Raw genomic sequence first — 57,032 nt, forward strand, 5'->3', positions numbered from 1 at the left:
ACCCTCACGGGGGTGAGAATGATTGGAACCAAATATAATATTTGGCACTGACATTCATCGACACACTATTGAGTTCTCAAAGAACACACGCACACACCAACATTCACCGGAGTAGATCCGGATGGTCGGTGAGGCTGCTTGTGAAGCTTAGCTCAGCCCTCGCAGCAGAACCAAATCCGCTGATCTTGCTGAACCAATGTGATCATCAGGCGCTCCTCGTACTACCTCGTTTCCCTAGCCTCTGGGGCCCGGGTCGGTGTCCGTGTCGCTCTGACCTGGAATAAGTTACGTGTTGGTTGTTCGCATGTCAAATCGCCTGTTCAGGACGGGTTTTCGTGAACACGTCCCGACACCGGCCGTTCAGTCGGAGGTTCCGACGCGTTCGATTTCCGCTCCGAGCCCGCGCAGGTTCTCCACGAAAGACGGGTAACCCCGGTCGATGTGGAAGACATCGTGGACTTCGGTGACACCGTCGGCCACCAGACCCGCGAGCACCAGACCCGCGCCGGCCCGAATGTCGGAGGACCACACCGGCGCCGAGGACAGTCGCGGAATACCGCGCACCACAGCGTGATGCCCGTCGGTGCGGGCGTCCGCGCCGAGCCGGATCATCTCTTCGACGAAACGGAAGCGCGCCTCGAAGATGTTCTCGGTGATCATCGAGGTGCCGTCCGCGATGGCGGCCAGGCCGATGGCCATCGGCTGCAGGTCGGTGGGGAAACCTGGGAACGGCAGGGTCGAGAAGTTCACGGCACGAGGGCGATCCGCCTGCACCACGCGAAAACCATCCGGTTCGAACGAGATTCGGGCGCCCGCCGAGCGCAGCTTGTCCAGCACCAGGGACAGGTGCTTGGGGTTGATGCCCGTCACCCGCACGTCACCGGTGGTCATGGCGGCGGCGATGCCCCAGGTCGCGGCGACGATGCGGTCGCCGATCACCCGGTGGGTAGTAGGGGCCAGCTTCTCCACGCCCTGGATGGTCAGCACCGAGGTGCCGGCGCCGGCGATCTTCGCGCCCATCCGGTTCAGCATGTTGCAGAGATCCACGATCTCCGGCTCACGCGCCGCATTGTCGATGACGGTCTCGCCCTCGGCGAGCACCGCGGCCATCAGAATGTTCTCGGTCGCGCCGACCGAGGGAAAGTCCAGCCGGATCCGCGCGCCCTGCAGCTCCTCGGCCCGGGCCACCAGACAGCCGTGCTCGATCTCCGAGGTCGCGCCGAGTAACCGCAGACCCTGCTGGTGCATGTCCAGCGGACGCGAACCGATCGCGTCACCGCCGGGCAGCGCCACCACGGCCCGCTTGCAGCGCGCCATCAGCGGACCCAGCACACACACCGAGGCGCGGAACTGGGTGACCGCCGGGAAGTCCGCGTGGTACTTCGGTTCCGGCGGCGTCGCGATATGGACCGTGCCGCCCTCGATGACCACATCGCAGCCGAGACCGCGCAACACGTCCGCCATCAACGGCACATCCAGGATGTCCGGGCAGTTCGTGATGGTGGTCGTACCCTCGGCCAGCAACGCGGCAGCCATCAGCTTGAGGACGCTGTTCTTCGCGCCGCCCACCGCGACCTCACCGACGAGCCTGCTGCCCCCGGTCACCAGAAACCGTTCACTCACGGGGGTCAGCCTAGTGGTCCTCTCCCGCGCTCGCGGCGTCTCCGCCCGGCCGCCACAGTATGTCGCCGTCCGGGTTGGCGACCCGGCCGAGGATGAACAGCAGGTCGGACAGTCGGTTGAGGTATTTGGCGGGCAGGACGTTGGTGTCGTCCGGGTGCGCCGCCACCGCGGCCCAGGCCGCGCGCTCGGCGCGTCGCGCCACGGTGCGCGCGGTGTGCAGCAGCGCGGCCAGCGGGGTGCCGCCGGGCAGGATGAACGAATTCAACGGCGCCAGAGGCTCATTGAACTCGTCGCACCACTTCTCCAGGCGGTCGATGTAGTCCTGGGTGATGCGCAGCGGCGGGTACTTGGGGTCGGCGACGACCGGGGTGGAGAGGTCCGCGCCCGCGTCGAACAAGTCGTTCTGAATGGAACGCAACACAGCCAGAATCCGCGTGTCCGGCTGACCGAGCGCGATGGCGACCCCGAGCGCCGCATTGGTTTCGTCACAGTCGGCATACGCGATCAGCCGCGGGTCGGTCTTGGCCACCCGCGAGAAATCGCTCAGTCCCGTGGTGCCGTCATCGCCGGTCCGCGTGTAGATCCGCGTCAAGTGAACGCTCACAGGGTCACACTATCGCTCTCGGTGTCGGGCTATCCCGCGCGGCGGCGGCGGATGCGCTCGGACGGGCGCGATTCCACCCAGGACAGGAAGGCCGCCATGGCGCCGCGGTCCAGGGCCAGCTCGTACTTGCCGTGACCGTCGGACACCATGACGATGACCTCGTCGGTCATGATGTCGTGCTCGTCGTCGGCCGGGGAGCGGCGCGGGCCCACCTCGATGGTGAGCCGCCGCATGGTGGAGTCCGGGCCTAGTTTCAGGCTGGAGAGTTTGTAGAAGAGGAGCGTGTCCTCGTCGTAGCGGATCAGGCCGTGCCGCCAGCCGCCGCCGTGTCCGCGCGCGGGCAGCACCCGCAGCAGCGCGGCGGTGCCGCCGCGACGCAGCATGACGAGGCGATAGGTCGAGGCCAAGGCCAATCCGACCAGCAGCAATACCAGAATGATCAGAAGCCACATCCCGGTTTGCAATGCCGCTCCGTCCCTTCACATCCGCGTTGCAGTCGATCATCGACCGGCCAGAAGCCGGGCCCCGCTTTCGGTCGATAGTAGCGACCGCGGAAACGCGGAGTCCGGCCATCCACCGAATGTGATGAATGCGCTGTTCAGCGAGGCGTCGAAGATATATGTCAGCCGATGGTGAACGGCTCCCCGTAGAGCACCAGATTACCGATGAAGGTGGCGGTGTCGACCTCGGCCGCGACGAACGCCCGCGCCTGGGCGTACCCGCCACAACCGTCCACCGAGAAGGTCTCGTCGGTCCAGCTCACGCTGGCGTGCGGACCCGGAACCTTGTTGTAGCGCTTGTGCGATTCCTGGCCGTAGTCGTCGGGCCGCTCCAGATCGAGCATCGGGCGCGCGACGGCCTGACCGGGTCCGAGCGTGATGCCGCTGCCCATCTGCTCGCTGAGGCCCAGCGTGCCCAGGGTCTGCAGGCTGGTGTCCGGGGTGTAGGCCTGGCCGCCGGCGTTGTTCGCGTTGATGCCGCTGATGTCGACCTGGCAGCCCACGATGTAGCCGGGGCTGATCTTGAGCGTCGAGTTCGAGGCGCTCGGGCCGTCGAGGTCGATACTGGCCACCGCCGTGGTCCAGACATTGCGATGCACGGGGGTGGATCCCATGGATCCGCTGATCTTGGCCGACTCCCCGGTGATCCGGACCGTCAGGTTGGTGCCGTCGGCGAGCTGCCGGGTGATGGAGCCCCCCGGGAGCGGAATGAAGGTGTCGGCGCGAGCGGGAGCGGCCGGGCCGAACCCGGACAGACCCGCCGCCGCGGCCAGCGCCACCCCCAGGATCCGTCCGCTCCGGGCACGAATTCCCTTGCCGTACATACGATCCCTTCCTTCGGAGTGGACTCGTCAGCCGATGCTGAACGGCTGTCCGTAGAGGGTGACCTTGTGGTAATCGACGCCGATGATCTCGACCACGGAGACCTGGCGGGCCTGCGCGAAACCGCCGCAGCCCTGAATCTCCATCGGGATGTCCTGATAGTTGATGGTGTAGGAGCCGCTCTTGACCAACTCGATGTTGTTGATCGCGACCCACTGCACCTGGCCCGGTGAGAGCGGGAAGCTGAATCCACCGGTCAGGCTGGGCGTGGAGCTGACGAGGACCGCGGCGTTCGCGCTCAACTGCCCCAGCGCGACCTGACAGCCGACGATGTAGCCGGTGGTGAGGTTGGACGATCCGTGCGTTCCCGAGTTGTTGGTGCCCGGAAAATTCAGCGGACCGTTGTTGGGACCGACATCCCCCTCCGGGGTCTCCACCTCGGCGGTGACATTGCCCGTCACCCACGAGGTCCGGCCCGCGCCGTTGGAGGCCAGCGACGGCGAAATGATCGCGCGCTCACCGACACTCGTGATCTTGACCCCCGGGCCCTCGATATGCCCGTCGGGCAGTGGCACGGTGACATCCGCGGCAGCCCTACCCGGTGCGACGAATCCGACCGCGACCGTGACGACGGCGACAGCGACCCCCCATGTGCCAATTCGAAGCCTGCTCATCAACCCCTCGCTCATCGTGCTGTTGCATCGTGGAGGTACAGCTGAGAATGCGGGAATTGCCGACCCATTGCCGGGTGCTTCAGATCACAACCCGGTGATCGGCGATTGCATTTAACCACACGGGGTTGACGCGAGAGCTATTACCGGGCGAACAGTCCGGAATCCGCGGCGGCCTACAGGTCCGCCGTTCACGAGGCCACTCACGGAACCGCTGAGCGGGATCGCCGATGGCCGTAAACTGGAACACGTTCTTATGCTCCCGACAATTGGGATGTCTTGGAAGGAGATTCCGTGGAAATTACCGCTGCGGTGGCCCGAGGAGCCGACGCGCCCTTCTCGATGGAGACCCTCAGCCTCGAGGAACCCCGTCCGGGCGAGGTGCTGGTGCGCATCGTCGCGACCGGCGTCTGCCACACCGACCTGGTCTCCAAGAGCGTATTTCCCGCCGAGTTGCCGATCGTTCTCGGGCACGAGGGCGCGGGCATCGTGGAGCAGATCGGCTCGGAAGTAACCGGAATCGAAGTGGGCGACCATGTTCTGCTCACCTACGCCAGTTGCGGCACGTGTTCTCGATGCGCCAACGGACTTCCGCCCTATTGCGAGAATTTCGTCATTCTGAACACCTCGGGCGGCCGCTCCGATTTCACCTCGCCGCTGAGCAACAATGGCGAGCGCGTCATGGGCGCGTTCTTCGGGCAGTCGAGTTTCGCCACCCACGCGCTGGTGTCGGCACGCAGCATCGTGGTCGTGGACAAGGATGTCGACCTGGTCGCCACCTCCCCGTTCGGCTGCGGCGTGCAGACCGGCGCGGGCGCGGTCGCCAATGTCATGAAGCCGGGCCCGAACGACTCGATCGCCATCTTCGGTGTGGGCGGCGTCGGCATGGCGGCGCTCATGGCGGCCCGGGCCATCGGCGCGGGAACCATTGTGGCCATCGACCTTTCCGCGGACCGCCTGGCCGTGGCCAAGGAGCTCGGCGCGGACGTCACCATCGACGGCGCGGCCGACGATGTCGTGGCGCAGATCGTGGCGGCCAGCAATGGCGGCGCGAACTTCGCACTCGACACCACCGCTGTGAATGCCGTCATCGCCAAGGGCTTGGAAGCGCTGGCCCCCATGGGCACCCTGGTGCTCGTCGGACTCGGTGAGGCCAGCATGGACTTCGAGATCGGCCATCTGACCGGAAACGGCAAGGCTGTTCGCGGATGCATCGAGGGCAGTGGCGATCCGCAGAAGTTCATTCCGCAGCTTCTGCGGTGGCACGCCGAGGGCAAGTTCCCGATCGAGAAGATCAGCAAGACCTATGCCTTCTCCGATATCGACACCGCGGTCGCGGACGCCCACCACGGCACCACCATCAAGCCGATTCTCACCTTCCAGTGAGAAGCGGCACGCGCGCCTGGCCTGTGCCGGGCGCGCGTGTGGTTCGCGGGGCGTAGGAGCGAAAACAGCGGCGGCCCCGGGGATTTTCCCCGGGGCCGCCGCCGTCGTTATTCAGCGTCGAGCTCAGTGAGCCGCAGCGGCCTTCTCGAGCGCCCGCAGCTGACCCTGTGCCTTGGCCAGCGCGGCCGGGCTCGCATCCGCATCGGCGATGACGGCCTTGGCGGCCGCCTCGTCGATGTCGAAGGCGAAGTCGGCGGACTCGGCCAGCACGCGCACCGAAGTGGCGGTGACGGAGAAGAATCCGCCGTGCACGGCGACGACAACGCGCTCGTTGTCATCGGACACGATGGTCACGGTGCCGCCTTCGACCAGCTGGCCGAGCAGCGGCTCGTGGCCGGCGAGAATGCCGATCTCACCCTCCGTGGTCTGGGCCGAGACGAAGGACGCCCGGCCCGACCACAGCAGTCGCTCGACGGCGACCAGATCAACGGACATATCTGCCATGGGTGACTACTTCCCGGCGATCTTCTTCGCAGCGGCCTCGACGTCGTCCAGGCCACCGCAGGAGTTGAACGCCTGCTCGGGCAGGTGGTCGAACTCGCCCTTGCAGACGCGGTCGAAGTCGTCGATGGTCTGCTCCAGCGGCACGACCGAACCCGGCTGACCGGTGAACTTCTCGGCCACGATGAAGTTCTGGCCGAGGAACTTCTCCAGACGACGGGCACGGCCCACGAGGACCTTGTCGCCTTCGGAGAGCTCGTCCATACCGAGGATGGCGATGATGTCCTGCAGCTCCTTGTACTTCTGCAGGATCCGCTTGACCTCGTTGGCCACCTGGAAGTGACGCTCGCCGACGATCGAAGCCTCGAGGATACGAGAGGTCGAGGTCAGCGGGTCGACGGCCGGGTAGATGCCCTTCTGCGAGATCGGGCGGGAAAGCTCGGTCGTCGCGTCCAGGTGGGCGAAGGTGGTCGCCGGCGCCGGGTCGGTGTAGTCGTCGGCGGGGACGTAGATCGCCTGCATCGAGGTGATCGAACGGCCACGGGTCGAGGTGATGCGCTCCTGGAGCTGACCCATCTCGTCCGCCAGGGTGGGCTGGTAACCCACGGCCGAGGGCATACGACCCAGCAGGGTCGAGACCTCGGAGCCGGCCTGGGTGAACCGGAAGATGTTGTCGATGAAGAGCAACACGTCCTGGTTCTGCACATCGCGGAAGTACTCCGCCATGGTCAGGGCCGACAGGGCGACGCGCATACGCGTGCCCGGCGGCTCGTCCATCTGGCCGAAGACGAGGGCGGTGTCCTGGAGGACGCCCATCTCTTCCATTTCCAGGTGGAGGTCGGTGCCCTCACGGGTACGCTCACCGACGCCCGCGAACACCGAGGTGCCCGAGAACTCGCGAGCGATACGGGTGATCATCTCCTGGATCAGAACGGTCTTGCCGACACCGGCGCCACCGAACAGACCGATCTTGCCACCCTTGACGTACGGGGTGAGGAGGTCGATGACCTTGACGCCCGTTTCCAGGATCTCGGTCTTACCCTCGAGCTGGTCGAAGGCGGGCGGCTGGCGGTGGATGCCCCACTGCTCGCCGTCGCGGCCCAGGCCGGGGGTGTCCAGGCAGTCGCCGAGCGCGTTGAAGACGTGGCCCTTGACGACATCGCCGACCGGCACCGAGATCGGCTTGCCGGTGTCGCGCACCTCGACGCCACGCACCAGACCGTCGGTCGGCTGCATGGAGATGGTGCGGACGATGTTGTCGCCCAGGTGCTGCGCGACCTCGAGGGTCAGGGTCTTCGCAACGGACGCGAGCGCGATGTCCACGTTCAGCGCGTTGTAAAGCTCGGGGATCGAGCCGCGCGGGAACTCGACGTCCACGACGGGGCCGATGACGCGGGAGACGCGGCCAGTGCCGGCGCCAACCCGGGTTTCGTTAGTGACAGCTGCGGTCATTGGTTCTCTTCCGTGTCTAGTCGCGGTCCGAGCTCGACGCCAGCGCGTTGGCGCCGCCGACGATTTCCGTGATTTCCTGCGTGATTCCGGCCTGGCGCAGCGAGTTCGCGGTACGGGTCAGTGAATTCACCAGATCCGTCGCGTTGTCGGTGGCCGCCTTCATCGCGGTGCGGCGCGCAGCCGACTCCGATGCCGCAGCGTCGAGCAGCGACGAGTAGATCCGGGTGTTGATGTACTTCGGCAGCAGCGCGCCCAGCAGGCGGTCCGCGTCCGGCTCGAACTCGTACTGGGCAACCGGGTTGGAGTTGCCGTCGGAGAAGGAGTCCTCACCGAGTTCGAAGTTCTCGTCGACGTAGCTCACCTGAATGGGAGCCAGGCGACGCACCTCGGGAACCTGCGACAGCATCGACACGAAACGCGTGTAGACGATGTGCAGTTCATCGACGCCGGCCATGGTGCCGACCCCGTTGGGGGCGGCCACCTCGCCGTCGGCGCCCGCCATGAACGCCTCCACCAGGTGGTTGCACGCGGCGGAAGCGTCGGCGTAGTTGGGCGCCTGGGAGAACCCGGTCCACGAACCGTTGGTCGAGCGACCACGGAAGGTGTAGTAGGTCAGGCCCTTCGCGCCCATCACGTACAGCACCGGCTCTTTGCCCTCGGAACGCAGCGTGGTCAGCAGCTCCTCGGTGCGCTTGAGCACATTGGAGTTGTAGCCACCACACATACCGCGGTCACTGGTGATCACCAGGACCGCGGCGCGCCGCGGGTTGGACCGCTCGGTGAGCAGCGGGTGGGTGAGATTGCCACTGGCGCTGGCCAATTCGGCGAGCACCTTGGTGATCTCTTCCGCGTACGGCTTGGCAGCCGCGACCCGGGCCTGCGCCTTGCTGATTCGCGAGGTCGCGATCAGCTCTTGCGCCTTGGTGATCTTCTTGATCGAGCTCACGGAACGAATTCGGGAGCGCAGTTCGCGCACGCTTGCCATTAGCGGTTCACACTCCCTTCATTCCTCGAGTCAGACAGTCGCATTCGCTTCGCCGTTCTTACTTCTCGACGTGCTTGCGAGTGACGGACAGCGACTCGACCTCTTCGTGATCGAGCTTGCCGGCCTCGGCCTCGACGACGCGGGTGCCGTCGGAAGCCAGGAAGCCCTGCTTGAACTTGTCGGTCGCGGCCTTGATCTCGTCGGCCGGCTCACCCTCGAGCTTCTTCGCGCCACCCTGGAGGGCGTCGAAGGAGGACTGCACCGAACCGTGCAGGAACTCGAGCAGCTCGCCGTTGAAGCGACGCACGTCGCCGACCGGCACCGAGTCGTAGTAGCCCGCGTCCACCAGGAACAGCGAGACAACCTGGTCCTCGACCGAAACCGGGGCGTACTGGTCCTGCTTGAGCAGCTCGACCCAGCGCGCGCCACGCTCCAGCTGCGCCAGCGAGGCCGCATCCAGGTCGGAGGCGAAGGCGGAGAAGGCTTCCAGCTCACGGTAGGAGGCCAGCTCCAGACGCAGCGAACCGGCGACCTGCTTCATGGCCTTGGTCTGCGCGGCGCCACCGACACGGGAGACGGAGATACCGACGTTGATGGCCGGACGGACACCCTTGTTGAAGAGGTCCGACTCCAGGAACACCTGGCCGTCGGTGATGGAGATGACGTTGGTCGGGATGAACGCCGACACGTCGTTGGCCTTGGTCTCGATGATCGGCAGCGCGGTCATGGAACCGGCGCCCAGCTCGTCGGACAGCTTCGCGCAACGCTCCAGCAGACGGGAGTGCAGGTAGAAGACGTCACCCGGGTACGCCTCGCGGCCCGGCGGACGACGCAGCAGCAGCGAGATGGCACGGTAGGCCTCGGCCTGCTTGGACAGGTCGTCGAACACGATCAGGACGTGCTTGCCCTGGTACATCCAGTGCTGGCCGATGGCCGAACCGGTGTACGGCGCCAGCCACTTGAAGCCGGCGGAGTCGGAGGCCGGAGCCGCGACGATGGTGGTGTACTCCATCGCGCCGTGCGCCTCGAGGGCAGCCTTGACGCCCGCGATGGTGGAGCCCTTCTGGCCGATCGCGACGTAGATGCAGCGCACCTGCTTCGACGGATCGCCGGTGGCCCAGTTGGCCTTCTGGTTGATGATCGCGTCGATGCAGACCGCGGTCTTACCGGTCTTGCGGTCACCGATGACCAGCTGACGCTGGCCACGGCCGATCGCGGTCAGGGCGTCGATGGCGGTGATGCCGGTGGCGAGCGGCTCGCCGACGGGCTGGCGCTCCAGCACGGTCGCGGCCTGCAGCTCGAGCACGCGACGCTCGTCGGCCTCGATCTCGCCGAGGCCGTCGATCGGGGCACCCAGCGGGTTCACCACGCGGCCGAGGAAGTTGTCGCCCACCGGGACCGAGAGCACGTCGCCGGTACGGCGGACCTGCTGGCCCTCCTCGATGGTGTCGAACTCACCCAGGACGACGGCACCGATTTCGGTGTCCTCCAGGTTCAGCGCGACGCCGAGCACGCCGCCGGGGAATTCCAGCAGCTCGTTGGCCATCGCGCCGGGGAGGCCGCTGATGTGGGCGATACCGTCGCCGGTGTCGGTGACTACGCCCACTTCCTCGATGGAGGTTTCCGGGGTGTAGCTCTGGGTGTAGCTCTCGATCGCGCTACGGATCTCATCGGGGGAGATCGTCAGCTCCGCCATGTTCTTCCTGCTCTCGCTGTGGTCTCGAATGTCGGTGTGTTACTGCGCTTCTGGCGTTCGTGTCTCAGGCGAGAGACTGACGCAAGCGCTGGAGGCGGCCGACGGCGCTGCCGTCGATCAGGTCGTCGCCGACGCGCACGACGACGCCGGCCAGCAGGCTCGGGTCTTCCTGCACGTGCACCGTGACGGGCTTGTCGTAGATGCGCTGCAGCGAAGCAGCCAGGTGCTCACGCTGCTGCGGCGTCAGGGCCACCGCGGCACGGACGTGCGCCACGATCTGCTCCCGGAGCGAAGCCGCCAGGTCGGACAGCTCGTCGATGGCCGCGCCGACATCGCCCTTGTGGCGCAGCACGGCCTGCTCGACCAGCTGCTGGGTGATGTCTTCGACCTTGCCGGCGAGCAGACGCTGCACCAGGGCCCGCTTGGCTTCCGCCGGCTTGCCGTGGTCCTGCAGCGCCTGCTCCAGGTCCGGGTTGTCGTCGATGATCCGGGCCAGCCGGAACAGCTCGTCCTCGACCGCGGTCAGGCGGCCACGCTCGTCCGCGGCGCGCAACAGCGCCTCGCGGCCGAGCAGAACCAGCGTGTCGACCAGATCCCGGGCGCGCGACCAGTCCTGGGCCACGGCCGTGGTCAGCACGGCCAGCGTGGTACCGCTGATCTTGCCGCCGAAGACGCGTTCGGCCAGCTCGGCTCGCGCCGAGCTCGACACCGACTTATCCGCGAGCGCCACACGCAGCGAACGCTGGTCGTCGAGGACGGCGACAACGGCGAACAGTTCCGACCCCGTAGTAGCCGCGACGGTGTCGCTACCGGTCAGAGCGGCCCGAAGAGCTTCCCGCGCACGGGAACTCGCCTCGCGGCTCGCTGCGTACATGCTTCCCACTTTCGGTTCGTTACCTTCCGACCCCGATGCCGGCGTTCGCGTCCAGCTCCGCGAGGAACCGGTCGATCGACGCCGCCTGCTTGGCCTCGTCGGCCACCGACTGACCGATGATCTTCTCGGCCAGGTCGACCGCGGTACGGCCCAGTTCGGACCGCAGCTCGGTCACGATCTGCTGGCGCTGCGCCTCCAGCTGCGAGTGGCCGGCGGCCACGATGCGGTCGGCCTCGGCCTGCGCATCGGTGCGCATCTGCGACAGGATGGCCGCACCCTGGGTGCGGGCTTCCTCGCGGATGCGAGCGGCCTCGAGGCGAGCCTCGGCCAGCTGCTCCTGGTACTGCTGCAGGGTGGCCTGCGCCTCGGCCTGCACGGCCTCGGCCTTGGCGATACCGCCCTCGATCTTCTGCGAACGCTCATCCAGCACCTTGGTCAGGCGCGGGACGACGTACTTGGCGAAGACGAAGGCGATAACGATGAAGACGACCGCAGACCAGAAGATGTCGTACGGCTCGGGGATGAGGGGGTTGACGTCGTCGGACCCCTCAGCCGCAAGCAGATAGGTGCTGTTCATCGTTGATTCCTAGTCTTTGGCCGGAATCAGAAAATGAAGCCGGCGACGAGACCGATCAGCGCCAGGGCCTCGGTGAACGCGATACCCAGGAACATGTTGGTCCGGATGGTGCCCTGCAGCTCGGGCTGACGGGCGATGCCCTCGATGGCCTTACCGACGACGATGCCCACACCGATGCCGGGGCCGATCGCAGCGAGGCCGTAACCGATGGCGCCGAAGCCCTTGGACTTGGACTCGGCAACTTCAGCAGCCAGGTACGAGAGGGTGCTCATGTGTGTTTCATTCCCTTTCTGTCGCCCACCCGCCGGGCGGCGTGGAAGGCAGGTTTATGGAGTTGGTGCGGTCGGTCAGTGAGAGTCGGCGTGCTGCGCCAGACCGATGTAGACAGCGGTCAGCAGCGCGAACACGTACGCCTGCAGGAAGACCACCAGCAGCTCGAAGAGGGTGAAGCCGAAGCCCGCGAGCAGCGAGAACGGCGAGAACACCTTCATCCAGGAGGCGGCATCGAACAGGAAGAACTGGGTGGCACTGAAGAACAGCACCAACATGATGTGGCCTGCCAGCATGTTCGCCATGAGACGGACGGTGAGCGTGAACGGGCGCAACACGAAGGTCGAGATGAACTCGATGGGGATCAGCAGCACGTGCAGCGCGGCCGGCACATTCGGCACCACGATGGACGAGCGCATGTATTTCAGGAAGCCGTACTTCTTGATGCCCACGTAGTTGAAGGTGACGTAGGCGACGACAGCCAGCACCAGCGGCATGCCGATGCGCGCGTTCGACGAGATGTTCAGACCCGGAATAACGCCCGAGATGTTCAGGAACAGCACGGTGAAGAAGATCGACGCGATGAGCGGGAAGAACTTCTTACCGGATTCCTTGCCGAGCACCTCGTCGCAGATCTGCTCCTTGACGAACACCAGACCGGATTCGGCGACATTCTGCAGTCCGCGCGGAACCAGCTGAGGCCGACGGAAAGCGGCGAACATGACTGCCACGAGAACGACCGACATCAGGATGCGAATGAGCATCAAACGGTCGAGCTCGAAAGGCGTCCCCTCGAACAGCACTGCTGGAGGGAAGAAGTCGTTGAGTGACGGCGCGTGGAACTCGCCTGCCAAAATGGTGACGCTCAGCGTTCTCTCCCGTGGTCGGCCGCCAGGAGATAGTTTTCTCCTGCGGTTCGATCGGACATTGACGATCTGGTGGGTCGACTCAGGTCGGCTCGAAGTTCGTCAGCAGCTGTGGCAGTCACGCCCTGGCGTCTGTACGCGCGTCGGCGACATCGTCGACGGTGCAGAACCGTGACCCGAAAGGGTCCGGTACGGCTGTAAGCATAACCTGCTCTCAGGCGGGTCTCAGGCGACCCCCCCTGTTGATTCGGTTGGCTACAGGTAAAGAGTTTATCAAGTTATCTACGACAATGCGTAGGGGGTCGCGGAAACGCCGGATGAACGGTGTTTCGACGGCCGTGCCGGAGGGTCTCCGGCTACAGGTCACGCTCCACGTGAACGGTCGGAACCCGTTGGCGCAGAAGGCCGTAGGTCTCCGCGCCGAGCACGATGAGCAGAGCGCCGACCACGGTCAGGAAGAGCGCGCCGCGGCTGTAGAAGTCGTAGTTCTGCAGCACTGCGACGACAATCACTGCCAGCAGCAGCTTTCCGACCCAGCTGCCCAGCAGCACCAGGCCCTGCAGGCCCGATTCGATCTTGGCGCTGAACAGCACCGAGGCAGCCGTGGTCAGAATGAAGGCGCCACCCAGGGCGGAGCCGATGAGGGCGCCCCACAGGCCGGGCAGGCCGGCGAAGATCGACGACAGAATCGCCGAAACCACAACCAGCACAGCCAAACCGGCGATGCCGTAGCGCAGTGCCGCGCGCAGCGGGGCGTCGGGACCGGGATCGGAAGGCGTGCTCACGGACAGCAACTCTACCCGGCGGCGCGATCACGCCCACGCGGCGGTTTGCGAACCGAGTTGATCCTCAGTTCCCGCCAGGACGGCACCGCGGTGACGATCAGCGCGAAGACCAGCCCCGCCGCGAACAGCAGCACCACCAGGCGGCGATCGGAGATCAACGAGGTGCCGACCGCGCCGAATGCGAAGACGCTCACCCACAGATAGATCACCAGCACCACGCGGCGCTGCGAATGCCCGATCTGCAGCAAACGGTGATGCAGATGCATTTTGTCGGGAGTGGAGAAACTCACACCCGCGCGCACGCGGCGCACCACGGCCAAGACAAGATCAAGTACGGGAATGAACATCACCGCACCCACCAGCAACAACGGCGACAACAGACCCACGATGTCGCGCGGGCCGTAACCCTGCAGCGGAATTCTCCCGGACGCGCCGGTCGACACCGCCGCCAGCATCAATCCGATCAGCATGGATCCGGTATCCCCCATGAAAATGCGGGCCGGTGAGAAATTGTGTGGCAGAAATCCCAGGCACGCGCCGGCGAGGGCGGCCGCCAGCAACGCGGGCGGATACGTATCGGTGGAACCGCCCACCTCGTAGAGCAAACCCACGGTGAACACGAAAACCGCGACCGCCGCGATGAACCCCAGGCCCGCGGCCAATCCATCCAGGCCGTCCACGAAATTCATGGCGTTCACGACGGTCACCGTGATGCCCACCGTCACCAGACCGCCCTGCAGCGGATCCAGCACCACCGTCTCGTTGGTGAACGGGTTGTAGATGGCCACCCAGCTCAGGCCCATCACCGCCATCACGCCCGCCGCGGTGATCTGCCCCACCAGCTTGGTCAGCCAGTCCAGGCCCCAGCGGTCGTCGATGATGCCGACCAGCACGATCAGCGTCGCCGCGGCCAGGACCGCGGGAATGTCCTTCGGATAATCGAAGCCCCGGCGCAACGCGGGCAGCTGATGCGCGAACAGGACGGCCGCCACCAGACCCAGATAGATGGCCAGACCGCCCATTCGCGGAATCGGCTTCACGTGCACATCGCGTTCCCGCGGAATCGCCACCGCGCCGAAGGCGATGGCCAGCACCCGGATTCCGCCCGTGGTGAGGAAGGCGATGACCGCGGCGGCCAGCAGCACCAGCAGCAGCTCCCGCAGCGGGACAACCGCGCCCTGGCTGAATACGCCCTGACTCAGAAGCATCTAGCGGGCCGTCAGCGCGCGCCGGCCTGACGGAGTTCCTCGGGCGACATACCGAGCACCTCCGCGATCTTCTCGATCGGTACCGCGCCCTCACGCAACACCCGCGGCGCGTCCGCGGTCAGATCCACGATGGTGGACGCCACCGCGTGATCGGCCGGACCGCCGTCCAGGTACACGCCGACCAGATCGCCCAGCTGCGCCTGCGCCTCCCCCACCGTGGCGGCCGGCGGCTGCCCCGACACGTTCGCGCTCGACACCGCCAGCGGGCCCACCTCGCGCAGCAACTCCAGCGCCACCGGGTGCAGCGGCATGCGCAGCATCACCGTGCCGCGCGCGTCACCCAGATCCCAGGCCAGCGAAGGGGCTTGCTGCACAACCAGACTCAGGCCACCCGGCCAGAACGCGCGGATCAGTTCCCGGGCCTGCGGGCGCACCGAGTACACCAGCCCGTCGATCGTGGTCCACGACCCGACCAGCACCGGCACCGGCATATCGCGACCGCGCCGCTTGGCGGCCAGCAACGCGCCCACCGCCTGACTGTCGAACGCGTCGGCGGCGATTCCGTACAACGTGTCGGTCGGGATGACGGCCAATCGACCGCTCTTCAGCGTGCTGCGCGCGGCACTCAGACCGGCGGCGCGGGAGTCGGGATCGGCACAGTCGTAGACGGTACTCACGGCTGACATCTTGGCACGGATCAACTCGCGATAGCTCTCAGGGGCAAGCCCCTGAAACCCCGAGGACTCCGGGGGCCGCGCCCCCGAACCCCCGCGAGGACTTCTCGGTGCAGCACACCGAACCGCCGCGGGGACTTCCCGAGCGCAACGCACCGAGCCCCAGCGAGGACTTCCCCGGCACGACACCGAGCCCCAGCCAGGACTTCCCCGGCGCGACACCGAACCGCCGCCAGGGCTTCCTCGGTGCTGCACACCGAGCCCGCGGCAAGAATTCCTCAGGTGGCGCGCCGACCCCGGCCGAGAACTTCCCCAGTCAGCGCGCCGAGCATGACGAGTCCCGGAAAGCGGCGCGCTGGGAGCGGGCATAGGCTCGCGGGGACGAAGGAGGCACGGACTCATGATGCGTGCGATCTGGAACGGGACGGTCATCGCCGAGGCCGCCACGACCGTGGAGGTCGAGGGCAATCAGTACTTTCCGGTGGAGTCCCTGAAGAGCGAGTACTTCAGCGAGAGCGCCAAGCACACCGTGTGCCCGTGGAAGGGCGTCGCGAGCTACTACACCGTCACGGTCGGGGGCGCGGAGAATCCGGATGCGGCGTGGTACTACCCGCATCCGAGTCCGCCGGCGCGGAAGATCGCGAACCATGTCGCCTTCTGGCGCGGCGTCACGGTCGAGGGCGAGCCCGGCTAGCGGTCAGTCCGCGATGCGGCGGGCGACCACGAAACGCGGCTTGCCCGCGAGGTCGGGGTGCTCGATCACGTCGGTGAAGCCGCCGTGCGCGGTGAAGAGGGCGGCTACGCCGGAGCCGTTGGTGTCGTCGTGTTCGACTGCGGCCGCGCCGTTTTCGCGGAGCAGGCGGCCGATGGTGGCGACCATCGGGCGGATGACGTCCAGGCCGTCGGGGCCGCCGAACAACGCGCGGTGCGGGTCGTGGTCCATGACCTCGGGGTCGAGCCGGGCGTCCTCGGGGATGTAGGGCGGGTTGGAGACGACCACGTCCACGCGGCCGTTCAGGTGGTCGAGGATGGCCGGATCGGTGACGTCGCCCGCGTGCAGGTCGATGGGGGTGTCGCCCTCATCGGCCAATTGCAGGGCATTGCGTCGGGCCCACGCGAGCGCCTCGGGATCGAGTTCGACCGCGTGCACCTCGGCGTCGGGGCGGGCGTGGGCGATGGCCAGGGCCAGAGCCCCGGAGCCGGTGCACAGGTCGACGACGATCGGCGGGTGTTCGTGGCCGATCTCCTCCAGCCGCGCCAGCGCCCAGGCGAAGATCAACTCGGTTTCCGGGCGGGGCACGAAGACGCCGGGACCGACCGCCAGATCGATCTCCCCCATGGCGGCCGTGCCCGTGAGGTGTTGCAGCGGAACGCGTTCCGCGCGGCGGGCGACCAGCTTGCGGAATTCCTCGAGCTGGTCCGGAGTGAGCATGGGCATCAGGACCAGGCGGCCGCGATCGACGCCCAGAACGTGAGCGGCGAGGTGTTCGGCGTCGGCGTTCGGGCTGGGGACCCCGGCCGCGGCCAAGATCTCGACCGCCTCCCGAATAGCCGGCCGCAATGGCGCACGACTCACCGTGCTCCCCCGCCTCTCCGAGACTTCAGCGGACGGCTGAGAGCCGTCGACAGCCGTGCACCCGTACCTGTGATCGGGCGCCGAACCGATTCTGGACGTACCCGAGGAGTTACCCCGACCGTAACGACATCAGTTGTCACGGTGGGAAACGATCCTCTGGTCGCGAACTCCCGTCCATGGCGGTTCGGCGCGCCGCTCATTCTGCGGCCAGGCGGGCCGCGCGGTCGGCCTCGCCGAGCGCGTTGAACAGGTCGTCGAGGTTGCCGTCCAGCACGGAGTCCAGGTTGTGGGCCTTGAAACCGATGCGGTGGTCGGCGATGCGGTTCTCCGGGAAGTTGTAGGTGCGGATCCGCTCGGAACGGTCCACCGTCCGGATCTGCGAGGCGCGTCCGGCCGCGGCGTCGGCGTCGGCCTGTTCCTCGAGCAGGGCCTGCAGGCGGGCCGCGAGGACCTGCTTGGCGCGGATCTTGTTCTGCAGCTGCGACCGCTCGTTCTGGCAGGTCACCACCAGGCCGGTGGGCAGGTGGGTGAGGCGCACCGCGGAGTCGGTGGTGTTGACGCCCTGGCCGCCCTTGCCGGAGGACCGGTAGACGTCGATGCGCAGGTCCTTCTCGTCGATCTCGACTTCCTCGACCTCGTCGGGTTCCGGATAGACGAGCACGCCCGCCGCCGAAGTGTGAATGCGCCCTTGGGATTCCGTGACCGGCACCCGCTGCACGCGGTGCACGCCGCCTTCGAACTTGAGCTTGGACCACACGCCGTCGCGGGAGGCTTCCTTGCTCTTGATGGAGAAGCTGGCGTCCTTGTACCCGTCCAGATCGGAGTAGGTGACGCCGAGCACCTCGACCTTCCAGCCGTGCCGCTCCGCGTACCGGATGTACATGCGGGCCAGGTCGGAGGCGAACAGCGCCGACTCCTCGCCGCCCTCGCCGGACTTCACCTCGAGGATGACGTCGTCGCCGTCGTGCGGGTCGCGCGGCGCGAGCAGGTCGGTGAGCTGCTTGTCCAGCTCCTCCACCTGCGCCTGCAGCCCGGGCACCTCGGCCGCGAAGGACGAGTCGTCCGCGGCCAGCTCCTCGGCGGCGGCGAGGTCGTCGCGCGCGGAGGTCAGCTTGTTGTAGGTCGACATGATCGGACCGAGCTCGGCGAACCGCTTGCCGACGCGACGGGCCGCGCCCGGGTCGTTGTGCAGCGAAGGGTCGGCGAGCTGGGTCTCCAGCCCCTGGTACTCGGCCAGGATGTCGTCGATCGCGTTGGGGGCCGTCTTGTCGGCCATCGCGGTTACTCCCGTCTTAGTAGGTCCATAAACGCACCGACGCCCGGCCTGCGGAGCGCAGGACGGGCGTCGGGGGGACAGCTACTTGGCAGCCTTGTCGCGCTTGCCGTAGCGGGCCTCGAAGCGGGCCACGCGGCCGCCGGTGTCCAGAATCTTCTGCTTGCCCGTGTAGAACGGGTGGCACTGGGAGCAGACCTCGACCGTGATCTGGCCCGACTCCTTGGTGCTCTTGGTCTGGAAGGTGTTGCCACAACCGCAGACCACGGTGGTGTCCACGTAAGTGGGGTGAATTCCTGCCCTCATTGGGTGTCCTTTCAATGGTCGCCGGGTCGCCTTCGAGAAGACGTGAACCGGAACCGACTAGAGGCATGGTTGCCGACGGAACAGTCTAAGCGCTGCTCCCACGTGGTCACCACGAGGGGTGACATGGGGCAGAACAGGCGCCCCGAGCCATTTGTTCCCGACCGGGACTCGGATGACTTCGCGAGCAAACCCGAAAGTCGAGTAGCGCGCTACTCAGGAATGCGAACACCCGTGTTCATAGAGTTCTCTCCAGGTGAAAGCCCCGCGAACGACCCGGAAAGGACGAATGGTGACCAGGAAGGAAGCGACAGCTGGGGGAATCCTGGCACTGCTCGCCCTTGTGGTCTTCGCGGGCTGGTGGATGGCTCCCGGAGAGTCCGGCAACGCGGTGGGATCCGTGAATCCGGCCCCACTCCCGCCGCGGGGGGACGACACCCTCACCTATCGAGCGGTCACGGCATCGGAGAACACCGGTGCCGTGACCGCGCTCGTTCTCGGCTTCATGATCGGCGGCGCGGCATTGATCGGACTGTTCTTCTTCAGTCCGGTCCCGGTTCCGGACATACGGCGGCGGCCCCGCCGAAGCGGGGCCGCCGTCGTGGTTCGCTGCGGGCGCGGGGCAATCGGTTGCCTTGCGCCACAGGCTTATTCGTCGATCGCGCCCGGGGCGGTCTTGGAGACCGTCATCAGGAACTCGATGTTGGACTTGGTCTTCTTCAACCGGTCCACCATCAGGTCGATGGCCTGATGCGAGTCCAGGCCGGACAGCACGCGACGCAGCTTGTGCAGCACGGCCGCCTCGTCCGGGGACATCAGCAGGTCGTCGCGACGGGTGCTGGACAGGTTCACGTCGACCGCCGGGAACACGCGGCGCTCGGCGATCTTGCGATCGAGCTTGAGCTCGGCGTTACCCGTGCCCTTGAACTCCTCGAAGATGACCGTGTCACCGGTGGAACCGGTCTCCACCAGCGCGGTGGCGATGATGGTGAGCGAGCCGCCGTTCTCGATGTTGCGGGCCGCGCCGAGGAACCGCTTGGGCGGGTACAGCGCGGTGGAATCCACACCACCGGAAAGGATTCGGCCCGACGCCGGGGACGAGTTGTTGTACGCGCGGCCGAGACGAGTGATCGAATCGAGCAGCACGACGACGTCCTGACCGGCCTCGACCAGGCGCTTGGCCCGCTCGATGGCGAGCTCGGCGACCGAGGTGTGGTCGCTCGGCGGGCGGTCGAAGGTGGAGGCGATGACCTCGCCGCGCACGGAGCGCTGCATGTCGGTCACTTCCTCGGGACGCTCGTCCACCAGCACCACCATCAGGTAGCACTCGGGGTTGTTGGTCGCGATCGCGTTGGCGATGTCCTGGATGACCATCGTCTTACCCGCCTTGGGCGGGGACACGATCAGCGCGCGCTGGCCCTTACCGATCGGCATGATCAGGTCGATGATGCGTGTGGTCAGCTTGTTCGGCTGGGTCTCCAGCCGCAGGCGCTGGTTCGGGTACAGCGGGGTGAGCTTGTTGAATTCCGGTCGGCGCCTGGCACTTTCGACGTCGCCGCCGTTGACCGTGTCCAACCGCACCAGCGGATCGAACTTCTGACGCTGGTTGCTCTGGTCGCCGTCACGCGGGGCACGCACCGCACCGACGATGTGGTCACCACGGCGCAGGCCGTTCTTGCGGACCAGGTTCATCGACACGTACACGTCGTTCTGGCCGGCCAGGTAGCCGGAGGTGCGGACGAACGCGTAGTTGTCGAGGACATCGAGGATGCCCGCGACCGGCTGCAGGATGTCGTCCTCGCGGATCTCCATCTCGCGGGCCTCGCCGCCGCCACCACCGGCGCCGCCGTCGCGGTCCCGCCCACGGCGACGCTCACGGAAGCGGCGACCCCGACGGCCGCGGCCCTCTTCGTCGTCACCACCGCGGTCATTGCGGTCGCTGCGGTCGCTGCGACCGGCGCCGTTCTGCTGACCGGCGTTCTGGTTGCGCTCACCCTGATTGCGCTCACCCTGGTCGCCGCGCTGACCGCGCTCGCCCTGGTTGCGCTCACCCTGGTTGCGATCGCGGCGACGCTCGCCGCCCTCCTGCTCGCCCTTGTCGGCGGCGGGGGCCTCGGCAGTGTCGGCCGTGCCACGCTGCTCGCGACCACGGCGCTGGCGGCCGCGGCCACGCTGGCCGCCGTCGCGAGTGTCCTCGCCACCCTCGGCGCGGGCGGTCTCGCCCTCCTCGCGCTTGGCCTCACGGGACTCCGCGGCCTTGGATTCGCGCGTCTCCGAAGCGTTTTGGCGGGACTCGGCCTTCTCGGCGCGGTCGGCCTTCGCCTCGGTCTTCGCCTCGGCCGGCGCCGCATCGGCGGACCGGGCGGACTTCTTCACGGACTCGGTGTCGGCGGCCGACACGGACTCCCCGCCGGTCGACGCGTCCTCGGCCTTCGACTTGGCCTTCCCCGTGGTCTTGCCACCACCGGTCGCGGGCGCCTTGATGGTGGCCCCGACCTGGTTCTCCTTGATAGCGGCGATGAGATCACCCTTACGCATCCCGGAAGTGCCTCGGATACCGAGTTCTCCCGCAAGCGCACGCAACTGCGGCAACAACATTCCAGTCAGCCCCGATCGTGCGACGTCAGTTTGTTCGCTCATCTTCGAAATCTGTCCGGAGTCACTTTCGCGGCTCCCCGAGGACGCTGGATCACTGTCCACCCCGGGTGTCGCGAGCAGGTCCGTATCTGTCACGGAAATCCTTTCCTTCCCTCGACCGCCGTGTGCCAGTTCGAGGGTTCCTCCTGCAGTCCGGACTCCTGCCGGACTCGGATGCCGTATCGCCTGTCCCGCCGGACCGGTGGGCTCGCCAAATGGTGGGAGAGATCATTCCAGTTGACTGGCTACCCCCAAGTTTCGAGCCTCGAGCTCGAGCCCGAGCAAGGAGCCTCTGGAGCGATTTGCCCTGATGAAGCACCGGCGTCTGACGCGCACGATGTACGGACTCGCTCAGGATAGCTCCCACCTTTTGCATCGGCAAGGCAGGCGCGCTGTCAATCCACCAAGACGCCGTCGGCGATGCCGGGCTCGAGCACGCGCAGTCCGTCGGCGATCGCGAGTTCGCGCAGTTCCTCGGGGAATTCGCTGGTCGCGAAGGCCAACACGGTCGGACCTGCGCCCGACACGGTAGCCGGAATGCCGGCCGCGCGCAGCCGTTCGATCCACTTCGTGGTGAGCGGCAGCGCCGAGGCGCGGTAGCCCTGATGTAGCCGGTCGGCCGTGGCGGGCATCAGCAGGTCAGGGCGCTGCGTCAAGGCGACTACCGCCAGCGCGGCCCGGCTGGCGTTGAAGGCCGCGTCGGCGTGCGGCACCGTGTCCGGGAGCAGGCCGCGGGTGTGCGCGGTGGAGGAACGCTCCTCGGGGATGAGCACCACCGGGCGCAGCGAGGCGTGCGGTTCCAGCCGCACCGCGCGGTAGACGCGGCCGTGCAGCTCCGCCGTGCCGTTTCCGGCTGCGGGACCGTCGGTTTCGGACCAGGACACCACGATCCCGCCCAGAATGCTGGCCGACGCGTTGTCCGGGTGGCCCTCGAATTCCGAGGCCAGCTGCACCATCACGTCATCGCCGTAGGCCAGTCCGGCATCAAATTTCGCGGCCAGGCCGCGGCCGGCGGCCAAACCGCCGACCACCGCCGAAGCCGACGAGCCCATGCCCCGCGAATGCGGAATCACGTTGCGGCACACCACGTCCAGGCCGTCCGCCCACACGCCCGCGGCCTGCAGGCCGCGTTCGATGGCGCGCACCACCAGATGCGAAGGGCCCCAGGGCACATCATCGGCGCCCTCCCCCTCGACCCGGATGGTAAGGCCGGTGTCGGTGGTGGACACCGTGATCTCGTCGTAGAGACCCAGAGCGATTCCCAGGGAATCGAATCCCGGACCCAGATTCGCGCTGGACGCCGGAACCCGCACGGTGACGGAGATTCCGGCGGGCAGCGTCCGCGTCATGAGCTGTGCGTCGCGCGCGGTCAACTCAGGCCAGCTCGAGCTCGTGGGCCACGGCGACCGGGTCGACCGCGATCGGCTTGACCTCGGGCATCCCCTTGAGCGCGTTGTCCGGGTCCTTGAGACCGTTGCCGGTCACGGTGCAGACCACGGTGAGACCGGAATCCAGCCAGCCCTCGGCGCGCGCGGCCAGCAGACCGGCGACCGACGCGGCGGAGGCGGGCTCCACGAAGACGCCCTCGGTGGCCGCGACCAGGCGGTACGCGGCGAGGATTTCCTCGTCGGTGGCCGCGCGGAAGGCGCCACCCGACTCCTCCTTGGCGTTCATCGCACCGTTCCAGGACGCGGGCGCGCCGATCCGGATGGCGGTGGCGATGGTCTCCGGGTTCGACACCGGAGCACCGTTGACCAGCGGCGCGGCACCCGCGGCCTGCACGCCCAGCATGCGCGGGCGCGAGGTGGTGACGCCGTCGGCGAAGTACTCGCTGTAGCCCTTCCAGTACGCGGTGATGTTGCCCGCGTTGCCGACCGGGAGCACGTGCACGTCGGGGGCCTTGCCCAGCGCGTCGGCGATCTCGAAGGCGGCCGTCTTCTGGCCCTCGATGCGGGCCGGGTTCACCGAGTTCACCAGGCCGACCTCGGGGAAGTCGGAGGTGACCTTGCGGGCCAGCTCCAGGCAGTCGTCGAAGTTGCCGTCCACCTGGATGATCTTCGCGCCCAGCATGACCGCCTGGGCCAGCTTGCCCATGGCGATCTTGCCCGACGGGATCAGCACCGCGCAGTGCAGTCCGGCGCGGGTGGCGTACGCCGCGGCCGAGGCCGAGGTGTTGCCGGTCGAGGCGCACAGCACGGCGGTCTTGCCGTTGTACTTGGCGTCGGTCATGGCCATGGTCATGCCACGGTCCTTGAACGAGCCGGTCGGGTTCGCGCCCTCGACCTTGAGGTACACCTCGCAGCCGGTCAGTTCCGACAGGTGGTGTGCGGGCACCAGCGGGGTGCCGCCCTCGAAGAGAGTGACGGCCTTCCAGTCGGCGGGAATCGCGAGACGATCGCGATACGCGTCGATCAAACCCGGCCACGGCGTGTGCACAGGTGCAGCAGCGCGTGCGGTTGCACTCATTCCTCGGTGCCTTCCAATCTCAGAACACTGGTCACGGACGTGACGGAGTCCAGTTCGGCCAATGCGGCAACGGTATCCGCCAGCGCGGACTCCAGCGCGTGGTGGGTCACCACAACCAGGCGCGCACCCTCGTCGTGTCCCTCCTGGCGGACCGTCGAGATGCTCACACTGTGTTTGGCGAATTCCCCGGCGACCGCTTCCAGCACACCGGTGCGGTCGGCGACCTGCATGTTCACGTGATAGCGGGTCGGGGTGTCGCCGATCGAGGCGATCGGCAGCTCAGCATAGACCGATTCGCCCGGTGCGCGGCCACCGTAGAACTTGTTGCGCGCCGCCATCACCAGATCGCCCATCACGGCCGACGCGGTGGGAGCGCCGCCGGCGCCCTGCCCGTAGAACATCAGGCGGCCGGCGTTCTCGGCCTCCACGACCACGGCGTTGAACGCGCCGCTGACCGCGGCGAGGGGGTGCTTGCGCGGGATGAGGGCCGGGTAGACGCGCACGGAGATCTTCTCCTTGCCGCCCTCGTCGGTGACGCGCTCGGCCATGGCCAGCAGCTTCACCGTGCAGCCCACGGCCGCGGCGGTCTCCAGATCCTCGGAGGTGATCTTGGAGATGCCCTCGCGGTAGACGTCGCCGGAGGTGACGCGGGTGTGGAAGGCGACCGAGGCCAGGATCGCGGCCTTGGCGGCGGCGTCGTAGCCCTCGACGTCGGCGGTCGGGTCGGCCTCGGCGTAGCCCAGGCGGGTGGCCTCGGCCAGCACGTCGTCGTAGTCGGCGCCGGTCTCGGCCATGGCCGAGAGGATGAAGTTGGTGGTGCCGTTCACGATGCCGACCACGCGGTTGACCCGGTCGCCGGACAGCGACTGGATGAGCGGGCGGACCACCGGGATGGCGCCGGCCACGGCGGCCTCGAAGTAGAGGTCGGCGCGGTGGTTCTCGGCCGCGGCGGCCAGCTCGCCGGTGTAGTCCGCGAGCAGCGCCTTGTTGGCGGTGACCACGGACTTGCCCGCGTTCAGGGCCGCGGAGATGAGGGCGCGGGCCGGGTCGATGCCGCCCATCACCTCGACGACGATGTCGACGTCGTCGCGGGTGACCAGGGCCTCGGCGTCGGTGGTGAGCAGGTCGGCGGACAGGCCGCGGTCCTTGCTCAGGTCCCGCACCGCGACGCCGCGCAGCACGACGGGGGCGCCGACACGGTTGCACAGGTCGTCGGCGTGGTCACGAATGATGCGGACCACCTCGGTGCCGACCGTGCCCATGCCGAGGACCGCGACACCGATCGGGTGATCCGATCCCCACACGCCGTTCTTCGCAGCGTTGTTCGCCACCTCGGTCATGCCTTCACCTCCAAGCTGAGTAGGTCCTCCACCGTTTCACGGCGGAGGATCAAGCGCGCCTTGCCGTCTCGCACCGCGACCACCGGGGGCCGGGTGAGCATGTTGTAACGACTCGACATCGAGTAGCAGTACGCGCCGGTCGCGGCCACCGCCACCAGGTCGCCCGGGCCCACATCGGCCGGGAGCCAGGTATCGCGGATGACGATATCCCCACTCTCGCAATGCTTTCCGACCACTCGGGCCACCACCGGACCGGCCTCGCTGGACCGCGAGACCAGCCGGCAGTCGTACTCGGCCTGGTACAGGGCCGGACGAATGTTGTCGCTCATGCCGCCGTCGACGCTCACATAGCGTCGGCGATTGCCGCCGTCGAGCACAACATCTTTGATGGTGCCCACCTCGTAGAGGGTGACGGTGCCGGGACCGGCGATGGCGCGGCCCGGCTCGACGGCGATGGTCGGCATCGGCAGCCCGGCGCGCTCGGCCTCCTCGGCCACGATGCGGCGCAGGTTGGCGGCGAAGCCGTCCAGGGCGGGCGGATCCTCGTGCGGCAGGTACGAGATGCCCAGGCCGCCACCGAGATCCAGGATCCGCATCTGCTCGGCGCGTTCCATGCCGAACTTGTCGGCGACCTCGCGCAGCAGGCCCAGCATGCGGCGGGTGGAGATCTCGAAGCCGTCGATCTCGAAGATCTGCGAGCCGATGTGCGAGTGCAGGCCGAGCAGGCGCAGGTTGTCGGATTCGAAGACCCGCGCGATGGCCTGCATGGCGTCGCCGCCCGCGATGGAGAAGCCGAACTTCTGGTCCTCGTGCGCGGTCGAGATGTACTCGTGGGTGTGGGCTTCCACGCCGACGGTGACGCGCACCAGCACGTCGACGACCTTGCCCGCGCGCTTGGCGACGGCTTCCAGCCGCTCGATCTCGATCAGCGAGTCGACGACCACGTCGCCGACGCCCGCCTCGACCGCCATCTCGAGTTCGGGCACCGATTTGTTGTTGCCGTGCAGCGCGATTCGCTCGGCCGGGAAGCCGGCGTGCAGCGCCACCGCGAGCTCGCCGCCGGAGCAGACGTCCAGGTGCAGGCCCTCGTCGCGGATCCAGCGGGCGATCTCGCCGCACAGGAACGCCTTGGAGGCGTAGTGGACTCGCGCGCCGTCGCCGAAGGCGCGGACCATGTCGCGGCAGCGGGAACGGAAGTCGTCCTCGTCGATGACGAACAGCGGGGTGCCGTACTCGGCGGCCAGCTCGTGCACCGGCACACCGGCCAGCCGCACCACGCCGTCGGCGTCGCGGGAGGCGTTGCGCGGCCACACGTTCGCGGGCAGCTCGATCATCTGGGCGGGCGCGCTGGGGCGCTCGGCCAGGGTGGGCGCGTGCGGAATGTCCGCGTGGCGGGGACCGGCGGGGTGGGCACTCATCTACATACGCTCCGGAGCACTGACGCCTAGCAGGCCGAGGCCGTTGGCGAGAACCTGACGGGTGGCTTTGACCAGCTCGAGACGAGCGGCGTTGAGCGGGGTGACCTCGTCGTCGCCCTGCGGGATGACGCGCAGCGTCTTGTCGGACTGGAAGGGGTGGTACGCGCCCGCCAGCTCCTCGAGGTAGCGGACGACGCGGTGCGGCTCGCGCATGTCGGCGGCGGTGGCCACCACGCGCGGGTACTCGCCGAGGGTGCGGATCAGCTCGCCCTCGCGGTCATCGGTGAGCAGCGCGAAATCCGGTGCGATCGAGGCGTAGTCGAACGCGGCGGAATTGCCGATGATCTGGTTGGTGCGGGCGTGCGCGTATTGCACGTAGTAGACCGGGTTCTCACTGTCCTGGCGGGTCCACAGGTCCAGGTCGATGTCGATGCTGGAGTTCACCGAGGAGCGCACCAGCGAGTAGCGGGCGGCGTCGACGCCGATCTGCTCGACCAGGTCGTCGAGGGTGACGACGGTGCCCGCGCGCTTGGACATGCGGACGGCCGCACCGTCTTTCACCAGGTTCACCATCTGGCCGATGAGCACCTCGACGGTGTCGGGGTTGTCGCCGAACGCGGCCGCGGCGGCCTTCAGACGCCCGATGTAGCCGTGGTGGTCGGCGCCCAGCATGTAGATGCACAGGTCGAAGCCGCGCGACCGCTTGTTCTGGAAGTAGGCGATGTCACCGCCGATGTAGGCGGACTTGCCGTCGCTCTTGATGACGACGCGGTCCTTGTCGTCGCCGTACTCGGTGGAGGCGATCCACCAGGCGCCGTCCTTCTCGTACAGGTTGCCCGACGCCTTGAGCTCGTCGAGGGCCTTCTCCACCGCGCCCGAGGCGAACAGCGAGCTCTCGTTGAAGTACACGTCGAAGTCGGTGCCGAATTCGTGCAGCGTCTTCTTGATGTGCGCGAACATCAGCTCGACGCCCGCGCTGCGGAACAGCTCGTGGCGCTCGGTCTCCGGGAGTTCCAGCACGCCCGGGTTGGCCTTCACGACGGTGTCGGCGATGTCGTTGATGTAATCGCCCGCGTACCCGTCCTCGGGGGTCGGCTGCCCCAGCGCGGCGGCGACCAGCGAGTTGGCGAAGCGGTCGATCTGCGCGCCGTGGTCGTTGAAGTAGTACTCGCGGGTGACGTCGGCGCCCTGCGCGGCCAGGATGCGGCCGAGCGCGTCGCCGACCGAGGCCCAGCGGGTGCCGCCCAGGTGGATGGGGCCGGTGGGGTTGGCGGAGACGAACTCCAGGTTGATCCTGGTGCCGCTCATGGCGTCCGCGGTGCCGAACTCCGCGCCCGCCTCCAGGATCTTCTCCACGATCGCGCCCTGCGCGGCCTTGGCCAGGCGGATGTTCAAAAAGCCGGGTCCCGCGACTTCGGCGACCTCGATGCCCTCGGCGGCGGTCAGCGCCTCGGCGAGCAGGGTGGCGAAATCGCGCGGGTTCATTCCCGCCTTCTTGCCTACCTGCATGGCCACATTCGTGGCATAGTCACCGTGCTCGGGGTTGCGGGGACGCTCCACCTTGACCTCGTCGGGCAGGACCGCAGGGTCGGATCCACGTTCGACAAGTACCTTCGCCGCGGTAGCACGAAGGAGATCTGCAAGGTCAGCTGGAGTCACGAGTCACTATCCTATGGTCTGAGCAGGTGAACGCCGCGAGCGGGCACCACCGGGCAGGTGCCCAGCAAACGATGCGGCCGCGTCGTTTGATTGTCCGACACGTCGAAAAGAGCACAACAAGCATGCCGAGCAAGACCAGTGCCAAATCGGCCAAGGCCATCAAGGCCGCGGGCAAGTCCGCCGGGTCGTCCCGCAAGGGCGGTGGCGGCGGACTGGGCGGTAAGCGCCAGATCCCGTGGCTCATGATCGGCGCCGTCGTCTGCGTCCTCGCCCTGATCGGCGGCATCGCCTGGGTGCTCGTGCCGAAGATCCAGGACAAGCAGGAGCAGAACAAGTACACGCCGTCCGCGCAGAAGAAGGATCCCTCGGATCAGATCTCCGGCGTGGTGAAGAAGGACTACGCGGCGGGCCTGCACATCTCCGCGACCCAGCGGGTGGCCTACGACCAGGCCCCGCCCTTCGGCGGTCCGCACGACAGCTCGTGGGCGGCGTGCACCGGTGTGGTGTACCCGGTGGCGATCCGCACCGAGAACGCGGTGCACTCGCTCGAGCACGGCGCGGTCTGGATCGCCTACAACCCGGACAAGCTCGACAAGGCGGGCGTCGACACGCTGTCGGCCAAGGTCAAGGGCAAGCCGTACACCCTGATGTCGCCGTACCCGGGCCTGGATTCGGCCATCTCGCTGCAGTCGTGGGGCCACCAGCTCAAGCTGGACAGCGCCGATGACAAGCGCGTCACCCAGTTCATCACCGCGCTGCGGCTGAACCAGTACGCCTACCCCGAGGTCGGCGCGGACTGCGCGAACCCGACCTTCAAGACCGACAACCCGCCGGCCTTCGACCCGAGCGCCCCCGGCCCCGACGCGGTCCCGATGGACGGCACCGGTGCGACCAAGGCGCAGAACGAGACCGGCGGCACCCCGGGCATGCCCGGCGGCATCCCCGGCTTCCCCGGCGGCATCCCGAGCCTGCCCGAGGGCACCCCGGGTCTGCCGACCGACGCCGGCCTGCCCGGCGGCATCCCGACCATCCCGGCCCCGACCGACGGCCCGACGCAGCCGGAGCAGCCGGCTCCGACCCAGTAGTGCCGCCGTTCATGGCCGACGTTCCCGATCGCAGCTCCGAGCCGGATCCCGCCGCCGAGCCCGACCAGCAGCCGCGCCGCAATCAGCGGCAGCTGCTGGCGATCCTCGGCGTGGTCGGGGTGCTGCTCGTGGGTTTCCTGGCCGGAATCCTGGTCGGCAATCCGCTGCGGCATCAGACCGAAACGCCCGGCGCCGTGGATGTCGGCTTCTCCCAGGACATGTCGGTGCACCACACGCAGGCGGTGCAGATGTCGAGTCTGGCGCTGACCGGGTCGGCCGACCCGGCGGTGAAGCGCCTGGCCTACGACATCCTGACCACGCAGGCCAATCAGGCCGGGCGCATGCAGGGTTGGCTGCAGCTGTGGGACAAGCCGCTCATCTCCCCCGACGGCTACATGGGCTGGATGACCGACATGTCGGCGCACCAGCATTCGGGCACGGCCATGCACGCGGGCGCGGTGCAGACCATGCCCGGGATGGCCTCGGATCAGGAGATGGCCGCGCTCGGCCAGGCCACCGGTCCGGCCCAGGACGCGTTGTTCCTGCAGCTCATGCTGCGCCACCATCAGGGCGGCATGCCGATGATCGAGTACGCGGAACAGCGCGCCGACACCGACGCGGTGCGGTCGCTGGCGGAGAGCATGGCCAAAACCCAGCAGGGTGAGGCCGATCTGATGACGCAGATGCTCGCCGAACGCAAGGTCGCACCGCTGCCGATGAACTGAGGACCGGCGGACCGGGTGGATAGAAACGCCCGGTCCGCATCGGTTTTTGGCGCAGCGCAGCCGATGCGATACGCTTTCCCCGCCCGACCGGGAGACCGGACGGGACCATCCCCGCCCTCGTAGCTCAGGGGATAGAGCGTCTGCCTCCGGAGCAGAAGGCCGCAGGTTCGATTCCTGCCGAGGGCACCACCGAAGGCCCCGACCGTCAATGACGGTCGGGGCCTTTGTCGTTCGCGCAGCGTGATGGTGTCCGCGCACCGTGACAGCCGGAGCAAATGTCTGACTTATCGTGCCATCGTGACGGATCGGTATTCCGATTCACGGCCCTGGGCGGGAAGGTAGAGCTGTGCATCGCGGTGTCCGGTTGCGCAGGAGGCAGCCGGACACCGCGAGCGCGTTCCGGGCAGATCGGTCGGCCCTGCCTTGCCGAGTGAAACACGTGCACGCCGGTATCTTCTGAGAGGTGCCGGAGAACGAGAGCACCCGTCCAGGACAGCGGTCTCGGCGCGCCTCGCGCCCCGGGTTCCGCCGCTTGTTCCCGCTGCTCGCGGCCACCGTCACCGGCTCTATCCTGGCCGCGTCGGCCACCGCCACACCCGTCCGGCCGGAGGAGACGACCCTCGCGTCGTTCTACGACCCGGCCGCCGACCGGATTCCCGGGACCCACGGTTCGGTGATCCAGATCCGGCCGCTCACAGGCGATCCCGCGCTCGCCGGGGCACGCAACTATCTGCTGATGTACCGCTCGATCGATATGCAGGGCGATCCGGTCGCGGTCACCGGCACGCTCGCGGTGCCCGACAGCACGCCGCCGCCCGGCGGCTGGCCGTTGATCTCCTGGGCGCACGGCACCACCGGTGTCGCCGACGTGTGCGCGCCCTCCCAGGACACCTCCCCCGACTTCCCGGCCCACGACTACACCTCGATGGTGCGGCGGGTGCAGGAGCGCTGGGTGGCGGCCGGGTACGCGGTCGCGCAGACCGACTATCAGGGGCTGGGCACGCCCGGGCCGCACGGCTATCTGATCGGCGCCGCCGAGCAGCGTGCCGTCACCGATATGGCCAGGGCCGCACGGCAGATCGACCCCGATATCGGGACGCGCTGGGTGGCGGTCGGGCATTCCCAGGGCGGGCAGGCGGCCGTCTTCACCGACGCGCAGGCCCAGCAGTGGGCGCCGGACCTGCAGCTGCTGGGCGCGGTGGCCCTCGCCCCGGCCTCACACCAGGGCATCGGCTTGCAGGCCTCGCAGCTGGCCACCACCGCCGGCGTGGCGGGGGCGCTGGCTCCGCTCACCGGCGGCGCGGTGTCGTTCCTGCCCTTGATCATTCGCGGCGCGCAGACGGTGGCCGAGGTGGATCCCGTTCGATTCCTCACGGCGCGTGCGCAATCCATGCTGGATCAGGCCGGCAACCGGTGCATCGGTCAACTGCGGCAACCGGAATCGTGGGGCGGAATGAACTCCGACGACGTCTTCCGGCGCGACGGGGACACCGCAGCGCTGATCCGCGTGCTGAACGAGAACGACCCCACCGCCCTGTCCTTCGCCCAGCCGCTGCTGGTGTTGCAGGGCCGCGCCGACACGACCGTGCCCGCCACGGGCACCGAGGCCATGGTGGTGCAGCAGCGCGCGAGCGGGCAGCCGGTGGAGTACCACGCCTATACGGGGGTGGATCACCGCGGCGTGCTCGACGCGTCGTTCGACGACGCCCTGGGCTGGGTGAACCGGCGCTTCGGGCGCTGAACTCAGGCCGACGGCGTCCAGGCCGGGTCGCGGCCGAACCAGGCGGCGAGACGGTCGTAGGCGGGGGCGTCGGCGGCGATCGGCATCTCGAGTCCGAAAGCCTTTCCCGGGCCCCGGAATTCAGGTTTGAGCACCCGGTGCGACCAGGCCAGGCCGTATTCGGCGAGTTCGGGGTCCAGGGTCCGGTCCTGGCCGGTGGCACGGGCGAGATCCCAGGTGTGCGTGGTGAATTCGGCGATCTGCTGGTCGACGCGGCCGCGTAGCGGGGCCTCCCCGCCCATTCCGGGCACCGGCCGTTCCAGGTCGGCGGCCCGCCACTCGTCGAGCAAAGCCTGCGCGCGGGTCCGGAATTCGGCGGCCCAGTCCGCGCCGACCTCGTCGGGCGGGGCTCCCCACTCGGGCATGTCGCCGCGGGCGGCGATACGGAAGTCGCGCAGGATCTGACCGATCAGGTGGGTCGCCAGCTCCCGCACGGTCCAGTCGCCGCACGGGGTGGGCTGGTCGGCCTGGTCCGGGGTGACGGCGGCGACGACCTCGCCGGTCTGGGTGATCGCCCGGGTCAGGAGAGCGATGGCCGGATCCACCGGTGACGTGTCGGTCATGCGGCCAGATTAGCCCCGGGGCAGGACCTTCCGAGGTTCATCGGCGTGGGGCGCGGCGAGCAGTGCGGCGGGCGCGGTGCGCGCCGGCCGGATCCGCCACAGCAGATACACCCCGGCCGCGCAGCCGACGGTGACGACCAGCGCCGCCCACCCGGGCGCCGCCGAGACCACGCCGCTCGGATCCCGGTACCAGCGCGGCGAATACGCGACCCGGCCGAAGTCGCTGCCGCGCAGCGCCACCACCAGGCAGGGCACGATCAGCACCGCGATGGCCACCACCGCGCTGCCGGCGGTCTTCGGCACGGCCGCGCCGAAGCAGCAGCCGATGGCGAATCCGGTGGCCACGACGCCGAGCACCGGGATCACCGAGTACTGGTGGGCCAGGCCCGCGGTGCCCGCCGCGAAGACGGCCAGCGCCCCGGTCACCGCCAGCGCGAGCCACGGGGAGCGCCGCGACCGTCCGGCGACCAGTCCGGCCAGCAGGGCCAGCACCGGGAACGGCGCGGTCCAATCCGGCCGCGGCACCGCGATGATCGCGCTGCCCGCATTGGCCACCGCGACCGCCAGCAGCACCAGCGTGCCCTCGCGGCCCGGCAGCAACAGGGCGGCCAGCACGGCCGCGCCGACGGTGACGGCGATGGCCGCGCCGATCTGCACGAACGTCCCGGCATGGCGTACGAACCATTCCGTCGACAGCACGGTCGCGGTGATCACCACGAGCGCGGACAGGATGGTGCCGATGGCCAGGTCGGTGGTCTCCTCCTCGGCCACCGGATCGGACTGTTGCAGCGCGATTCCCGTGGCCAGCAGCGCGGCGGTGAGTAGCAGCAGCCACACCGGCGGCGTTCCGACCGAGGCCAATTGGATGAGCGGGTTGCTGCCGCCGTCGGCGGGTGGCAGCGAGGTCTGGTCCCCGACCAGGATCGAGCCGAGCGCGCCGATGAGGAAGGCCGCGGTCGCGAGCGGCTTGCCGAAGACCGCGACGGCGAGCGCGCCGAGCAGGATGCCCGCGAAGATGGAGTCGATGTAATTGGCGGTGGTGAGGCTGTCCATGGTCGGCGCGCCCCGGTTCCAGAACTGGTCGACCAGCAGCATGACCGCGCTGCCGCAGGCGGTGATCCAGGCGCTGCGTCTGCCGAGCGCGACCACCAGGGCCGCGGACACCACGGCCAGCGCGGCTCCGGCCGCGGCGGCGCGCGGCATATTGAGGACGAGCAGATCCAATTGCAGGACCGGTCCGGCGGTGGCGCCGCCGAGATCGAGGGGGGCCATCAGCAGCAGGCCCGCCACAGCCGCGCCGAGCAGGGCCGCGAGCGTCTCGATCGTCACCGCGTAGCGCCGGATCGACAGGGGTGCGGCCATGCCGGGCTGGTGTGCCAACGCGAACCTCGCGCCCATGTGTCACCTACTCCCTGGGTGATGCGACGCCTTCCGTGTACGGCGATGTCGAGCGGCTATGTGTGACCGAGGCTAACAGCCCTGCGCAGTGTGCATTCCGGGATGTGGAGTCGGTCACACAGGACGGCGATCACACGAAGCGCGTGGGAGCGGGGTGTGCGGTTCGCGCGAGCCGGTTCAGGCGCAGCGGAATCGGAAGGTCGCGAGCGGGGTGATGCCCGGCACCGAGGTGACCTCGAGCGCGGAATCGCTGTCGAGCATGCAGCCGATGGGCGCGGCGACCTGAACCCGGTAGCAGCCCGGCGCGCCCGGGTAGACGGCCGAGCCGTCGGCGCCGGTGGTGATGGTGGCCAGGCTCGCGCCGCCGCCACAGGGCGCGATGTCGGCGGCCACGCCCGCCATGGGGAACTGTTCGGTTCCGAAGACCGCCTGCACCTTCAACGCCGGATCGGCGGCCGGTTCGGCGCCGGCCTGCGGGGCGAGCGCGCACGCGGCGAGGGCGGACATGACGATCAGCGTGCGGCGCACCGGGTCTCCTTCGGCCTCGAGCCGATGATTCGGCTTCCGCGCCAATATAGGTGCTTCCCAGACCATTCGGTCACATTCCGTCGACCCGATGCACGGCGTGAGTCGACCCCGTGCACGTGTGATCAGACCGCGGAGACGGCGTCCGGCACCGTGAACACGCCGGGCGCGGCGCCGTTGCGGGGTGCGCGACCGGCGGCGGCGCACTGCTCGGAGGTGAAAGCGACCGCCGCGCCGAGGACTTCGAGGTCGACCCGGTCGCCGACCGCGGGCGCGCCGACACTGACCCGGCGCACCTGGATCGGTTCCGGGGAGCCGTCGAGGTCGAGGGTGAGCATGACGTCGGCGCCGCGGAATTCGAGGGCGCGCACGGTGGCGCTCCCGGCGTCGCCGGCGGCGGTGGCGTGGGCCAGCAGCTGTTCGGGGCGCAGCATGATCGCGCCCTGCCCGGTCGGGGCGTCGGCCTGCACGGGGATCCGGCCCAGCAGGGTCTCGGCGGTCACCGGGCCGATGCTGGCGTCGAGCAGCACGGTGTCGCCGAGGAATCCGGCGGTGAACAGGTCCGCGGGCTCGGCGTACACCTGTTCCGGGGTGCCGACCTGGGTGAAGCGGCCCGCGCACATGACGGCCACCTGATCGGCGAAGGACAGCGCCTCCTCCTGATCGTGGGTGACCAGGATGCTGGTCATGCCCGCGGCGCGCAGGGTTTCGGCGACGGCCTGGCGGGTGGCGGCGCGCAGTCCGGTGTCGAGGGCGCTGAAGGGTTCGTCGAGCAGCATCAGGGCGGGTTTGCGGGCCATCGCCCGGGCCAGCGCGACGCGCTGCTGCTGACCGCCGGAGAGCTGGTGCGGCCGCCGATCCGCGTAAGACGGGTCGAGGGAGACCATTTCGAGGAGTTCGGCCACGTGCTGCCGGTGCTTGCGGCTCGCCCCGAACCCGCCGCCCAGCCCGTAGGCGATGTTCTGGCCCACGGTCAGGTGCGGGAACAGCGCGCCGTCCTGCGCCACATAGCCGATGCGGCGGCGATGCGCGGGCAGCGAGAAGCCTTCGCGGGTGACGGTTTCCCCGCCGATGGTGACCGAGCCCGCGTCGGGGTGCTCGAATCCGGCGATCACCCGCAGCAGGGTGGTCTTGCCGCAGCCGGAGGAGCCGACGACGGCGGTGGCGGTGCCGTCGGCGACGTCTAGGCCGATGCCGTCGAGGACCGGCGCTCCCGGCCCGAAGCTCTTGCGAACCTGGTCTACGACAAGCCGACTCACAATCCCGCCGCCTTCCTGGATTGGGTGAACAGCAGATAGGTGACCGGGACCGAGGCGATGATCATGATCAGCGCGTAGGGCGCGGCGGCGGCGTAGTCCAGTTCGCCCGACAGCTGCCAGAACTGCATGGCGAGGGTGTTGGTGCCGTTGGGGGCGAGCAGCAGGGTGGCGGTCAGTTCGGTGGCCACGGCGACGAACACCATGGCGGCGGCGGCCGCGGCGGCGGGCGCGGTCAGGCGCAGGGTGACGCGGAAGAACGTGGCGGACGGGGACTTTCCGAGCGCCAGCGACGCCTCCTCCAGCCCGATCGGCACCTGGGCCAGCCCGGCGCGCACGCTGACCAGGGCGCGGGGCAGGAACATCAGGGTGTAGGCGGCCAGGATGGTGGCGGCGGTCTGATAGAAGACGGGCAGCCAGCGGATCGACACGGTCACCAGGGCCAGCGCGATCACGATGCCCGGCAGCGAACTGGTGATGTAGTTGGCGCCCTCGATGATTCGCGCGAACCGCGAGGTGGACCGGACCGCGACCCACGCGACCGGGAAGGCGCACAGGGTGGTGATCACCGCGGCGGTGGCGGCCAGACCGATGGTCTGGCCCAGGGATTCGCCGATGTCGACGGTGTTCCACACCGCCGAGCCGCCGATCTTCAGCCAGCGCCCGATGGTCCACAGCGGCACGCCCAGCGTGGCCGCCAGCGCCCCGAACAACACCAGGAGCATGGGAATCCGGCCCAGCCCCAAACGGATCCGGTGGACGCCGCGTTGCGCGCCGCCGCCGATCCGCGCGTAGCGGGCCCGCCCGCGCACCCCGGCCTCGGCGGCGAGCAGCACCAGGCACAGCACCACCAGTACGCCGGACAGGGTGCTGCCGGCGGCCCCGGCGAAGCTGGACTGATACTGCTGGAAGATGGCGGTGGTGAAGGTGTCGAACCGGATCATGGCGAAGGCGCCGTACTCGGCGAGCAGGTGCAGCGAGATCAGCAGTCCGCCACCGAGAATCGCGAGCCGCAGCTGCGGCAGCACCACCCGCGCGAAGACGGCGAACGGTCCCGAGCCCAGGGCCCGGGCCGATTCCTCCACGGCCGGGTCGAGCCGGCGCAGGGTGGCCGCGGCGGGCAGGTACACCAGCGGGAAGTAGGAGACGGTGGCGACGAGCACGCCCGCCCACAATCCGTGCAGCGAGGGGATGGCGCTGACCCAGCCGTAGCTGTTGACGAAGGCCGGAACCGCCAGGGGCGCGGCGAAGGCCGGCCCCCACCAGGCCGCGCCCGGCACGTCGGTGCGTTCCACGATCCACGCCAGCCCGACGCCGAGCGCGACGCTGATCGGCACGGTGAGGACCACCAATTCGGCGGTATTGCGCAGCAATTCGGCCACGCGCGGCCGGAAGACGAGTTCCGCGGTCTCGTGCACGCCGGTGGAGACCAGGGTGGACACGATGTAGCCCAACGGCACGAGCGTCGCCGCCACCATGAGCAGGGCGGCGACGGTGACGAGCGACCCGGGCCGCCAGGCGAGTGCCTTGGCGACCCGGGTCGACCCGGTGGCCCGGGTGGGTACAGCGGTCCGAGCGGTCACTTAGAGCAGGCCCGCCTGGGTCATCAGCTGGGTGACCTTCTTGGAGTCCAGCTTCGAGGGGTCGATCTTGGGCGCGTCCAGCGAAGCCAGCGGCGGCAGCGCCGGGTTGGCGGCGACGTCGGAGGCCACCGGGTACTCCATGGAGTCGCCGTCGCGCAACACCTCCTGGCCCTTCTTGGAGGTGATGTAGTTCAGGAACTTCTGGGCGTCGTTCTGGTGCTTGCTCGACTTCAGCACGCCGCCACCGGAGATGGAGACGAAGGCGCCCGGGTCCTGGTTCTTGAAGTAGAACAGCTGGGTGTTCTTGCTGTTCTCCTTGGTCTTGGCCTGATCCTTGAACCAGTAGTAGTGGTAGATCACGCCGCCGTCGAACTGGCCGGAGTTGACGCCCTTCATGACGGTGGTGTTGTTCTGCGAGATGACCGCGTTCTCCTTCATGCCCTCGAGCCAGGAGAGGGTCGCCTCCTCACCCTTCTGGGCGAGCAGCCCGGCCACGATGGCCTGGAAGTCCGCGCCCGCGGCGGCGCCGCTCCAGCGGCCCTTCCACTGCGGCTGCGCCAGGTCCAGCAGCGACTTGGGCAGCTGGTCGGCGGGGAGCTTGCCGGTGTTGTAGACGAAAACGGTGGAGCGCGCGGCGATTCCGGTCCACTTGCCGGTGGAGGGGCGGAACTGCTCGGGCACCTGGCCGAGGGTGTCCTTGTCGACGTCGGCGAACAGGCCGGCGTTCTCGACCAGCGCCATGGCCGGGGAATTCTCGGTGATGAAGACGTCGGCCTTGGAGTTCTTGCCCTCGGCGACGATCTGGTTGCCCAGGTCGGTGTCACCGCCGTTGCGGATGGTCACCTTGATGCCGGTGTCCTTGGTGAACGCGTCGATCCACTCCTTGGTGAGGGATTCGTGCTGTGCGTTGTAGACCAGGATCTCGTTGTCCTCGTCGGACGAGCTGGAGCATGCCGTGGTCGCGCCGAGCACCGCGATCGCCGCCAATGCGCCTGACACCAGTTTCCATCGAGCCGCCGTCATGACCGTCCTTCCACTCGACGCTGAGGTTTGCCTAACCAACGTACCGTCCCACGTCACGGGCGGAAACGCCACCCCGCCGACGAAACCGAATCGCTGTAATCTGCCCCTCGATGACTCGGCACAGGCGCACCCCTCTCACCATCGGCATCGGCATCGCGGCCGCGGTTCTCGTCGGCGGCGGCATCGCCACCGCGATGACGTTGAACGGCAAGGACTCCGCACCGAGCGACGCCAAGCGGATCGAGACCACACTGCGCGATTTCTACGCAACCCTCTCCACCGGCGGCGCGTCCCAGGCGGTCGGCCAGACCTGCGCGGGCGACCGCGCCCAGTACCAAGGTCTGCCCGAAGCCCAGCGAAAGGCCATGGACCAGGGCAAGGTCAGCATGAAGGTGGATTCGGTGGAGGGCGTCACCGTCACCGGCGACCGCGCCACCGCCGTCACTCTCGGCACCCTCTCGCTGCCCGGCGCCGCCGACAGCAAACGGTCCACCAACGAACACCTCCGCAAGGAAGACGGTGTATGGAAGGTCTGCTCCACCGACGCGAAGTAGGACCGGCATGAGCTGCTGCGGCCCGAATCGACGCCAGGCCCTCGGCCTGCTCGCGGCGGCCGCCGCGCTCCCGCTGGTCCGCCCGGGTTCGGCTCGGGCCCAAGCCGATTCGCTGATCGCGACAGATCTGGAGGTCGTCACGATCACCGAGCGATCGGCGGTGCTCACCTGGACGACCCTCGGCGCGGACGGGCTCGCGGCAGCGACCGACAGCGAGGTCTGGCTCGGCCCGGCCGACGGTTCGGGCCTGCGGCAGGTCTTCGGCGACTCGCGGCCGACGGCCTACCACTACGCGGAGGTCACCGGCCTCGAGCCCGGCCGCGCGTATCGGTTCGAGGCCCGCTCGGCGGGCATTCCGGCCGTGCCCGCGCTGAATGTGGCCACGCGACTGCCGGATACGCCGGAATCACAGGGCGTCTTCACCACGCTGGTGCCGCCGCCGGGCCGGTTGCTGCGAACCCTGGCGCTGTCCAACGACATTCATCTGGGTGAGGAGGTCAGCGGGATCATCGCCGCCGACCTGCCGCCGGGCCTGCGCCAAGAGCCCGGTCTCACACCGTATCCCGAGGTCATGCTGACCGCGCTGCTCGACGATATGCACCGGCCCGATCGCGCGGTCGACCATCTGGTGCTGGCCGGTGACCTCACCGCGGAGGCCACGCCCGAGCAGGTGCGCGGCGTGCACGCCCACCTCGCGCGGTGGGGTGCGCCGGGCCGGGATTGGTTCGCGGCCCGCGGCAATCACGACCGCCCGCACGTCGGGCCCGAGTACGCGGAGTGCACCCCGTACACCGATCACCACGACTGCTGGGCCGATTCCTTCGGGCCCCGCCAGCGATTGGCGGCCCACGAGGTCGGTGAACTGCGCCTGATCGCCCTGGACACCACGCAACTCGACGGGTCCGGCGGCATCCTGGAGCGACCTCAGCTCGACGAGCTGCGCGACCGGCTCACCGCCGATCCCGACCGTCCCACCCTGGTTTTCGGCCACCACCCGGTCACCACCGAGTCCGGCTGGTCGAATCTGGCGGGCCCGGGTTTCATCCTCGATGCCGCGAATGCCGCCGCGCTGCAATCGATCTACCGCGACGCCCCCGGTGTGTTCCTGCACCACGCGGGCCACACCCACCGCAATCGCCGCACCCGCCCCGACCTGCCGATCCCGGTCGATTTCCTGGAAGTGGCCGCGACCAAGGAATACCCGGGCGGCTACACCCTGCTCCGGCTGTTCGAGGGCGGGTACATGGCCAATTTCCATAAGACGCGGACCGAGGACGCGCGCCGCTGGAGCAGCCGGTCCCGGGGCGAATACTTCGGGCTGCTACCCGAATACACGCTCGGTTCCACGGCCGACCGCAACTACACCGTGCTGCGCGACCTTTCGGGCCTCAGCCGTTCCTGAGCGCCCGGCGGCCGGAAGAAAAGGGAACGCCTCCTGGGGCGGATTGCCCGGGAGGCGTTCTCCGATGGAGCGAGCGGCGGGAGTCGAACCCGCGTACACGGCTTTGCAGACCGCCACCTGGCCACTCGGTCACACCCGCATCGGCGAGGTCCATAGTGCGCCGGTTCGGGTCCTAGGCCGAGGGTTTGAATCACCGTGATTGCTATGGGGCGGCCCGAGCGCTTCGCGACATGCGATGATCAGGGCATGTCGCGTCCCCGTCCGCTGCCGCTCGATCCGATCGAGGAGGCGCACCGCCAGTGGACCGAGCACGGCTGGGGCGAGGTCGCGGACGGGATGGCGGCGGTCACCTCGCTGGTGCGGGCGCAGCAGATCGTGATGGCGCGGGTGGACGAAGCGCTGAAGCCGTCCGGTTTGACCTTTTCGCGATACGAGCTACTGATGTTGCTGAGTTTCAGCAAAACCGGTGCGCTGCCGATGGCGATGGCGAGCGCCCGGCTGCAGGTGCATCCGACGTCGGTCACCAACACGGTGGACCGGCTGGAGGCGGCCCAGTTGGTGAAGCGTGTGCCACATCCCAGTGACCGGCGGGCAACGCTCATCGAAATCACCAGGGCCGGAAGAGAATTGGTGGCCAAGGCCACCACCGAACTGAACCGGCGAGTTTTCGCCGAGACCGGTTTGGCGCCGGAACGATTGCAGCTGCTGCTGCAATTGCTGGCGGAGTTCCGGCAGAGCGCGGGCGACTTCGACCCCGGTAGCTCACCCACCCGATGGGCCGGCCAGTAACCACCCAGCGACCCGGCAGCCAATTTCCTGCGTCATAGTCTTGGCTTCGGCTCGCAAAAGGTTCACCATTGTTGCCATGGTGCTGGTCCTCGGGGTGTCGGCGGGCGCTGCTGGCGCACGCGCCATGCTCACCCATTCCGACCAGCCGCACCTGCCTCCCATCGACCGGTGCAAGGTCCTACGCCGGGCCGGCGGCGGAAGCATGGCGGAGGCGGTCTTCGAGGCCATCCGGCTGATGCGGAAGTCGGCGGCCGAGCGTGACGAGTTCATCACCGGTATCGCGGTCACCTGTCGCAGCACCAACCATGCCGAAGCCGTCCGCACCGCCGCGGGCCGCAATCGCCTGACCGTCATCGACGAGCCGGTGGCTCAGCTCAGATATCTGCGCTTCACCCGGAAGCTACCCACCGAGGGCTCGATCCTGCTGTACGACCTCGGCGCGTCCGGGCTGACCCTCACCCAGATCGACTGCCGGAACGATGCCGTCCTCGCCACCAAGCGCAGCACCGTCCTGGGCGGGGACGGCCACGACGCCCTGTTGCGCTGGCTGCTCACCCGCGGCGGCGTCACCCTGGATCTGGCCGACATCCGCCGTCAGAAGGAAGCCCTGGCCTCCGAACGCGTACTGGCCGTCTGCGACCCGATCTCCGGGCAGCGCACCGTGGTCACCCGCAGTGATTTCGCCGAACTGGTCGAGGCGGGCATCCATCATTCGGCGTCGTTCGTCCGCCACATGATCGACGAGACCGGCATCCGGCCCGCGGGTCTGGCCCTGCTCGGCGGCTGCACCCGCAACAAGAGCATCCGCGACGAACTGAAACTCCAGCTGGGCTACCCGATGATCTACGACCCGGAGCCCGATTTCGTGTCCACCCGCGGCGCGGTCCTGCTGGCCGCCGAACGCCCGTCGGCCCGCAGCATCCGCAGCGTGCACCTGGCCCCGGGCGCGCCGCCCGTCGAAGCCCCCGTCTCCCCCGTCTCCCGCCGCAAACTCGTTGCGGCGGTGGCGGTTACCGCCACGCTCGGCGGCACCATCGTCGGCGGACTGGCCATGAACCGGGACCACGGCGCCCACCCCGACGGCAAGCCCCCGACCGTCGAAGTAGTCGGCCCGCCCAAACACGGCTGACGCCACCCACCCCACCCAGCACCGTGCCCCGCTGCCATCGGCAGCGGGGCACGGGAGTTTCGAGAGTTGTTCTCGCGCTTACTTGTTGGTGAAGTTGGCGGGACGCTTCTCGACGAAGGCCGTCATGCCTTCCTTCTGGTCGTCGGTCGCGAACAGCGAGTGGAAGACGCGACGCTCGAAACGCAGTCCCTCGGTGAGGGTGGTCTCGTAGGAGCGGTCGACCGCTTCCTTGGCGATCATCACCGACGGCAGCGACATGGACGCGATGGTCTCGGCGACCTCCATGGCGGTGGCGACGAGTTCGGCGGCCGGGACGATGCGCGAGACCAGGCCCGCCCGCTCGGCCTCCTCGGCGCCCATATTGCGGCCGGTGAGGATGAGGTCCATGGCCTTGGCCTTGCCGACGGCGCGGGTGAGGCGCTGCGAGCCGCCCATGCCGGGGATGACGCCGAGCTTGATCTCGGGCTGCCCGAACTTGGCGGTGTCGGCGGCCAGCAGCAGGTCGCACATCATGGCGAGTTCGCAGCCGCCGCCGAGGGCGTAGCCGGCGACCGCGGCGATCAGCGGCTTGCGGAAGGCGGCGACGCGGTCCCAGCCACCGAAGTGGTCGGTCACGAACATGTCCATGTAGGACTTGGTCTGCATCTCCTTGATGTCCGCGCCGGCCGCGAAGGCCTTCTCGGACCCGGTCAGCACGACCGCGCCGATCTCGTTGTCGTTCTCGAGCTCGTCGAGCGCCGCCGAGATGTCGGACAGGACCTGCGAGTTCAGCGCGTTCAGGGCCTTCGGCCGGTTGAGCGTGATGAGCGCGACGCGGCCCTTGCGCTCCAGCAGAATGGTCTCGAAGTCGGTCACGCCGTCTCCCCTTCAGATCGTGTGCGGATATCGGTGACGATAGCCGAGAAGTCCTTGCCCGCTTCGTTCTGGTTGAAGCGGTTGTAGATCTCCGCCGCCAGCTGCCCGATCTGCCCGTCCACGCCGTTGGCGCGCAGCGCGTTGGCGGCGAGCCCCATGTCCTTGGACATGAGCGCGGTCGCGAAGCCGGGCTGGTAGTCGTTGTTGGCGGGGCTGGCCGGAACCGGTCCCGGCACCGGGCAATACGAGGTCAGCGCCCACGACTGGCCCGAGGCGGTGGACACCACGTCGAAGAACTTGTCGTGGGTCAGGCCCAGCTTCTCGCCCAGCACGATGGCCTCGGACAGCCCGATCATGGAGATGCCCAGCAGCATGTTGTTGCAGATCTTGGCGGCCTGGCCGACACCCGCGCCGCCGCAGTGCACGACCTTGCCACCCATCACCTCGAGCAGCGGCAGCGCCGCGGCGAAGTCGGCGCCCTCGCCACCCACCATGAAGGTGAGGGTTCCGGCCGCCGCACCCGCGACACCGCCGGAGACCGGAGCGTCCAGAGCCCGATGTCCCGCTGCCACAGCGAGTTCCGCGGCCTGCTTGGCGTCGCCGACGTCGATGGTGGAGCAGTCGACGAACAGGGTGCCGGGCTTGGCGGCCGGGAGGATGTCTCCGTAGAGGTCGAGCACGATGCGGCCGTTGGGCAGCATGGTGATCACGATGTCGGCGGCCGACACCGCTTCGACCGCGGTGCCGACCACGGTCGCGCCGTCCTGGCGGGCCTGGTCCTGCGCGGCGGGCACGGGATCGAAGGCGAGGACGTCGTATCCGGCCTCGACCAGGTTGGCGGCCATCGGGCCGCCCATGTGGCCGAGTCCGAGGAACGCGACCTTGGTGTCAGTGCTCATTGCTCGTCCTTCGGTGCGGCCAAACCCAATTCGCGATCGCCGAGCGCGCCGAAGTAGGCGTCGACGTCGGCGTCGGTGACGTCCGCCAGGGTGGCGGGCGACCACTGCGGGTTGCGGTCCTTGTCGATGACCTGGGCGCGAATGCCTTCCACCAGGTCGTGGGTGTTGAGGGCGGCGACGGAGACCCGGTATTCCTGGTTCAGCGCCGTCTCGAGGTCGGCGGCCCGGCGCGCATCGCGGAGCGAACGCAGCGTGACCTTCAGGGCCACCGGGGATTTCGACAGCACGTCGGCGGCGGCCTTGGCGGCCTCGGCGCGGCCGTCGATCTCGAGGCGGTGCACGATCTCCTCGACGGTGTCGGCGCTGTAGCAGGCGTCGATCCAGTCCTGCTGCGCCACGAACTCCGACACCGGGGCGGGCTGGGCGAATTTCGCGATGGCCACCTCGACGTCGGCCGTCGCGAGGGCCTCCAGCAGCGCCGGAAGGTGTTCGGACGGAACGAAACTGTCGGCGAATCCGGCCGCGATGGCATCGCCGGCGGACATGCGCGCGGTGGTGAGCGCGATGTGCGTGCCGATCTCGCCGGGCGCGTGCGCCAGCAGCCAGGTGCCGCCCACGTCGGGGATGAAGCCGATGCCGGTCTCGGGCATGCCGATCATGGACCGCTCGGTCACGATGCGGTGCGAGGCGTGCCCGGACAGGCCGACACCGCCGCCCATGACGATGCCGTCCATGATCGCGACGTACGGCTTCGGGTAGCGCTTGATCAGGGCGTTGAGGATGTACTCGTCGCGCCAGAACACGCCGCTCGGGGAGTCGGCCGCGACCTGCGGCGAATCACCCTGCGCGACAGTGGCCTTGGCGTCGTTGTGGATGGCGACGATGTCGCCACCCGCGCACAGCCCGCGCTCCCCGGCGCCGGTGAGCACGACCGCGCGCACCTCGTCGTCGTCCGCCCAGGCCCGCAGCACGTCCAGAATGGTCAGCGCCATCGGGTGGTTGAGCGCGTTGATGGCCCGCGGCCGGTTGAGGGTGATCAGGCCCAGCCCATCGCGCTTCTCGACCAGAACCTCGGGTTCCTTGACCACGCTTTTCGACGTCTCAGCACTCATGCTGCTCCTACCACCGAGCGGGCAACGACCACCCGCATGATTTCGTTCGTGCCCTCGAGGATCTGATGCACCCGCAGGTCGCGGACGATCTTCTCGATGCCGTATTCGGCCAGGTAACCGTAGCCACCGTGGAGTTGCAGGGCCTGGTTGGCCACCTCGAACCCGGCGTCGGTGGCGAACCGCTTGGCCATGGCGCACAGCTCCACCTTGTCGGGGGCGTCGGCGTCCAGGGCGGCGGCGGCCCGCCACAGCAGGGTGCGGGCGGCCTCCAGGGAAGTGCGCATATCGGCCAGCTGGAACTGCAGGGCGGTGTTGTCCAACAGCCGGGAGCCGAAGGCCTTGCGCTGGGCCAGGTACGCGACCGTGCGGTCCAGTGCGGCCTGCGCGCCGCCCATCGAGCAGGCGGCGATGTTCAGCCGTCCGCCATTGAGCCCGTTCATGGCGATCCTGAAGCCGTCGCCCTCCGCGCCGAGCAGGTTGGCCGCCGGAACGCGCGCGTCCTCGAGGATGACCTGCCGGGTGGGCTGGGCGTTCCAGCCCATCTTCTTCTCGTTCGGCCCCACCGAGAGACCGGGGGTGTCGGCGGGGACGATGAGCGCCGAGATGCCGCGCGCGCCTTCGATTCCGGTGCGCACCATCATCACGTAGACGTCGTTGGAGCCCGCCCCGGAGATGAATTGCTTGGCGCCGTTGAGGATGTAGTCGTCGCCGTCGCGAACGGCCTTGGTGCTCAAGGCCGCCGCGTCGGAGCCGACGCCCGGTTCGGTCAGCGCGTAGGACGCCAGCAGATCCATGGACGTCAGCCCCGGCAGCCACCGATTGCGTTGCGTCTCATCGCCGTAGGTGTCGATCATCCACGTCGCCATATTGTGGATGGAGATGTAGGCGGCGACCGACGGGCAGCCGGTGGCCAGCTGCTCGAAGATGCGCACGGCGTCCAGCCGCCGCAGCTGCGAGCCGCCCACGTCCTCGCGCACGTAGATGCCGCCCAGGCCGAGCCCGCCCGCCTTGCGCAGTACGTCCACCGGGAAGTGCTTGCGCTCGTCCCATTCCAGGGCGTTGGGCGCGAGCATTTCGTCGGCGAAGGAGCGGGCGGTCTCGACGATCGCCTTCTCGTCCTCGTCCAGTACGAACATCAGCGTCAGTCCATGGTCGGGATGACGAAGGCGTTGGACTCCTTCATGCCGGAAGGCCAGCGCTGCGTCACCGTCTTGGTCTTGGTGTAGAAGCGGATCGAGTCCGGGCCGTGCTGGTTGAGGTCGCCGAAGCCGGACCGCTTCCAGCCGCCGAAGGTGTGGTACGCGATCGGCACCGGGATCGGGACATTGATGCCGACCATGCCGACCTGCACGCGGGCGGCGAAGTCGCGGGCGGTGTCGCCGTCGCGGGTGAAGATGGCGACGCCGTTGCCGTACTCGTGCTCGTTGGGCAGGCGCAGCGCCTCTTCGTAGTCCTGGGCGCGAACCAGCGCCAGCACGGGACCGAAGATCTCTTCCTTGTAGATCCGCATCTCCGGGGTGACGCGGTCGAACAGCGAAGCGCCGGCGAAGAATCCGTCCTCGCCGCCCTCGACCACCAGGCCGCGGCCGTCGATGACGAGCTCCGCGCCCTCGTCGACGCCGATCTGCACGTAGTTGTTCACGCGGTCCACGCCGTCGCGGCCGACCAGCGGGCCGAAGTCGGCGCCCGGGTCGTCGGAGAGGCCGACGTTCAGCTTGCCGATGCGCTCGACCAGCTTGGCGCGCAGGCGATCCGCGGTCTCCTCGCCGACCGGCACCGCCACCGAGATGGCCATGCAGCGCTCGCCCGCGGAGCCGTAGCCCGCGCCGATGAGCTGGTCGGCCACATCGTCGAGGTCGGCGTCGGGCATCACGATGGCGTGGTTCTTGGCGCCGCCGAAGCACTGGGCGCGCTTGCCGTTGGCGGTGGCGGTCTCGTAGATGTACTGCGCGATCGGGGTGGAGCCGACGAAGCCGACGGCCTTGATCCGCTCGTCGTTCAGCAGCGTATCGACGGCTTCCTTGTCGCCGTTGACCACATTGAAGATGCCCGCGGGCAGTCCGGCCTCGAGGAACAGCTCAGCGAGGCGCAGCGGCACCGAGGGGTCGCGCTCGGAAGGCTTGAGCACGAAGGCGTTTCCGCAGGCGAGCGCCGGTCCGGCCTTCCACAGCGGGATCATGGCCGGGAAGTTGAACGGGGTGATGCCCGCGACCACGCCGAGCGGCTGACGCATGGAGTAGACGTCGATGCCGGTGCCCGCGCTCTCGGTGTACTCGCCCTTGAGCAGGTGCGGGATGCCGACGGCGAACTCGATGACCTCGAGGCCGCGCTGGATGTCGCCCTTGGCGTCGGCGATGGTCTTGCCGGGCTCGGCGGAGAGCAGGGCGGCCAGCGAGTCCATCTCGTCCTGCACCAGGGTCAGGAACTTCATGAGCACGCGGGCCCGCTTCTGCGGATTGGTGGCGGCCCAGGCGGGCTGCGCGGCGGCCGCGTTCGCGATGACCGCCTCGACCTCACTCTTGCTCGCCAGCGGCACCCGCGCCTGGACCTGTCCCGTGCTCGGGTTGAAGACGTCCCCGAACTTCCCGGAAGTTCCCTCTACGTGCTTGCCGTCGATGAAGTGAGTCAGTTCGCGAACCATGCCAGTCCTGTCTCGAAGCTTGCGCGCCGATTGCGCGGTATGTGGCGATCCTATAGTTGGACATCCAAGTATTGGCTGTGGGATAATTCACAGCACCTACAGGCTCTCCGTGCGGAGGATTGGCATGCCAGATCTGCATGTCCCGGTTAATCCAGTGCGGTTCGTGACCGCCGCTGCGCTCTTCGATGGCCATGACGCGGCCATCAACATCATGCGAAGAATCCTCCAGGCCCAGGGAGCCGAGGTGATTCATCTGGGGCATAACCGGGCCGTGCGCGAGGTCGTGGACGCGGCCGTCACCGAGGACGTGCAGGGGGTGGCGGTCAGCTCGTACCAGGGCGGGCACATCGAATACTTCGAGTACCTGGCGCAGGCCTTGAAAGAGGCGGGGGCCGGGCACGTGAAGATCTTCGGCGGGGGCGGCGGGGTGATCATTCCCGAGGAGATCGCGCGCCTGCGGGAGTCGGGGGTGATCATCTTCTCCCCCGAGGACGGGCAGCGGCTCGGACTGCCGGGGATGATCAATCAGCTGATCTCGGCGTGCGACGAGGATCTTTCGCGCACGCCGGCCCCGGTGGACGCGGTACTCGGCGGGGATCGGGCGGCCTTGGCCCGCACCCTCACCTGCCTGCAACAGGGGACGCTGCCGGAGGACGACCTGGCCGCCCTGACCGCCGCGGCGGCGGCGCGGCAGGTGCCGGTGCTCGGCATCACCGGGACCGGCGGCTCCGGAAAGTCCTCTCTCACCGACGAACTCGTGCGGCGGCTGCGCACCGACCAGCAGGACAAGCTGCGGGTCGCGATCCTGGCGGTGGACCCCACCCGGCGACGCGGCGGCGGCGCGCTGCTCGGCGACCGGATCCGGATGAACGCCCTGGACGGGGAACGCGTCTACTTCCGGTCCCTGGCCACCCGGGGCGAGCGCGAGGTGCCCAACAATATCGACGCCATGCTGATCGCCTGCAAGGCAGCGGGATTCGACCTGGTGATCCTGGAGACCCCCGGCATCGGACAGGGTGACGCGGGCGTCGCCGAGCACGTGGACGTGTCGCTGTACGTGATGACGCCGGAGTTCGGGGCGGCCTCCCAGCTCGAGAAGATCGACATGCTCGATTTCGCGGATGTGGTGGCCATCAACAAGTTCGAGCGGCGCGGGGCCGAGGACGCGTTGCGGGACGTGTCGCGGCAGCTGGTGCGCAATCGCGAGGACTTCCACGCCCTGCCCGAGGACATGCCGGTGTTCGGCACCAGCGCGGCCACGTTCAATGACGACGGGGTGACGGCGCTCTACCAACACCTGACCGGGTTGCTCGCCGAGCGCGGACTGCCGTTGCAGGAGGGCGTGCTGCCCCGGGTGGAAACCCGCGCCTCGACGCGGTTCGCGCAGATCATTCCGCCCGCGCGGGTGCGCTACCTGGCCGAGATCGCCGAGACGGTCCGGGATTACCACGCGGCGACCGCCCGGCAGATCGAGGCGGCGCAGCGGGTGCAGCGCGTGGAGCAGGTGCTCGCCGAACTGCCGGACGACGAATCCGTGCGCGATCTGCTCGCCCGGGCCGAGCGGGAGCTGGCGCCCGAGAACGCCGCCCTGCTGGCGGAGTGGCCCACCGTCGCGGAGTCCTATCGCGGCGACGAGCAGGTGGTGCGGGTCCGGGACCGGGAGCTGCGGACCGCGCTGCGCCGGGAGACCCTGTCCGGCAGCTCGATTCCGCGGGTGGCGCTCCCCCGCTTCACCGATCACGGTGAGCTGCTGCGCTTCCTGCGGTCGGAGAATCTGCCCGGACGGTTCCCGTTCACGGCCGGGGTGTTCCCGTTCAAGCGGGACAACGAGGATCCGGCACGCATGTTCGCGGGCGAGGGCGACGCCTTCCGCACCAATCGCCGGTTCAAGGTGCTGTCCGAACACGCCGACGCCAAACGACTTTCGACGGCATTCGACTCGGTGACCCTGTACGGGCACGATCCGGCGGAGCGGCCCGACATCTACGGCAAGGTCGGCACGTCCGGGGTCTCCATCGCCACGCTCGACGATATGAAGGCGCTGTACGCCGGATTCGATCTGGACGCGCCCAGCACCTCGGTGTCCATGACCATCAACGGGCCCGCGCCGACCATCCTGGCCTACTACCTCAATGCCGCCATCGATCAAGCGCGCGAGGAGTTCACGGCCGAGCAGGGCCGCGAACCCACCGACGCGGAGGCCGCGGACCTGCGCGCCCGCACCCTGGCCACCGTGCGCGGCACCGTGCAGGCCGACATCCTCAAGGAGGATCAGGGCCAGAACACCTGCATCTTCTCCACCGAGTTCAGCCTGCGCATGATGGCCGACATCCAGGAGTGGTTCGTGCGCAACGGCGTTCGCAACTTCTACTCGGTGTCCATCTCCGGCTATCACATCGCCGAGGCCGGGGCGAACCCGATCAGCCAGCTGGCCTTCACCCTCGCCAACGGCTTCACCTATGTGGAGGCGTATCTGGCGCGCGGCATGGACATCGACGATTTCGCGCCCAATCTGTCGTTCTTCTTCTCCAACGGCATGGACGCCGAATACTCGGTGATCGGCCGGGTGGCGCGGCGCATCTGGGCGATCGCCATGCGCGACGAGTACGGGGCGGGCGAACGGTCGCAGAAGCTGAAGTACCACGTGCAGACCTCCGGGCGCTCGCTGCACGCACAGGAGATGAGCTTCAACGACATTCGCACCACCCTGCAGGCGCTGATCGCGATCTACGACAACTGCAACAGCCTGCACACCAATGCCTACGACGAGGCGGTCACCACGCCCACCGAGGAATCGGTGCGCCGGGCGCTGGCCATCCAGCTCATCATCAACCGGGAGTGGGGGCTGGCGATGAACGAGAACCCGCTGCAGGGCAGCTTCGTCATCGACGAGCTCACCGATCTGGTGGAGGAGGCGGTGCTGCGGGAGTTCGAGCGGATCAGCGAACGCGGCGGGGTGCTGGGCGCCATGGAGACCGGGTATCAGCGCGGCCGGATCCAGGACGAGTCCATGCTCTACGAGCGCCGCAAGCACGACGGGAGCCTGCCGCTCATCGGGGTCAACACCTTCCGCAATCCGCACGAGGAAGAACATCGGGTACTGGAATTGGCGCGGGGCACCGAGGCCGAGAAACAGTCTCAGCTGCAACGGGTCAGCGAATTCACCGAGCGGCATCGCGACGAGGCCCCCGCCGCGCTGGCCCGGCTCGCGGCGGCCGCAGCGAGCGACGAGAACGCCTTCGAGGTGCTGATGGACGCCGCGCGGGTGTGCACGCTGCAGCAGGTCACCGACACCTTCTTCACCGTGGGTGGCCAGTATCGCCGCAACGTTTGATCAAACCCTGACCCGCTGACCGACAGCGCCCCGCCATATTTCGAAATATAGCGGGGCGCTATTACTTTCGCCCGCGATCCCGCACTGGCGAGTACCCACACCGCCCAGGGTGTATGGCAATTTCCGATTGGCAGCAATTTCTCGGCTATACCGGAACTGTTCGGTTCGATTGCGGCTGACAGGAAGACGATCATGCGTAGAACGACCATGAGAACCACCGCCAAGCTCGCCACCATCACGATGTCGCTCGCGGCGGCGGCCACCCTGTTCGCCGGCGCGGCGAGCGCCGAGGCCCCGGACAGCGCGCCGATCCAGGTCACCCCGGTCTCCGAGGGCATTCCGCTGGATCCGGTGACCACCAACCCGAACGCGATGTTCCCGGACCCGGCCCTCAACGGCGCGGCCGCGGGCGCCCTCACCGGCAGCGCGGGCGGCGCGGCGCTCGGCTCGGTCGTCGGCTCCATCCCCGGCGCGCTGGGCGGCTCCGCCCTGGGCGCCCTGATCGGCGGCGGCATCGGCGCGCTGATCGGCCTGCTCAATCCCGACGCCATCCCGCAGGTGCTGCCGTAACGCACCACCCCACGTCCCCGGGCAAACTCCGTGCCGCGTTCGCTCAGGCGAGCGCGGCACGGCCGTCTCTGTGGAACAATCCGGACAGGCTGGCCCCGACGGAAGGCACCCCATGGAGTTTGCGGGAATGACCGTGGTGGACGCGCACATTCACCAGTGGGATCCGATGACCACGCCGCGCGGGTTCAGCGCGCTGGCGAAGCTTTTCCGGTACGTACCGGTGCCGATCGACTGGGCCACCCGGCTCGCGCCGCGCCGCGATCGCGAGTTCGCCGGGGATCCCACGCCGGTCATGCACCCCTATCTGCCGCGCGACTACCAGACCGACGCGGGCGACGTGCCGGTCGAGGCGATCGTGCACATCGAGGTCGAATGGGTCGGCAACGGCCCGCTCGGGCCCGTCGACGAGACCCGGTGGGTGGCGAGCCTGCCGTGGGGCGTGGACACCCCCGCCCTGGGTGCGATCATGGGCGCGGCCGACCCCACCGCGCCCGAATTCGCCGAACTGCTGGACGCGCACCAGGCGGCGTCCCCGCGGTTCCGGGGCGTGCGGTCCCGCGTCGAATACCACCCGGACCGGGATGTGCGGGCGACCCGCAAGACGCCGGGCACGCTGACCTCCGCCGCCTTCCTCAACGGGTTCGGCGCGCTGGCCGACCGCGGACTCAACTTCGAGGCGTGGGTGTACTCCGGTCAGCTGCCCGAGGTGACGGCGCTGGCCGAGCGGTATCCGGACACCACCATCGTGCTCAACCATCTCGCCACGCCCGCAGGCATTTTCGGGCCGGTCGGGCGCGAGACCGGGAAGACCCCGGGACAGCGGCGTGAGCTGTTCCTGCGCTGGCGCGACGATCTCACCGCGCTGGCCGCGCACCCCAATGTGGTGTCCAAGGTGAGCGGGCTGATGATGCCCATCCTCGGCCACCCGGTGCCCAAGCGCGGCGAGCCGACGCCGGTTCCGGTACTGGTGGAACGGATTTCGCCGATGCTGGAGCACGCGCTGGACGTCTTCGGCGCGGACCGGCTGATCTGGGGCTCGAATTTCCCGGTGGACAAGCCGATTACGAGCATCCCGAACGCCGCGAGCGCGGTGGCCACCGCGCTGGCCGGGCACGGGGCCGACGACAAGGCCATCGAGCAGGTGTTCCGCCGCAATGCCGAACGGATCTACGGGCTCGACATGCTCTGACCCAGTTCGGGTGCTCCGAATTTGCCGGGTCCGGCCGTGCCGGGGCGGCGCGCTGGCTATCGTGATGCGCCATGGAGCGGATCCTGCGGATCGGAATGGGTTTCTGGGAGTCCCGGACCCTGCTCAGCGCCGTCGAACTCGGGGTGTTCACGGTGCTCGGGCATCGCCAGCTGACCGCCGAGCAGCTGCGGCGCGAACTCGGCCTGCACCCGCGGTCCGCCCGTGACTTCTTCGACGCGCTCGTCGCCATGGAGATGCTGCGGCGCACCGACGATCGGTACGCCAACACCGCCGACACCGCCACCTACCTGGACAGCACCGGCAGCGAGTACGTCGGCGGCTTCCTGGAGATGGCGGCGTCGCGGCTGTACCCCTTCTGGGGCCGTCTGACCGAGGGCCTGCGCAGCGGGCTACCCCAGAACGAGGCCCGCGAGGGCCGCGACCTGTTCACCGAGCTGTACCGGGATCCCGAGCGGCTCTACGACTTTCAGCGCGCCATGACCGGGCTGTCGCTGCCCGGCGCGCACGTCATCGCCGAGGTCTTCCCGTGGCAGCGCTGGAAGACCGTCGCCGATATCGGCACCGCCCAGGGCGCGCTGCTGCGCACCGTTCTGGAGACCAATCCGCACCTGCACGGCATCGGCTACGACCTGGCCCCCGTCGAGCCGATCTTCACCGATTACATTGCCCCGGTGGCGGATCGGAGCGGCTTCCGGGCCGGGGACTTCTTCACCGAGGAACTGCCGGAAGCCGATGTGCTGGTCTTCGGCCACATCCTGCACGACTGGGATCTCGACACCAAGCGCATGCTGCTGGAGAAGGCCTACCGCGCGCTGCCCGAGGGCGGCGCGATCCTGGTCTACGAATCCCTCATCGACGATGATCGCCGGACCAATCTGCCCGGCCTGCTCATGAGCCTCAACATGCTGATCGAGACGCCCGGCGGCTTCGACTACACCGCCGCCGACCTGCGCGGCTGGCTCGCCGACGCGGGCTTCCGCGACCCGCAGACCGAGCACCTCGCCGGGCCCGAATCGATGGTGTGGGCGATCAAATAACGGCGGCCGGGGCCTGGCCGGGTATCGGTCAGGGCAGAGCCAGGTATTCCGCGCCGAGCAGATCGGCCGCGTGGCTGACGTGATCGACGATGCGGGCGGCATCGGCCTCGATGATCCCGGCTCGCCAGGCGGTCAGCAGTTCGATGAAGCCGCCGATGCTCATCAGTACGCCCATGCGCAGATCGGATTCGTCGACGCCCGGGCGCAGGTACGGGCGGGCGGTGGCGATGAGCAGGTCGGTGGCCTCGGTGAGCAGGGCGGTGCGGCGCTGTTCGAGCACACGGCTGCCGGAGTGATCGCCGAACAGGATGCGGGCCGGGCCCTCCGATTGCAGTTCCACGGCGCGGGCGATGGCCAGGTGCAGGATGCCCAGCGCGGGGTGCGCGAGATTGTCGGCGACCACGGCCGACAGTTCGCTCAGCACCTGGAATCCGACCTCGTCCCAGACCGCGCCCAGCAGGTCGTCGCGGTCGGCGAAGTGCTCGTAGAAGTAGCGGTCGTTGAGGCCGGCACGGGTGCACACGCCACGCATGGTGACCGCGGCCCAGCCGTGCTCGAGCCAGATGTCCAGGGCCGCCGCGATCAGCCGCTCGCGGCGTTCGGCCCGGCGCTGCTCCTGGGTGCGGCCACCCCAGGTCCCGCCACGTCGGGCGGGTGTCGCGGACAGGTCGGTCGTCGCCGTCGCGGGCACGTCCATAGTTGACAAAATAGCGCATCCGGAGCCTAATTGGTGGCAGGTGCGGCCAGTGGTGGCACACGCCACCACTTGACTGCCCGGATGGCACGCTCCCGGGAGTTCCCATGCGACTCAATCCTTTCGGCGGGACCCACCGCACTCGACAGGCGGACGCGGTGGTGACCGGTGCGGGCAGCGGCATCGGCCGCGCCTTCGCCCTCGAGATCGGCAAGCGGGGTGGACGCGTCGTCTGCTCCGACCTCGACCCCGTCCGCGCCCGCGAGACCGCCGAACTGGTCGGCGACATCGGCGGCAAGGCCTTCGACACCGGCTGCGACGTGAGCAGCCTGGACCAGGTCACCACGCTCGCGAACACCGCCGAGGAATGGTTCGGCAAGAGCCCGGACCTGGTGGTCAACAATGCGGGCATCGGCCGCGGCGGCACCGTCATCGGCGAGACCCCGCCCGGGGAATGGCATCAGGTGCTGGACGTGAACCTGTGGGGCGTCATCCACGGCTGCCACGTCTTCGCGCCCCGGCTGCGCGCCGCCGGGCACGGGTCCATCGTGAACGTCGCCTCGGCCGCCGCCTTCGGGTCCGCGCCGCGCATGGCCGCCTACAACGTGTCCAAAGCCGGGGTGCTGGCGCTGTCGGAGACGCTCGCCGCGGAGCTGTCCGGCACCGGCGTCACCGTCACCGTGCTCTGCCCGACCGGGGTGAGAACCAATATCCTGGAGGGCGTTTCGATCGGCGACGAGACCGTGCAGCTGTGGGGCGACCGCCTGCTGCGCTGGACCGGACGCCCGCCCGCGGCCATCGCCCGCGCCACCCTCGACGCCGTCGACCACGGTCAGCTCTACGTGGTCCCGCAGTTCGAGGCCAAGGCGATCTGGCAGTCCAAGCGACTGCTGCCCGAAACCTACACCCGCGCCGCCGGATTACTGGAGCGGCTGGTGCGGTAGCCATGCAGCGAGGAGCAGAACAATGGCGTTCGCGTATTCCGACATGCTCACCGTGGTCCGGGACCGGCAGTGGGCGCTGGCCGACATCGACTGGGACGCACCGGGAGCCGAGCTCATCACCGATGAGCAACGCCCGGCGCTGACCACCTTCATGGCCGACCTGGTGTGGATCGAGCACGTGGGCGCGCGCGGCTTCGCCGCCCTCACGCTGCACGCGCCGGACGGCCCGCTCAAGGAGATCTACCGGCACTTCCACGCCGAGGAGCAGAAGCACGCCAATGCCGAACTGGCGTTGATGCGCCGCTGGGGCATGCTCGACGGCGACGCGATGCCGCTGCCCAACAAGAACATTCAGCTCGTCATCCAGTGGCTGGACCGGTACGGCGACCACCTGTCGCTGCCGGTACTGGGCACCGTCATCCCGTCCCTGGAGTGCGCGCTCGACGGGGCGCTGGTCAAGTTCCTGCTCGACGAGGTCCGGGATCCCCTGTGCCACGAGGTGTTCCGGCACATCAACAGCGACGAGTCCCGGCACCTGGCCGTCGGGTTCCAGGTGCTCGAGCAGCTCGGCGCGGGACCGATGCGGCGCATCGCCATCGAGACGGCGGGGTTCGCCCTGCGCCCCAACCTGCTGATGGGGGCGCTGCTGTACACGCCGCTGCTGTCGCGGATGTCCACCAACATCATGGCCATGGGGCTCGACGAGGAGAAACTCTGGAATGCCGTGCGCCGCTACGAGAAGGCCGGGGAACGCAGCCCCGACATCAAGCGGCTGCCGCTCTACCACGTCGTCCGCCTGCACGGCATGGCCACCATCAATCGCCTGCAACCGATCCAGGGCCTCAACGACGCCCTGAACAAGGCCATCGACAGCGTCCCCGGGCGACTGCTGCGCCGCCGCACGCCGTCCTGGTCCAAGGCCCTGACCTACGAGCCGGTGGCGAAATGACCGCGCCGATCCGGGACGGTTCCGGCCGGGCCCGGGCCCCCTACGCCGGGCCGACGGTGCACTGCGCGCACTGGCGGGATCAGCGGGAACTCGACGGGCTGCACGTCGCGGTCGTCGGCGGCGGCCCGGCCCTGGCCCGGGTGGTGCCGCCGGTCGTGGCCCGGGCCCGCCGGGTGACCGTCTTCCAGCACGACCCGCTGTGGATCCTGCCCGCCCCGCCGCTGCCCGGCCTGCCCGCGCTGCTGCGCCTGGCGCCCGCGGACCTGCTCGCCGCGCTCCCCGGGCAGGCCGTGCTGCGCCGCGTGGCCGCCGCGAATCTGCGGGTGCAGATCGGGGATTCGTGGCAGCGCCGCCAACTCACCCCCGACAAGCCCGCCGGGGTGCGGGTGCACAGTCGCTACTACCGGGCGCTGCGGCAGCCCCACTGCACGCTCATCAGCTGGCCCATCGCCCGGCCGGCGCCGCTCGGGATTCGCACCGTGGACGGTGTCGAGCATCGGGTGGACTGCATCATCTACGCGGAGGACGCATCGTGACAAGGACCGTCGTCGATCATCAGATCGTCATCGTGGGAGCGGGATTCTCGGGGATCGGGACCGCGATCGCCCTGCGCAAGGCCGGATTCGACGACTTCGTCATGATCGACGAGGCCGACGGGCCCGGCGGGACCTGGCACTGGAACACCTATCCCGGTATCGCCGTGGACATTCCATCATTCAGCTACCAGTACTCGTTCGAGAAGCAGAGCTCGTGGTCGCGGGTGTACGCGCCGGGCCGGGAGCTGAAGGCCTACGCCGAGCGGTGCGTGC

General features: G+C 68.5%; 55 protein-coding genes and 2 tRNA genes (1 of these 57 running past the window's edge). 19 read left to right on the forward strand and 38 right to left on the reverse strand.

Going from position 1 to position 57,032, the window contains the following annotated elements; translation table 11 throughout:
- Positions 1–360: 360 nt before the first annotated feature.
- The 5 genes from murA to ACWEOI_RS32930 form a co-directional block, all read right to left on the reverse strand.
- Positions 361–1,623, reverse strand: coding sequence for a UDP-N-acetylglucosamine 1-carboxyvinyltransferase (murA, locus tag ACWEOI_RS32910; protein WP_357289633.1), 1,263 nt, complete (start codon positions 1,621–1,623; stop codon positions 361–363).
- Positions 1,624–1,633: 10 nt separating this feature from the next.
- Positions 1,634–2,227 carry a cob(I)yrinic acid a,c-diamide adenosyltransferase gene (locus ACWEOI_RS32915; RefSeq protein ID WP_433671097.1) on the reverse strand — a complete coding sequence of 198 codons (594 nt, stop codon included), beginning with the start codon at positions 2,225–2,227 and terminating at the stop codon, positions 1,634–1,636.
- A gap of 29 nt (positions 2,228–2,256) precedes the next feature.
- Positions 2,257–2,679: a DUF2550 family protein gene (locus ACWEOI_RS32920; protein WP_433671096.1), complete on the reverse strand. Its 423-nt coding sequence runs from the start codon at positions 2,677–2,679 to the stop codon at positions 2,257–2,259.
- Positions 2,680–2,849: 170 nt separating this feature from the next.
- Complete coding sequence (locus tag ACWEOI_RS32925) at positions 2,850–3,551, reverse strand: MspA family porin (RefSeq protein WP_433671094.1); 702 nt, start codon at positions 3,549–3,551, stop codon at positions 2,850–2,852.
- Between the two features lie 27 nt (positions 3,552–3,578).
- Positions 3,579–4,124 carry an MspA family porin gene (locus ACWEOI_RS32930; RefSeq protein ID WP_433671092.1) on the reverse strand — a complete coding sequence of 182 codons (546 nt, stop codon included), beginning with the start codon at positions 4,122–4,124 and terminating at the stop codon, positions 3,579–3,581.
- A gap of 390 nt (positions 4,125–4,514) precedes the next feature.
- Here ACWEOI_RS32930 and ACWEOI_RS32935 point away from each other — a divergent pair, with 390 nt between their 5' ends.
- A complete protein-coding gene (locus ACWEOI_RS32935) occupies positions 4,515–5,606 on the forward strand; it encodes an NAD(P)-dependent alcohol dehydrogenase (RefSeq protein ID WP_452362130.1) in 1,092 nt (363 codons plus the stop codon).
- 123 nt (positions 5,607–5,729) lie between these two features.
- On the opposite strand, the gene ACWEOI_RS32940 is transcribed toward ACWEOI_RS32935, so the two are convergent.
- The 11 genes from ACWEOI_RS32940 to ACWEOI_RS32990 form a co-directional block, all read right to left on the reverse strand.
- A complete protein-coding gene (locus tag ACWEOI_RS32940) occupies positions 5,730–6,110 on the reverse strand; it encodes a F0F1 ATP synthase subunit epsilon (RefSeq protein ID WP_433671089.1) in 381 nt (126 codons plus the stop codon).
- A gap of 6 nt (positions 6,111–6,116) precedes the next feature.
- The gene (gene atpD / locus ACWEOI_RS32945) at positions 6,117–7,559 is read right to left on the reverse strand and encodes a F0F1 ATP synthase subunit beta (protein WP_213557738.1); all 1,443 of its coding nucleotides are present in this window, start codon (positions 7,557–7,559) and stop codon (positions 6,117–6,119) included.
- A gap of 16 nt (positions 7,560–7,575) precedes the next feature.
- On the reverse strand, positions 7,576–8,544 hold the full coding sequence (locus tag ACWEOI_RS32950) for a F0F1 ATP synthase subunit gamma (RefSeq protein ID WP_357098848.1): 969 nt from the start codon (positions 8,542–8,544) through the stop codon (positions 7,576–7,578).
- Positions 8,545–8,602: 58 nt separating this feature from the next.
- Positions 8,603–10,240, reverse strand: a complete 1,638-nt coding sequence (gene atpA / locus ACWEOI_RS32955) for a F0F1 ATP synthase subunit alpha (protein WP_357098850.1) — start codon at positions 10,238–10,240, stop codon at positions 8,603–8,605.
- Positions 10,241–10,304: 64 nt separating this feature from the next.
- Positions 10,305–11,114, reverse strand: a complete 810-nt coding sequence (locus ACWEOI_RS32960; protein WP_357098852.1) for a F0F1 ATP synthase subunit delta — start codon at positions 11,112–11,114, stop codon at positions 10,305–10,307.
- 19 nt (positions 11,115–11,133) lie between these two features.
- Positions 11,134–11,691 (reverse strand): F0F1 ATP synthase subunit B, encoded by a 558-nt coding sequence (locus ACWEOI_RS32965; RefSeq protein ID WP_379279233.1) that lies wholly within the window; start codon positions 11,689–11,691, stop codon positions 11,134–11,136.
- 26 nt (positions 11,692–11,717) lie between these two features.
- A complete protein-coding gene (locus ACWEOI_RS32970) occupies positions 11,718–11,963 on the reverse strand; it encodes an ATP synthase F0 subunit C (RefSeq protein ID WP_040856073.1) in 246 nt (81 codons plus the stop codon).
- A 75-nt stretch (positions 11,964–12,038) separates the two neighbouring features.
- On the reverse strand, positions 12,039–12,764 hold the full coding sequence (gene atpB, locus ACWEOI_RS32975) for a F0F1 ATP synthase subunit A (RefSeq protein ID WP_357098873.1): 726 nt from the start codon (positions 12,762–12,764) through the stop codon (positions 12,039–12,041).
- A gap of 419 nt (positions 12,765–13,183) precedes the next feature.
- Entirely contained in the window at positions 13,184–13,621 is a 438-nt protein-coding gene (locus ACWEOI_RS32980) for a hypothetical protein (protein ID WP_433671084.1), read from the reverse strand.
- 2 nt (positions 13,622–13,623) lie between these two features.
- Positions 13,624–14,820 (reverse strand): MraY family glycosyltransferase, encoded by a 1,197-nt coding sequence (locus ACWEOI_RS32985; RefSeq protein ID WP_357098859.1) that lies wholly within the window; start codon positions 14,818–14,820, stop codon positions 13,624–13,626.
- Between the two features lie 11 nt (positions 14,821–14,831).
- Entirely contained in the window at positions 14,832–15,497 is a 666-nt protein-coding gene (locus ACWEOI_RS32990) for an L-threonylcarbamoyladenylate synthase (RefSeq protein ID WP_433671082.1), read from the reverse strand.
- Positions 15,498–15,604: 107 nt separating this feature from the next.
- On the opposite strand from ACWEOI_RS32990, the gene ACWEOI_RS32995 reads away from it, so the two are divergent.
- Positions 15,605–15,865: a hypothetical protein gene (locus tag ACWEOI_RS32995; RefSeq protein WP_452362131.1), complete on the forward strand. Its 261-nt coding sequence runs from the start codon at positions 15,605–15,607 to the stop codon at positions 15,863–15,865.
- Between the two features lie 29 nt (positions 15,866–15,894).
- The gene (locus ACWEOI_RS33000; RefSeq protein ID WP_433671079.1) at positions 15,895–16,188 is read left to right on the forward strand and encodes a DUF427 domain-containing protein; all 294 of its coding nucleotides are present in this window, start codon (positions 15,895–15,897) and stop codon (positions 16,186–16,188) included.
- A 3-nt stretch (positions 16,189–16,191) separates the two neighbouring features.
- Here the strand turns inward: ACWEOI_RS33000 and prmC are convergent, their stop codons facing one another.
- From prmC to argS, 9 genes are all read right to left on the reverse strand, one after another.
- Positions 16,192–17,070, reverse strand: coding sequence for a peptide chain release factor N(5)-glutamine methyltransferase (prmC, locus tag ACWEOI_RS33005; RefSeq protein WP_433671077.1), 879 nt, complete (start codon positions 17,068–17,070; stop codon positions 16,192–16,194).
- A 196-nt stretch (positions 17,071–17,266) separates the two neighbouring features.
- Positions 17,267–18,346: a peptide chain release factor 1 gene (prfA, locus tag ACWEOI_RS33010; RefSeq protein ID WP_452362132.1), complete on the reverse strand. Its 1,080-nt coding sequence runs from the start codon at positions 18,344–18,346 to the stop codon at positions 17,267–17,269.
- An 81-nt stretch (positions 18,347–18,427) separates the two neighbouring features.
- Complete coding sequence (gene rpmE, locus ACWEOI_RS33015) at positions 18,428–18,649, reverse strand: 50S ribosomal protein L31 (RefSeq protein WP_357098869.1); 222 nt, start codon at positions 18,647–18,649, stop codon at positions 18,428–18,430.
- 645 nt (positions 18,650–19,294) lie between these two features.
- A complete protein-coding gene (gene rho / locus ACWEOI_RS33020; protein ID WP_452362133.1) occupies positions 19,295–21,379 on the reverse strand; it encodes a transcription termination factor Rho in 2,085 nt (694 codons plus the stop codon).
- Positions 21,380–21,678: 299 nt separating this feature from the next.
- Complete coding sequence (gene thrB / locus ACWEOI_RS33025; RefSeq protein ID WP_433673249.1) at positions 21,679–22,632, reverse strand: homoserine kinase; 954 nt, start codon at positions 22,630–22,632, stop codon at positions 21,679–21,681.
- 25 nt (positions 22,633–22,657) lie between these two features.
- Complete coding sequence (gene thrC, locus ACWEOI_RS33030) at positions 22,658–23,749, reverse strand: threonine synthase (RefSeq protein ID WP_357282059.1); 1,092 nt, start codon at positions 23,747–23,749, stop codon at positions 22,658–22,660.
- Positions 23,746–25,089: a homoserine dehydrogenase gene (locus tag ACWEOI_RS33035; RefSeq protein WP_379105652.1), complete on the reverse strand. Its 1,344-nt coding sequence runs from the start codon at positions 25,087–25,089 to the stop codon at positions 23,746–23,748. Before ACWEOI_RS33035 ends, thrC begins: the two co-directional genes overlap by 4 nt.
- Complete coding sequence (gene lysA / locus ACWEOI_RS33040) at positions 25,086–26,507, reverse strand: diaminopimelate decarboxylase (RefSeq protein ID WP_357097785.1); 1,422 nt, start codon at positions 26,505–26,507, stop codon at positions 25,086–25,088. Before lysA ends, ACWEOI_RS33035 begins: the two co-directional genes overlap by 4 nt.
- A complete protein-coding gene (gene argS / locus ACWEOI_RS33045; RefSeq protein ID WP_433671069.1) occupies positions 26,508–28,166 on the reverse strand; it encodes an arginine--tRNA ligase in 1,659 nt (552 codons plus the stop codon). It abuts the gene before it with no gap.
- Between the two features lie 122 nt (positions 28,167–28,288).
- Here argS and ACWEOI_RS33050 point away from each other — a divergent pair, with 122 nt between their 5' ends.
- The 4 genes from ACWEOI_RS33050 (at position 28,289) to ACWEOI_RS33065 (ending at position 31,717) form a co-directional block, all read left to right on the forward strand.
- Positions 28,289–29,251 (forward strand): DUF3105 domain-containing protein, encoded by a 963-nt coding sequence (locus ACWEOI_RS33050; RefSeq protein ID WP_433671068.1) that lies wholly within the window; start codon positions 28,289–28,291, stop codon positions 29,249–29,251.
- Positions 29,252–29,262: 11 nt separating this feature from the next.
- Positions 29,263–29,976 (forward strand): DUF305 domain-containing protein, encoded by a 714-nt coding sequence (locus ACWEOI_RS33055; protein ID WP_433671066.1) that lies wholly within the window; start codon positions 29,263–29,265, stop codon positions 29,974–29,976.
- A 113-nt stretch (positions 29,977–30,089) separates the two neighbouring features.
- Positions 30,090–30,165 (forward strand) — tRNA-Arg (locus ACWEOI_RS33060).
- A gap of 274 nt (positions 30,166–30,439) precedes the next feature.
- Positions 30,440–31,717, forward strand: a complete 1,278-nt coding sequence (locus ACWEOI_RS33065; protein ID WP_452362134.1) for an alpha/beta hydrolase family protein — start codon at positions 30,440–30,442, stop codon at positions 31,715–31,717.
- Positions 31,718–31,719: 2 nt separating this feature from the next.
- On the opposite strand, the gene ACWEOI_RS33070 is transcribed toward ACWEOI_RS33065, so the two are convergent.
- The 6 genes from ACWEOI_RS33070 to ACWEOI_RS33095 form a co-directional block, all read right to left on the reverse strand.
- Entirely contained in the window at positions 31,720–32,319 is a 600-nt protein-coding gene (locus tag ACWEOI_RS33070; protein ID WP_452362135.1) for a TIGR03086 family metal-binding protein, read from the reverse strand.
- 9 nt (positions 32,320–32,328) lie between these two features.
- Complete coding sequence (locus tag ACWEOI_RS33075; RefSeq protein ID WP_452362136.1) at positions 32,329–33,717, reverse strand: hypothetical protein; 1,389 nt, start codon at positions 33,715–33,717, stop codon at positions 32,329–32,331.
- Between the two features lie 177 nt (positions 33,718–33,894).
- Positions 33,895–34,245 (reverse strand): hypothetical protein, encoded by a 351-nt coding sequence (locus tag ACWEOI_RS33080; RefSeq protein ID WP_452362137.1) that lies wholly within the window; start codon positions 34,243–34,245, stop codon positions 33,895–33,897.
- Positions 34,246–34,367: 122 nt separating this feature from the next.
- Entirely contained in the window at positions 34,368–35,501 is a 1,134-nt protein-coding gene (locus ACWEOI_RS33085; RefSeq protein ID WP_452362138.1) for an ABC transporter ATP-binding protein, read from the reverse strand.
- Positions 35,498–37,081: an ABC transporter permease subunit gene (locus tag ACWEOI_RS33090; protein WP_433671055.1), complete on the reverse strand. Its 1,584-nt coding sequence runs from the start codon at positions 37,079–37,081 to the stop codon at positions 35,498–35,500. The genes ACWEOI_RS33085 and ACWEOI_RS33090 overlap by 4 nt, the downstream gene beginning before the upstream one ends.
- The gene (locus ACWEOI_RS33095; RefSeq protein WP_433671053.1) at positions 37,082–38,104 is read right to left on the reverse strand and encodes an iron ABC transporter substrate-binding protein; all 1,023 of its coding nucleotides are present in this window, start codon (positions 38,102–38,104) and stop codon (positions 37,082–37,084) included.
- Between the two features lie 110 nt (positions 38,105–38,214).
- Between ACWEOI_RS33095 and ACWEOI_RS33100 the strand changes: the two genes are divergently transcribed.
- Both ACWEOI_RS33100 and ACWEOI_RS33105 read left to right on the forward strand, forming a co-directional pair.
- Positions 38,215–38,658 carry an Rv0361 family membrane protein gene (locus ACWEOI_RS33100; RefSeq protein ID WP_357097756.1) on the forward strand — a complete coding sequence of 148 codons (444 nt, stop codon included), beginning with the start codon at positions 38,215–38,217 and terminating at the stop codon, positions 38,656–38,658.
- Positions 38,659–38,665: 7 nt separating this feature from the next.
- Positions 38,666–40,060, forward strand: a complete 1,395-nt coding sequence (locus tag ACWEOI_RS33105) for a metallophosphoesterase (protein WP_452362139.1) — start codon at positions 38,666–38,668, stop codon at positions 40,058–40,060.
- 65 nt (positions 40,061–40,125) lie between these two features.
- Here the strand turns inward: ACWEOI_RS33105 and ACWEOI_RS33110 are convergent.
- Positions 40,126–40,199 (reverse strand) — tRNA-Cys (locus ACWEOI_RS33110).
- Between the two features lie 107 nt (positions 40,200–40,306).
- Between ACWEOI_RS33110 and ACWEOI_RS33115 the strand changes: the two genes are divergently transcribed.
- Positions 40,307–40,849, forward strand: coding sequence for a MarR family winged helix-turn-helix transcriptional regulator (locus ACWEOI_RS33115; protein ID WP_452362140.1), 543 nt, complete (start codon positions 40,307–40,309; stop codon positions 40,847–40,849).
- 76 nt (positions 40,850–40,925) lie between these two features.
- Positions 40,926–41,978, forward strand: coding sequence for a hypothetical protein (locus tag ACWEOI_RS33120; RefSeq protein ID WP_433671049.1), 1,053 nt, complete (start codon positions 40,926–40,928; stop codon positions 41,976–41,978).
- Between the two features lie 78 nt (positions 41,979–42,056).
- On the opposite strand, the gene ACWEOI_RS33125 is transcribed toward ACWEOI_RS33120, so the two are convergent.
- Genes ACWEOI_RS33125 through ACWEOI_RS33145 form a run of 5 tightly spaced genes read right to left on the reverse strand, consistent with a single transcriptional unit; the run spans position 42,057 to position 47,485 of the window.
- Positions 42,057–42,833: an enoyl-CoA hydratase gene (locus ACWEOI_RS33125; protein WP_452362141.1), complete on the reverse strand. Its 777-nt coding sequence runs from the start codon at positions 42,831–42,833 to the stop codon at positions 42,057–42,059.
- Positions 42,830–43,732, reverse strand: coding sequence for a 3-hydroxyisobutyrate dehydrogenase (gene mmsB, locus ACWEOI_RS33130; RefSeq protein ID WP_452362142.1), 903 nt, complete (start codon positions 43,730–43,732; stop codon positions 42,830–42,832). The genes ACWEOI_RS33125 and mmsB overlap by 4 nt, the downstream gene beginning before the upstream one ends.
- Positions 43,729–44,844: an enoyl-CoA hydratase/isomerase family protein gene (locus tag ACWEOI_RS33135; protein WP_452362143.1), complete on the reverse strand. Its 1,116-nt coding sequence runs from the start codon at positions 44,842–44,844 to the stop codon at positions 43,729–43,731. The genes mmsB and ACWEOI_RS33135 overlap by 4 nt, the downstream gene beginning before the upstream one ends.
- The gene (locus tag ACWEOI_RS33140) at positions 44,841–45,980 is read right to left on the reverse strand and encodes an acyl-CoA dehydrogenase family protein (RefSeq protein ID WP_452362144.1); all 1,140 of its coding nucleotides are present in this window, start codon (positions 45,978–45,980) and stop codon (positions 44,841–44,843) included. Before ACWEOI_RS33140 ends, ACWEOI_RS33135 begins: the two co-directional genes overlap by 4 nt.
- Positions 45,981–45,985: 5 nt before the next feature.
- The gene (locus ACWEOI_RS33145) at positions 45,986–47,485 is read right to left on the reverse strand and encodes a CoA-acylating methylmalonate-semialdehyde dehydrogenase (protein WP_452362145.1); all 1,500 of its coding nucleotides are present in this window, start codon (positions 47,483–47,485) and stop codon (positions 45,986–45,988) included.
- Positions 47,486–47,609: 124 nt separating this feature from the next.
- Between ACWEOI_RS33145 and icmF the strand changes: the two genes are divergently transcribed.
- The 4 genes from icmF to ACWEOI_RS33165 all read left to right on the forward strand — a co-directional run bounded on the left by icmF (position 47,610) and on the right by ACWEOI_RS33165 (position 53,636).
- Entirely contained in the window at positions 47,610–50,819 is a 3,210-nt protein-coding gene (gene icmF, locus ACWEOI_RS33150) for a fused isobutyryl-CoA mutase/GTPase IcmF (RefSeq protein WP_452362146.1), read from the forward strand.
- Between the two features lie 192 nt (positions 50,820–51,011).
- Positions 51,012–51,389 carry a hypothetical protein gene (locus tag ACWEOI_RS33155; protein WP_452362147.1) on the forward strand — a complete coding sequence of 126 codons (378 nt, stop codon included), beginning with the start codon at positions 51,012–51,014 and terminating at the stop codon, positions 51,387–51,389.
- Positions 51,390–51,501: 112 nt separating this feature from the next.
- On the forward strand, positions 51,502–52,578 hold the full coding sequence (locus ACWEOI_RS33160) for an amidohydrolase family protein (RefSeq protein ID WP_452362148.1): 1,077 nt from the start codon (positions 51,502–51,504) through the stop codon (positions 52,576–52,578).
- A 71-nt stretch (positions 52,579–52,649) separates the two neighbouring features.
- Positions 52,650–53,636 (forward strand): methyltransferase, encoded by a 987-nt coding sequence (locus ACWEOI_RS33165; RefSeq protein ID WP_452362149.1) that lies wholly within the window; start codon positions 52,650–52,652, stop codon positions 53,634–53,636.
- Between the two features lie 28 nt (positions 53,637–53,664).
- On the opposite strand, the gene ACWEOI_RS33170 is transcribed toward ACWEOI_RS33165, so the two are convergent.
- The gene (locus tag ACWEOI_RS33170) at positions 53,665–54,333 is read right to left on the reverse strand and encodes a TetR/AcrR family transcriptional regulator (protein WP_379272257.1); all 669 of its coding nucleotides are present in this window, start codon (positions 54,331–54,333) and stop codon (positions 53,665–53,667) included.
- Positions 54,334–54,437: 104 nt separating this feature from the next.
- On the opposite strand from ACWEOI_RS33170, the gene ACWEOI_RS33175 reads away from it, so the two are divergent.
- The 4 genes in view from ACWEOI_RS33175 to ACWEOI_RS33190 are tightly spaced (at most 22 nt apart) and all read left to right on the forward strand, a layout consistent with a single transcriptional unit that may run on beyond the window.
- On the forward strand, positions 54,438–55,274 hold the full coding sequence (locus tag ACWEOI_RS33175; protein ID WP_452362150.1) for an SDR family NAD(P)-dependent oxidoreductase: 837 nt from the start codon (positions 54,438–54,440) through the stop codon (positions 55,272–55,274).
- Positions 55,275–55,296: 22 nt separating this feature from the next.
- Positions 55,297–56,223, forward strand: a complete 927-nt coding sequence (locus ACWEOI_RS33180) for a ferritin-like domain-containing protein (protein WP_433671029.1) — start codon at positions 55,297–55,299, stop codon at positions 56,221–56,223.
- Positions 56,220–56,759, forward strand: coding sequence for a hypothetical protein (locus tag ACWEOI_RS33185; RefSeq protein ID WP_452362151.1), 540 nt, complete (start codon positions 56,220–56,222; stop codon positions 56,757–56,759). The genes ACWEOI_RS33180 and ACWEOI_RS33185 overlap by 4 nt, the downstream gene beginning before the upstream one ends.
- Positions 56,753–57,032: the start of a flavin-containing monooxygenase gene (locus tag ACWEOI_RS33190; protein WP_452362167.1), read on the forward strand. 1,259 nt of this gene lie beyond the right edge of the window; the window shows 280 of its 1,539 coding nt (coding positions 1–280); it begins with the start codon at positions 56,753–56,755; its stop codon lies off the right edge, out of view. Before ACWEOI_RS33185 ends, ACWEOI_RS33190 begins: the two co-directional genes overlap by 7 nt.

This window comes from Nocardia sp. NPDC004340, from assembly GCF_053602575.1.

Coding starts and splice junctions, on each gene's coding strand:
- ACWEOI_RS32920 (WP_433671096.1), bottom strand. CDS start 2,679: ATGTGGCTTCTGATCATTCTGGTATTGCTGCTGGTCGGATTGGCCTTG.
- ACWEOI_RS32925 (WP_433671094.1), bottom strand. CDS start 3,551: ATGTACGGCAAGGGAATTCGTGCCCGGAGCGGACGGATCCTGGGGGTG.
- ACWEOI_RS32940 (WP_433671089.1), bottom strand. CDS start 6,110: ATGGCAGATATGTCCGTTGATCTGGTCGCCGTCGAGCGACTGCTGTGG.
- atpD (WP_213557738.1), bottom strand. CDS start 7,559: ATGACCGCAGCTGTCACTAACGAAACCCGGGTTGGCGCCGGCACTGGC.
- ACWEOI_RS32950 (WP_357098848.1), bottom strand. CDS start 8,544: ATGGCAAGCGTGCGCGAACTGCGCTCCCGAATTCGTTCCGTGAGCTCG.
- atpA (WP_357098850.1), bottom strand. CDS start 10,240: ATGGCGGAGCTGACGATCTCCCCCGATGAGATCCGTAGCGCGATCGAG.
- ACWEOI_RS32960 (WP_357098852.1), bottom strand. CDS start 11,114: ATGTACGCAGCGAGCCGCGAGGCGAGTTCCCGTGCGCGGGAAGCTCTT.
- ACWEOI_RS32965 (WP_379279233.1), bottom strand. CDS start 11,691: ATGAACAGCACCTATCTGCTTGCGGCTGAGGGGTCCGACGACGTCAAC.
- ACWEOI_RS32970 (WP_040856073.1), bottom strand. CDS start 11,963: ATGAGCACCCTCTCGTACCTGGCTGCTGAAGTTGCCGAGTCCAAGTCC.
- ACWEOI_RS32985 (WP_357098859.1), bottom strand. CDS start 14,820: ATGCTTCTGAGTCAGGGCGTATTCAGCCAGGGCGCGGTTGTCCCGCTG.
- ACWEOI_RS33000 (WP_433671079.1), top strand. CDS start 15,895: ATGATGCGTGCGATCTGGAACGGGACGGTCATCGCCGAGGCCGCCACG.
- prfA (WP_452362132.1), bottom strand. CDS start 18,346: ATGGCCGACAAGACGGCCCCCAACGCGATCGACGACATCCTGGCCGAG.
- rpmE (WP_357098869.1), bottom strand. CDS start 18,649: ATGAGGGCAGGAATTCACCCCACTTACGTGGACACCACCGTGGTCTGC.
- thrB (WP_433673249.1), bottom strand. CDS start 22,632: ATGACGCGGACGCTGCCCGCCGGAATCTCCGTCACCGTGCGGGTTCCG.
- thrC (WP_357282059.1), bottom strand. CDS start 23,749: ATGAGTGCAACCGCACGCGCTGCTGCACCTGTGCACACGCCGTGGCCG.
- ACWEOI_RS33035 (WP_379105652.1), bottom strand. CDS start 25,089: ATGACCGAGGTGGCGAACAACGCTGCGAAGAACGGCGTGTGGGGATCG.
- lysA (WP_357097785.1), bottom strand. CDS start 26,507: ATGAGTGCCCACCCCGCCGGTCCCCGCCACGCGGACATTCCGCACGCG.
- ACWEOI_RS33050 (WP_433671068.1), top strand. CDS start 28,289: ATGCCGAGCAAGACCAGTGCCAAATCGGCCAAGGCCATCAAGGCCGCG.
- ACWEOI_RS33055 (WP_433671066.1), top strand. CDS start 29,263: ATGGCCGACGTTCCCGATCGCAGCTCCGAGCCGGATCCCGCCGCCGAG.
- ACWEOI_RS33070 (WP_452362135.1), bottom strand. CDS start 32,319: ATGACCGACACGTCACCGGTGGATCCGGCCATCGCTCTCCTGACCCGG.
- ACWEOI_RS33075 (WP_452362136.1), bottom strand. CDS start 33,717: ATGGGCGCGAGGTTCGCGTTGGCACACCAGCCCGGCATGGCCGCACCC.
- ACWEOI_RS33095 (WP_433671053.1), bottom strand. CDS start 38,104: ATGACGGCGGCTCGATGGAAACTGGTGTCAGGCGCATTGGCGGCGATC.
- ACWEOI_RS33100 (WP_357097756.1), top strand. CDS start 38,215: ATGACTCGGCACAGGCGCACCCCTCTCACCATCGGCATCGGCATCGCG.
- ACWEOI_RS33105 (WP_452362139.1), top strand. CDS start 38,666: ATGAGCTGCTGCGGCCCGAATCGACGCCAGGCCCTCGGCCTGCTCGCG.
- ACWEOI_RS33115 (WP_452362140.1), top strand. CDS start 40,307: ATGTCGCGTCCCCGTCCGCTGCCGCTCGATCCGATCGAGGAGGCGCAC.
- ACWEOI_RS33120 (WP_433671049.1), top strand. CDS start 40,926: ATGGTGCTGGTCCTCGGGGTGTCGGCGGGCGCTGCTGGCGCACGCGCC.
- mmsB (WP_452362142.1), bottom strand. CDS start 43,732: ATGAGCACTGACACCAAGGTCGCGTTCCTCGGACTCGGCCACATGGGC.
- ACWEOI_RS33135 (WP_452362143.1), bottom strand. CDS start 44,844: ATGAGTGCTGAGACGTCGAAAAGCGTGGTCAAGGAACCCGAGGTTCTG.
- ACWEOI_RS33140 (WP_452362144.1), bottom strand. CDS start 45,980: ATGTTCGTACTGGACGAGGACGAGAAGGCGATCGTCGAGACCGCCCGC.
- ACWEOI_RS33145 (WP_452362145.1), bottom strand. CDS start 47,485: ATGGTTCGCGAACTGACTCACTTCATCGACGGCAAGCACGTAGAGGGA.
- icmF (WP_452362146.1), top strand. CDS start 47,610: ATGCCAGATCTGCATGTCCCGGTTAATCCAGTGCGGTTCGTGACCGCC.
- ACWEOI_RS33155 (WP_452362147.1), top strand. CDS start 51,012: ATGCGTAGAACGACCATGAGAACCACCGCCAAGCTCGCCACCATCACG.
- ACWEOI_RS33160 (WP_452362148.1), top strand. CDS start 51,502: ATGGAGTTTGCGGGAATGACCGTGGTGGACGCGCACATTCACCAGTGG.
- ACWEOI_RS33165 (WP_452362149.1), top strand. CDS start 52,650: ATGGAGCGGATCCTGCGGATCGGAATGGGTTTCTGGGAGTCCCGGACC.
- ACWEOI_RS33170 (WP_379272257.1), bottom strand. CDS start 54,333: ATGGACGTGCCCGCGACGGCGACGACCGACCTGTCCGCGACACCCGCC.
- ACWEOI_RS33175 (WP_452362150.1), top strand. CDS start 54,438: ATGCGACTCAATCCTTTCGGCGGGACCCACCGCACTCGACAGGCGGAC.
- ACWEOI_RS33180 (WP_433671029.1), top strand. CDS start 55,297: ATGGCGTTCGCGTATTCCGACATGCTCACCGTGGTCCGGGACCGGCAG.
- ACWEOI_RS33185 (WP_452362151.1), top strand. CDS start 56,220: ATGACCGCGCCGATCCGGGACGGTTCCGGCCGGGCCCGGGCCCCCTAC.